Source organism: Amycolatopsis sp. 3B14 (assembly GCF_050958625.1).
GTDB classification, from domain to species: Bacteria; Actinomycetota; Actinomycetes; order Mycobacteriales; family Pseudonocardiaceae; genus Amycolatopsis_E; species Amycolatopsis_E thermoflava.
The window spans coordinates 1-56639 of sequence record NZ_JBHZEN010000060.1; the positions used below are offsets into that span (position 1 = coordinate 1).

Genomic DNA, 56639 nt, shown 5'->3' on the forward strand with positions numbered 1-56639 from the left:
GGAGAACCCCGCCGATCCGCTCGCGCCAGGCGGCCATCGCGGCGTCGTAGACCGACTCCAGTTCGGCGTCGGCGAGCGCGCGCTGCCAGAACGGCAGCACGACGCGGGCCTCCTGCCGGGTGACGTCCTCGACCGGCATGACCTCGTGGCAGAACACGCGCAGCGCGGCCAGCCCGGTCGCGTCGCCGAGCCGGTCCCGCACGCGGGCGTCGGTGTTGTCGACCACGCGGGTGAAGGCCGTGCGGATGACGGCGTTCTTGCCGGGGAAGTAGTGCTTGAGCGCGCCGTTGGCCATGCCCATCTCGTCGGCGATGGCCCGCATGGTGGCCGCGTCGATGCCCCGCTCGGCGATCACCCGCCACGCGGCGTTGGCGATCTCCGCGCGGCGCTGGGCGTGGTCGACCTGCTTCGGCATGCCTTCACGGTAACGGGCTCTTGCGTTCGCGGCGACGATGCCTCACCCTTTCGTCTACAAGTGGAGAAAAAAGGAGCCCGACGATGCCTCCGCACCCGCTCGACCCGTTGACGGCCGACGAGATCACCACCGCCCGCCGCGTCCTCGCCGACGCCGGCCTCTTCCCGGACAGCGCCCGGGTCGTCTACCTGGGCCTCGAAGAACCCGCCAAGGACACCGACCGGTCCGAGCGCGTGGCGCGGGTCCTCCTGCACGACGTCACCGGCGGCCAGGACGTGCTGGTGTCGCTCACCGCGGCGTCCGTCGTCGCGCGGCGCGCCCTCGACCCGGCCGTGGACGGGCAGCTGCCCGTGCTGGACGAGGAGTTCGCCCTGGTCGAGGAGGTGCTCGCCAAGGACGAGCGGTGGCTGGCGGCGCTGGCCGCCCGCGACCTGGACGTGGCGAAGGTGCGGGTCGCGCCGCTGTCGGCCGGGGTGTTCGACTACCCGGAGGAGACCGGGCGGCGCATCCTCCGCGGCCTGGCGTTCGTGCAGGAACACCCCGCGGACCACGCGTGGGCGCACCCGGTCGACGGGCTCGTCGGGTTCGTCGACGTCCTGGCCCGCGAGGTCACCCGGGTGATCGACCTCGGCCCGGTGCCGATCCCGGCCGAACCGGGCAACTTCGACGACCCCGCCGTCACCGGTCCACTTCGGACCTCCCAGAAGCCGCTGGAGATCACGCAACCGGACGGCCCCAGCTTCACCCTCGACGGGCACCTGCTGCGGTGGGAGAACTGGTCGCTGCGGATCGGCTTCGACGCCCGCGAAGGCCTTGTCCTGCACGAGATCTCGTTCCGCGACGGCGACCGGGACCGGCCGATCGTGCACCGGGCCTCGATTTCGGAGATGGTCGTGCCCTACGCCGACCCCTCCCCCGTCCGCTCGTGGCAGAACTACTTCGACACCGGCGAGTACCTCATCGGCCGCTACGCCAACGCGCTCGAACTCGGCTGCGACTGCCTCGGCGAGATCACCTACCTGGACGCGGTGATCGCCGACGAGTTCGGCCACCCCCGCGTGCTGCCCAACGCGATCTGCCTGCACGAGGAGGACTACGGGATCCTCTGGAAGCACACCGACCTGTGGGCGGGCTCGGCGGAGACCCGCCGCCAGCGCCGCATGGTGATCTCGTTCTTCACCACGATCGGCAACTACGACTACGGCTTCTACTGGTACCTCTACCTGGACGGCACGATCGAGTGCGAGGCCAAGGCCACCGGCGTCGTGTTCACCTCCGCCTACCCCGGCAAGGGCTACCCCTACGCCTCCGAACTCGCGCCCGGCCTCGGCGCCCCGTACCACCAGCACCTGTTCAGCGCGCGGCTGGACATGGCCGTGGACGGGCCGTCGAACCTGGTCGAAGAGGTCGACGTGGAGCGGGTGCCGATCGGGCCGGACAACCCGCGCGGCAACGCCTTCACACTCCGCAAGACGCCGCTGCGGAAGGAATCCGAAGCACAGCGGCTCGCCGACAACCGGCGCGGACGGGTCTGGCACATCACCAACCCGGATTCCCGCAACCGCCTCGGCGACCCCGTCGCCTACGCACTCGTCCCGGAAGGCAACCCCGAACTGCTCGCCGACGACGCGTCGTCCATCCATGCCCGCGCCACGTTCGCCACCAAGCACCTCTGGGTCACCCGCTACGACCCCGCGCAGCGCTACGCGGCAGGCGACTTCGTCAACCAGCACCCCGGTGGCGCCGGGCTGCCCGCCTACGTGGCCGGTGACCGCGACCTCGACGGGCAGGACCTCGTCGTGTGGCACACCTTCGGCCTCACGCACTTCCCCCGCCCGGAGGACTGGCCGATCATGCCGGTCGACTACACCGGCTTCAAGCTCAAACCGGTCGGGTTCTTCGACCGCAACCCCGCCCTCGACGTGCCGCGGGCCCGCGGATCACACTGCTGCGACTGAGTGGAGGAATTCCCGTGTCCGTCCAGATCCACCGCGACGCCCGCATCCGCACGCTCGACCCGGCGCGGCCGGAGGCCTCGGTCCTCGTCGTCACCGACGGGGTGATCACCGCCGTCGGCGGCGAGGAGCTGCTGTCGGCTCACGACGGCGGTGATCACTCCGTCGTCGACCACGGCGGCGCGTTCCTGATGCCCGCGCTCGCCGACGTCCACAACCACCACCTGACCGCGGGCCGCGCCGACCTGTTCGAGCTGCAGTTCGACGGCACCGAGGACCTGCCCGGCCTGCTGAGCGCCATCCGCGCGTGGTCGGCGGAGCTGCCGCCGGACGGGTGGGTGGTCGGCGGCGGGTGGGGCAGCACGCTCATCCCGCAACTGTCCACACCGGACGCTCTGGCGGCGCTCGACGAGGCCTGCGGCGGACGGCCGGTGCTGCTGCGTGACGACAGCTGCCACAACCGCTGGGTGTCCTCCGCCGCGCTGGCACGCGCGGGAATTTCGGCGGACAGCGGGCTGCTCATCGAGTCCGCCCTGATCCCGGTCGAGCGGGCGTACGCGGCGTCGGCGCCGTCCGATGTGGAGCAGGACGCCCGGGCTTCCCTGCGGGGCATCGAGATCCTGCACTCGTTCGGGATCACCGCCTTCCAGGACGCCGCCGCGTCGCTGCCGATGCTGCGGGCGCTCAAGCACCTCGACGACACCGGGCGGCTGGACGCGTGGGTGGTGACGTCGCTGCAGGTCAACGACCAGATCTTCGGCACGCACCCGCTCGGGCAGGACCTCATCGACCTGCGGGAGGACTACCGCAGCGGCCATCACCGGCCGGACTTCGTCAAGATCTTCCTCGACGGGGTTCCGACGTCGAAGACCGCCGCCTTCCTGCGCCCGTACCTGCCCGACGACGTGCACGGGCCGTCCTGGCGCGGCGAGACCACCATGACCGCCGACGAGCTGACCGGCTGGCTGCTGCGGGTGGCCGGGCAGGGCATGTCGGCGAAGATCCACTGCACCGGGGACGCGTCGGTGCGGATGACGCTGGACGCCGTGGCCGCGGTGCGCGCCGCCGGGCACGATGACGCGAAGTTCCACATCGCGCACGGGCAGTACGTCGCCGAGGAGGACGTGCCGCGCCTGGCCGAACTCGGGGTGACCGCCGACCTGTCGCCCGCGCTGTGGTTCCCGGGCGTCATCTTCGACGCGATCTGCGCGTGCGTGCCGCGGGAGCGGGCGGAGAAGCTGCACCCGAACCGGAACCTGGTCGACGCCGGGGTGCTGGTCGCCGGCGGCTCGGACTGGCCGGTGGTGCCCTCGCCGGACCCGTGGCCGGGCATCCAGGGACTGGTGACGCGGGCCGACCCGACGGGCACGCATCCCGGCGAGCTGTGGCCGGAGCAGGCGCTCACCCTCGACGAGGCCCTGCACGCGTACACGCTGGGCGCGGCGCGCGCGATGGGCGTCGACGACGTCACCGGTTCGCTGGTGCCGGGCAAGTCGGCCGATTTCGTGGTGCTCGACCGCGACCCGTTCGCCGTGCCCGCCGACCAGCTGGCCGGGACGCGGGCCGAGCAGACGTGGTTCGCGGGCCGGCAGGTGTACCGGCGCCGGTAGGGTGGCGTGATGGTGGCGGAGCTGATAGCCGAGCTGGCCGCGCTGGAGGACCCGAAGGCGCGGGCGGTCAACGAGAAGCACGGTGACGACCACGGGGTGAACCTGGGCAAGCTGCGCGCGATCGCCAAGCGGCTGAAGACGCAGCACGACCTGGCGCGCGAGCTGTGGGCGACGGGCGACACCGCCGCGCGGCTGCTGGCGCTGCTGATCTGCCGCCCGAAGGCGTTCGAGCGCGCCGAGCTGGACACGATGCTGCGCGAGGCGCGGGCGCCGAAGGTGCACGACTGGCTCGTGAACTACGTGGTGAAGAAGAGCCCGCACGCGGAGGACCTGCGGCTGGCCTGGCTTGCCGACGCGGACCCGGTCGTCGCGAGCGCCGGGTGGGCGCTGACGACCGACCGCGTCGCGAAGCGGCCCGAGGGGCTCGACCTGGGGAAGCTGCTGGAGGTCATCGAGGCGGAGCTGAAGGACGCCCCGGACCGCCTCCAGTGGGCGATGAACCACTGCCTGGCGCAGATCGGGATCTCCCACCCGGAGCACCGGGACCGGGCCATCGGCATCGGCGAGCGCCTCGAGGTGCTCAAGGACTACCCCACCCCACCGAACTGCACATCCCCCTACGCACCGGTGTGGATCACGGAGATGGTGCGACGACAGGCGACTGGGTGACCAGAACCCGATAGCACCAGCCGCCCCGGCTCGAGCGCGCTCGGCAAGTCACCCGGGAACCCCACCTTCACCCGGCGATCAGCGCCGGCACCAACCGCTCCAGCTCCGCCAGGGCCGCGGCCGCCCCGACTCGAGCGCGCTCGGCAAGTCACCCGGGAACCCCACCTTCACGCGGCGATCAGCGCCGGCACCAACCGCTCCAGCTCGGCTAGCGCGGCGGCCACCGCGGCGTCGCCGAGCGCGCTCGGCAAGTCACCCGGGAACCCCACCTTCACGCGGCGATCAGCGCCGGCACCAACCGCTCCAGCTCCGCCAGGGCTGCGGCCACCGCGGCGTCGCCGCGCGCGCCCGGCCGCGTCACCGTCAGGATCTTCCGCCGCGGCTCCTCCGCGCACGTCAGCCGGACCACCGGGGCGGTCTCCGGGACCCGGGCCAGCCTCGGCACCAGCGCCACCCCCAGCCCGTGCGCCACCAGGGCGATCGTCGCCTCCCAGTTGACCGCGTCGTGGGCGACCGGTGGGGTGAAACCGGCCGCGCCGCAGGCGGAGAGCACGTGGGTGCGGCACGTGCACGGCGCGCCGGGCACGATCCACGGCTCGTCCGCGGCCTCGGCGAGCTCCACCCGCTCCCGGGCCGCGAGCCGGTGGCCCGCCGGCACCAGCAGGTCGAACGGGTCGTCCAGCAGCGAGCGCTGGTCGAACCGGGCCCGGTCGCGTGGCGGCTCGTCCGGCTTGGCCTCCACCACCGCCAGGTCCACGTCGCCGTCGAACAGCAGGTCGAAGCAGTCCGCGGCCTCGGCCTCGCGGATCCGCGGGGTCAGCCGCGGGTGACGGGCGGCGAGCGCGGCAGCGGCCGGGGCGAGCAGCGCGCTCACCGCCCCCGGGAACCCGGCCAGCCGCAGCAGCCCGGCGGGCTGGTCGTCGTCGGCGCGCAGGTCCCGCTCCGCCACCTCCCAGCGCGCCTGGATCTCGTCCGCGTGCGCCAGTAGCCGTTGCGCCGCCGGCGTGAGCCGCACCCGGCGGCCGTGGGGTTCGAGCAGCGCCACCCCGAGCTCCCGCCCCAGCTGGCGGATCTGCTGCGACGCGGCCGACGGCGTGAAGTGCAGGGCCTCCGCCGCCGCCCGCACGGTGCCGTAGTGGTCCACCGCGCGGAGCACGTGGAGCCGCCGCAGGTCAATCATGTAGCTGATTCTTCACGGTCATGTCCGGAAACACAACCTGGACCTACCCGGTCCGGCGACGCACGCTGGAACCAGGAGGTGCCCGCATGATCACCGTGTGGCTGTCGTTGTTCGCCGAAACCGTGGTGGCGACCGGAATCGCCGCCGCGCTCGTCCGCTGGTCCGCCCGCCGGTGAGGGCGATCTGGCTGGTGGTCGGCCTGGTGCTGCTGGCCCTCAACCTGCGCGCGGCCATCACCGGCGTCCCGCCGGTGCTCGGTGAGCTGCGGGAGGAGTTCGGCCTCAGCGGCGTCGAGGTCAGCGTGCTCACCACCCTGCCGGAGCTGTGCGTGGGCCTCTTCTCCGCGCTCGCGCCCGCGCTGGCCCGCCGGATCGGCACCGAGGCGGCGATCACCGCGGCGCTCGTGGTGCTCACCGCCGGGCTCCTGCTGCGCGCGGTCCCCGGCCGGGCGGCGTTGTTCGCCGGAACCGTGCTGGCCGGAGCCGGGGTCGCCACCGGCAACGTGCTGGTGCCCGCGGTCGTCAAGCACGCCTTCCCCGGCCGCGCGGGCACATTCACCGGCCTGGCGATGATGCTGATGTCGGTCAGCGGCGCGGCCGCCGCGGGCCTGGCGGTGCCGCTGGAGCAGGCCGGCGGCTGGCGGCTCGCGCTCGTCGCGTGGGCGGTCCCGGCGCTCGTCGCGGCACTCGCGTGGGGCCCGCTCACCCGCCGGCGCGCGGCCGAACCCGTTCAGCAGGCCGCGGGCTCGCTGCTGCGCGAGCCGCTGGCCTGGTCGGTGATGGTCTTCATGGGCATGGCGTCGCTGATGTTCTACACGCTGACGTCGTGGCTGCCGCAGATCATGCGCGAGCACGGGTTCCCGGCCGCCACCGCGGGCACGATGAACTCGGTCATCATCGTCATCGGGATCCCGCTCGGGTTCGCCGTGCCGGTCGTCGCCGCGCGGATGCGGGACCAGCGCCCGCTCGTCCTCGCGGTCGCCGCGCTGATGGTCCTCGGCCTCGGCGGCCTGCTGGTGGCGCCCGGGGCGGGCTGGCTGTGGACCGCGGTGTTCGGCATCGCCACCGGCAGCGCGTTCCCGCTCGCCCTCACCCTCCTCAACCTGAGGTCCCCCACGGCCGCGATCACCGCGCGGCTGTCCGGCATGGCCCAGTCCGGCGGCTACCTCCTCGCCGCCACCGGCCCGCTGACCTTCGGCCTGCTGCACACCGCGACCGGTGGCTGGCACGCCTCGATCTGGCTGCTGCTCCTGCTGGTCGTGCCCGAGCTGGTGTGCGGGCTCGCCGCCGCACGGCCCGGCCTGCTCCGGCCGGCGGATCCGCTGGTCACCTCCGCCGCGCCGCTGTCCTGATCGCGGAGCCCGGAGCATGGGCTCGGACCCGCCGGGGTACTCACGCTGACGTGAGCACTGCCCGACGGAAGACCGACCGGCTCGCCTCGTACCGGGCCAAGCGGGACTTCTCGGTCACCGCTGAGCCTGCCGGGGCCGGGGCGGGCGGCGCTCCCGGCCGGCGGTTCGTCGTGCAGCGGCACCGCGCCCGGCGGCTCCACTACGACTTCCGCCTGGAGGTCGACGGCGTGCTCGCGAGCTGGGCGGTGCCGAAGGGGCCGACATTGGACCCCGGCGTGCGGCAGCTCGCCGTGCACGTCGAGGACCATCCGCTGGCGTACGCCGACTTCGAGGGCGTCATCCCGAAGGGCCAGTACGGCGGCGGCGACGTCATCGTCTGGGACCGGGGCACCTGGGAGCCCGCCGACGACGCCGACCCGGCCCGGGCGATCGACGACGGCGAGCTGCACTTCGACCTGCGCGGCGAGAAGCTCGCCGGCCGGTTCGCCCTCGTCCGCACGGAACGCCGGGGCAAGGAGCAGTGGCTGCTGATCCACAAGCACGACGACGACGCCCGGCCCGGCTGGGATCCCGAGGAGCTGCCGCGGTCGGTCAAGTCCGGCCGAACCAACGACGAGGTCGCCGCCGCGCCGGAGGCGATGTGGCGCAGCGGCGTGCCCGCCGCCGAGGCCGAGGTGCCGCTGGCTCCACAGTGGACTCCCCCGTCGGACGAGGAGCTCGCCGCGCTGGACGAGATGGGCAAGTCGGGCACCTGGACGATCGCGGGGCGCCGCCTCAAACTCACCAACCTGGACAAGGTGCTGTTCCCCGGCGCGGGCGGCGAACCTCCGGTGACCAAACGGGAACTCATCCGCTACAGCGCCCGGATCGCCCCGTTCATGCTGCCCTACCTCGCCGGCCGCCCGGTCAACGCGCACCGCTACCCCGACGGCGTGGACCGGCCCGGCTTCTGGCACAAGGAGGTGCCCGGCCACGCCCCGGAGTGGCTCAACCGCTGGCACAACACCGAAGCCGGCCCCGGCGAGACGCAGTGCTACGCGGTGCTGGACAGCGTGCCCGCCCTGGTGTGGATGGCCAACTTCGGCGGCGTCGAGCTGCACCCGTGGACCTCGCGGCTGCCCGACGTGCACCAGCCCACCTGGGCGCTGATCGACATCGATCCGGGCACCACCACCGGCTTCGACGACATCGTCGAACTCGCTCGCCTCTACCGCACCGCGCTGGACCACCTGGACCTGCGCGGCATGCCGAAGGTCACCGGGCAGCGCGGCATCCAGATCTGGGTGCCGGTCGCCCCCGGCTACACCTTCACCGACACCCGCAACTGGGTCGAGGCCCTGTCCCGGGTCGTCGGCCGCGTGCTGCCGGACCTGGTCAGCTGGCGGTGGCACAAGAACGAGCGCGGCGGTCTGGCCCGCCTCGACTACACCCAGAACGCGATCAACAAGACGCTGGTCGCCCCGTTCAGCCCGCGCCCGGTGCCCGGCGCGCCGGTGTCGGTCCCCATCACCTGGGACGAACTCGACGACCCGGCACTGCGCCCGGACCGCTGGACCGTCCGCACCGTCCTCGACCGCGTCGCCGAGGCGGGCGACCCGCTCGCGCCGCTCATCGGCCTGCCGCAGCAGCTGCCCCAACTCGAAAGCTGATCCTGCACCGGCCAGGCGCGGCCGGTGGAGGATGATCCGCGCATGAGTTCGCACGACAGCGGTGAACTGCCGGCGTGGCGGCGCGCCACCGCCGGGGCGCACCGGTGGCCTGCCGCGGTCACGATCGCCGCGGTGATCGGTGTCCAGGTGCTCCTCCCCGACCGCCTGGTGATCCAGCCGGGCTGGTTGCTGCCGGGGTTGTCGGCGCTGCTGTTGCTGACGCTGGTGGCGCTGGGCCCCGGCCGGGCGGCGGGCGACCACCGGCACGCGCGCAAGGTGGCGTTGTCCCTGCTGCTGGTGGTGAGCGCGGGCAACGCCGGCTCGGCGGTCCTCCTGGTCGGCCACATCCTCGACGGCTCGATCGGCGACCAGGCAGGCCCGCTGCTCGCCGCCGGGGCGGGTGTCTACCTCACCAACGTCGTGGTGTTTTCGCTGTGGTACTGGGAGTTCGACCGGGGTGGCCCGGCCGCGCGGGCGGCGGGCACCCAGGAGTACCCGGACCTGCTGTTCCCCCAGATGACCAGCCCCGGGCTCGCACCGCGCGACTGGGAACCGGCCTATGTGGACTACCTGTACCTGGCGTTCACCAACGCGACCGCGTTCAGCCCGACCGACGTGCTGCCGCTGAAGCCGTGGGCGAAGCTCACCATGCTGGCCCAGTCGGTGGTGTCCCTCGTGCTGGTGGTGCTGGTCGTCGCGCGGGCCGTGAACATCCTCCACTGATCCACGAAAGATCCGATGTATCCTGCGTCTACGTCGTGGACAAGGAGCGGGTATGCCGGAGATCGCGCTGCACACGGAGCTGAAGCCGGGCTCGGAGCTGGACTACGAGGCCGTGCACCGGTCCATCCCCTCCGATGTGGTGGCCGCACTCGTCGGCAGTGGCGTCCGGAACTGGCGCATCTGGCGCGACGGCACGCACCTGTTCCACCTCGTCGAGGTCGACGACTACCGGCGGATGCGGCACGCGCTGCGGGACCACCCGGCCAACGTCCGCTGGCAGGAGACGGTCGGGCCGCTGCACGCCACGCCGGACGACTACTCCGGCGCCGACGACGGGCTGCCGCTGCTGTGGAGCCTCACCGGGCAGCTGGCCGGGAAGGAACGCTGAGCGGCATGTCCGTCACCGACGACGCCATCGAGGCGATCAAGCAGATGATCGTGGACGGCGAGCTGCGCCCCGGCGACCGCCTGCCCAGGGAGGCCGACCTCGCCGACCGGCTCGGCCTGTCGCGCAACTCCCTGCGCGAGGCGGTGCGCGCGTTGTCGCTGATCCACGTGCTGGACGTGCGCCGCGGCGACGGGACGTACGTGACGAGCCTGGAGCCGTCGCTGCTGATGGACGCGATGGGTTTCGTGGTGGACTTCCACCGCGACGACACCGTGCTGCAGTTCCTGGAGGCCCGCCGCGTCATCGAACCCGCGGTGACCGAGATGGCGGCGCGGCACATGCCCGACTCCGACCTCGAGGACCTCGCGAAGCTGCTCGACTCGCTCGGCGACCGGCCCACGGTGGACCAGCTGGTGGAGAACGACCTGGAGTTCCACCGCCGCATCGCGGGTGGCTGCGGCAACTCCGTGCTGGCCTCGCTGCTGGAAAGCCTGTCCGGGCGCACGCAGCGGGCGCGGACGTGGCGGGGCATCACGCAGGAGGGCGTGGCGGAGCGGACGCTCGCCGAGCACCGCGCCATCCTGCACGCGCTGGCCGCCCGGCAACCCGACGTGGCCCGCGCCGCCGCGACGGTCCACATCGCCGGCGTGGAGCAGTGGCTGCGCCAGACCCTGGTGGAGTGAGGGCGGGCGGGGGCTGCGGACCGGCCCGCCCGAGTGCGGACCCCGACCTGCCGGACGCGGGCCGCCCAGCAGCGGCACGCATTCACCGCGGCCACCAGACACACGGCCAGACCGCCGCGTTCCTGCGAAACCAGCGAAATCCCACGGCGAGCACGCGCGGCGAAGGCGGCCCCGGACTCACCGCGGCCGCAGCCGCAGGTCCTGCATCCCGCCGTCCACGGCTACGCCCACTCCGGCAGTCGACGTCGCCAGCGGGCTCGCCAGGTACACCACCGCGTGCGCCACCTCCGCCGGGGACACGAGCCGCCCGTGGGGTTGCCGCGCCTGCAGCGCCGCGCGCTCCGCCGCGGGGTCGTCCGCCCGCTCGAGCAGCCGCCCGATCCACGGCGTGTCGGCCGTGCCCGGGTGCACGCAGTTGACCCGGATTCCCTCCCGCAGGTGGTCGGCGGCCATCGCCCGCGTCAACGCCGCCACCGCGCCCTTCGACGCGCTGTACAACGCGCGCTGCGGCAACCCGGCCGTCGCCGCGATCGAGCCGACGTTCACGATCGCCGCGGCGCGGGACCGGCGCAGGTGCGGCAGCGCCGCCCGGCTCACCCGCACCATCCCGAGCAGGTTCACGTCCAGCACCCGCAGCCACTCCGCGTCGTCGTTGTCGGCGACCGTGCCCTGCGCCCCGATGCCCGCGTTGTTCACCACGATGTCCAGCCCGCCGAAACGCTCCACCACCGCGGAGATGCCCTGCCGCACCGACTCGTCGTCGGTGACGTCGACCCGCACGCCGTCTTCGACCTCGGTCAGGTCCAGCGCCGCCACCCGCGCGCCACGCTCGCGCAGCGCCGCCACGATCGCCGCGCCGATCCCCGACGCCCCGCCGGTGACCGCGGCAACGAGCCCGTCGAACTCGCCCATCACGCCACCTCCGCCGCGACGAACTCCTGACGCTGCCTGCCCAGGCCGTCGATCTCCAGCTCCACCACGTCCCCCGGCCGCAGGTAGGGGTACTTCCCGGACAGCGCGACGCCCTGCGGCGTGCCCGTCATGATCACGTCGCCCGGTTCCAGCGCCAGGTACCGGCTCAGGTGCCACACCAGGTGCTCGACCCCGAAGATCATGTCCGCGGTCGTGGAGTCCTGGCGCGGCTCGCCGTTGACCCAGCTGCGCAACCGCAGCCCGGTGTGGTCCACCTCGTCCGGCGTCACCAGCCACGGCCCGAGCGGGTTGAACCCCGGCGCGCACTTGCCCTTGCTCCACTGCCCGCCGGAATCGACGAGCTGGTACTGCCGCTCCGAGACGTCGTTGCCGAGCACGAAACCGGCGACGTGCGCGAGACTCTGCGACGGCGAGTCGAGGTACAGCGCCCGCTTGCCGATCACCACGCCGAGCTCGACCTCCCAGTCGGTGCGCTCGCTGCCGGGCGGGATCGTCACCGGGTCGTGCGGACCGGCCAGCGTGTTCGGCGTCTTGAGGAACATGATCGGCACGTCCGGCGGAGCCGAGCCCGACTCGGTGGCGTGCTCGGCATAGTTCATCCCGATGCAGATGATCGCGCCGGGCCGCGCGATCGGCGCGCCCACCCGCAGCGTGTCGGCGTCCGGCAGTTCCGGCAGCTCGCCTGCCTCCAGAGCGGCCCGCACCGCCGCGATCCCGTCGCCGGCGAGGAACGCGCCGTCGACGTCGGCCGTCAGCCCGGTCAGGTCGTAGGTCGTGCCGCCGGCGACGACAGCGGGTCGTTCCTGGCCCACGGGACCGAGGCGGACGAGGTGCACGGTTCACTTCCTCACGGTATTGGTCGGGTCTCTTCATCGAGCTCGCCAAGATCCTAGGCCACCTTTCCGGCCACGCGCGAGCCTTGACGGCGGAGACATCGGATCTCTATCGTCGGCGTCGTCACCGAGGCGTACAAGGGAGTGGGTCCGTGGCACGCATCGTCGCCCTGCACACGCACGACGTCCGGTTCCCGACGTCGCAGACGCTCGACGGCTCCGACGCGATGAACCCGGACCCGGACTACTCGGCCGCCTACCTGCGGCTGGTCACCGACGCCGGCGACGGCCTGGAGGGCCACGGGTTCGTCTTCACCATCGGCCGCGGCAACGACGTCCAGGTCGCCGCGCTCCGCGCGCTGGAGGGCCACCTCCTCGGCCGCGACGTGGACGCCACGCTCGCCGACCTGGGCGGGCTGTGGCGCGAACTGGTCCACGATTCGCAGCTGCGCTGGCTCGGCCCCGAAAAGGGGATCATGCACATGGCCATCGGCGCGGCCGTCAACGCGCTGTGGGACCTGCGCGCCAAACGGGAGGGCAAACCGTTGTGGCAGCTGCTGTCCTCGCTCACCCCGGAGGAGATCGTCGACCTGCTCGACTTCCGGTACCTGACCGACGCGCTGACCCGCGACGAGGCGCTGGAGATCCTCCGCGCGGCCCAGCCCGGCCGCGCCGAACGCGAAGCGCGGCTGCTCAGCGAGGGCTACCCCGCCTACACCACCACGCCCGGGTGGCTGGGCTACGACGACGACAAGCTCGCGCGTCTGTGCCGGGAGGCGGTCGACGACGGCTTCCGCCAGATCAAGCTCAAGGTGGGCGCCGACCTCGACGAGGACCTGCGCCGCCTGCGGATCGCGCGCGAGGTGTGCGGCCCGGACGTGCGGATCGCGGTGGACGCCAACCAGCGCTGGGACGTCGGCGACGCGATCGCCTGGGTCGAGCGGCTGCGCCCGTTCGACCTCGCCTGGATCGAGGAGCCCACCAGCCCCGACGACATCCTCGGCCACGCAGCCATCGCCAAGGCGGTCGCGCCGATCCCGGTCGCCACCGGTGAGCACGGCGCCAACCGGGTGCTGTTCAAACAACTCCTGCAGGCCGGGGCGCTGTCGGTGCTGCAACTCGACGCCACCCGGGTGGCCGGGGTCAACGAGAACATCGCGATCCTGTTGCTGGCCGCCAAGTTCGGCGTCCGGGTCTGCCCGCACGCCGGCGGGATCGGCCTGTGCGAGGCGGTGCAGCACCTGGCGATGTTCGACTTCGTCGCGGTGTCCGGGACCACCGAGGACCGGATGATCGAGTTCGTCGACCACCTGCACGAGCACTTCGTCACCCCGGTCGACGTCCACAGTGGACGCTACTTCGCACCGAAGGCACCCGGCGCGGGCACCGAGATGCACGCGTCCTCGCTCGCGGAGTACGCCCATGGCTGAGGTGCCGGGCCCGTTCGCGCTCGGCGCCGCGAACCTGGGCAACCTGTACGCGCCGATGAGCGACGAGCAGGCGCACGCGGTGCTGGAAGCCGCGTGGGACAGCGGGATCCGCCACTTCGACACCGCCCCCCACTACGGCCTCGGCCTGTCCGAACGCCGGCTGGGCGCCTTCCTCGCCGGCAAGCCGCGCGCCGAGTTCGTGGTGTCCACCAAGGCCGGCCGGCTCCTGGTGCCGGATCCGGCCGGCGCGAACCGGCTCGACGAGGCGGACCACTTCGCCGTGCCGGCCGACCACCGCCGGGTGTGGGACTTCTCCCCCGACGGGGTGCGGCGCAGCCTCGGCGACTCGCTGACCCGGCTCGGACTGGACTCCGTCGACATCGTCTACCTGCACGACCCGGAGGAGCACGACCTCGAGCCGGCGCTGGCGTCCGGCCTGCCCGCGCTCGCCGCCCTGCGCGACGAGGGCGCCGTCCAGGCGATCGGCGTGGGGTCGAAATCGGTCGCCGCGCTCGCCGCGGCCGCCCGCACCGGCACCGTCGACCTGCTCATGGTCGCGGGCCGGTTCACGCTGCTCGACCAGTCCGCGCTGGACGACGTGCTGCCCGAGTGCCACGCCCGGTCGATCGGCGTGGCGGTCGCGAGCGTGTTCAACTCGGGCCTGCTCGCCACGCCCGAGCTCGCCGGCCGCTACGAGTACGCCACCGCTCCCCCGGACGTTCTCGACACCGCACGGGAAATCGCCGCGATCTGCGCCGAGTTCGGCGTCGACCTGCCCACCGCCGCGCTCCACTTCCCGCTGCGGGACCCGGCGGTGCGCGCGGTGGTCGCCGGCGCGGCCACCCCGGCGGAGGTGCGGCAGAACGCCCGGCGGCTCGCGGCCGCCGTGCCCGCCGACCTGTGGACCACCCTGCGGGACAAGGGGCTGATCCGGACATGACCGAGCGCGTCGTGGACACCCACCTGCACCTGTGGGACCTCACCGTCGGCGGCTACGCGTGGCTGCCGCCCGGCAGCCCGCTGCACCGGACCTTCACCGCCGCACAGGCGCGGCGGGAACTGGACGCCGCCGGGATCGCCACGGCCGTCCTGGTGCAGGCCGAGGACTCCGAGGCCGACACCGAGTTCATGCTCGCCCAGGCCGACGCCCACGACTGGGTCGCCGGCGTGGTCGGCTGGGTGCGCCTGGACGATCCGGACACCGCGCGGCGCCAGCTCGACCGGTGGCAGCGGCACCCGGCGTTCCGCGGCGTGCGGCACCTGGTGCACGACGACCCGCGCGCGGACTTCCTCGACCTGCCGGCGGTGCGCCGCTCGCTGGCCCTGCTCGCCGAACGCGGCCTGCCGTTCGACGTCCCCGACGCCTGGCCGCGGCACCTGCGCCAGGTCGCCGGCCTCGCGGCCGCCCTGCCGGAGCTGACGATCGTGGTCGACCACCTCGGCAAGCCGCCCGCGGACCCGGCCGAATTCCGCGACTGGCTGACCACACTGCGGGCCGTGGCCGCGCACCCGAACACGGTCGCGAAGCTCTCCGGGCTGCAGCGGCCCGGCGAGCCGCTGACCGTCGGGTCCGCGCGGCCCGCGGTCGAGGCGGCGGTCGAGCTGTTCGGGCCCGACCGGCTGATGTACGGCGGGGACTGGCCGATGACCGTCCCGCACGGCGGGTACGGCCGGGCCTGGGAGGTCCTGTCCGCGCTGATCGGCGAACTGCCCGCGCCGGACCGGGCGCGGGTGCTGTCGGGGACCGCGAGCGCGGTCTACGGGGCGCCGGAGCGGGTGCGATGAGCGAGGTCGCGACGATGACGGAACCGTTGCTGGAAGTCGAAGGCGTGGACAAGACCTTCCCCGGCGTCCGCGCGCTGCACGACATGCGGCTGGAGCTGCGCTCCGGCGAGGTGCTCGCGCTGGTCGGCGAGAACGGCGCGGGCAAGTCCACCCTGATGAAGCTGCTGTCCGGCATCCACACCGCCGACGCGGGCCGGTTCCGGCTGGGCGGCGAGCCCTACCAGCCCGCCGGGCCGCGGCACGCGCTGGAGCTGGGCATCAGCATCATCCACCAAGAGTTCAACCTGGTGCCGCACCTGACCGTCGCGCAGAACATCTTCATCGGCCGGGAACCGCGCCGCGGCCGGCTGCTGCTCGACGAGCGCAAGCTCAACGCCGACGCCGCCGGCCTGCTCGACCGGCTGCACCTGCGGCTGGACCCGCGGGCCGTGGTCGGCGAGCTGACCGTGGCCAACCAGCAGATGGTGGAGATCGCCAAGGCGCTGTCCTACGACCCGCGCGTGCTGATCATGGACGAGCCCACCGCCGCGCTCAACGACGCCGAGGTGGCGACGCTGCACGAGCTGATCCGCCGGTTCGTGCGGCCGGGCACCGGCGTCATCTACATCTCCCACCGCATGGAGGAGATCAAGCGCATCGCCGACCGGGTCACCGTGATCCGCGACGGCGAATACATCGACACGCTCGACATCGCCACCGCGGCCACGCCGGACATCATCGCGCTGATGGTGGGCCGGGCCATCGACACCGAAGCCCGCCCGGAGGGCGTGCGCGCGGACCGCGAAGTGGTGCTGCGCGTCGAGGGCCTGCGCACCCGGGACCTGCTCAAGGACGTGTCGTTCGACCTGCGGCAGGGCGAGATCCTCGGGTTCGCCGGGCTGATGGGCGCCGGCCGCACCGAGGTCGCGCGGGCGCTGGTCGGCGCGGACAAGGCCGAGGCGGGCACGGTCACCCTGCACGGCAAGCCGGTCCGCATCGGCAACCCGGCCGACGCCGCGAAGCTCGGCATCGGCTACCTGTCGGAGGACCGCAAGCGGTTCGGCCTCCTGCTCGACCAGGACGTCAAGGCCAACATCGCGTTGTCCGCGCTGCGGGAGCAGTTCACCAGGGCCGGGTTCGTGCGCGACGGCGCGCTGCGCGCGACCGCCGGCCGCTACATCGGCGCGCTGCGCATCAAGACCCCGTCGCTCGACCAGACCACGAAGAACCTCTCCGGCGGCAACCAGCAGAAGGTCGTCATCGCCAAGTGGCTGGCCAAGGACTGCGACGTGCTCATCTTCGACGAGCCGACACGCGGCATCGACGTCGGCGCGAAGGAGGAGATCTACCAGTTGCTGCGGGAACTCACGGGGCAGGGCAAGTCGATCATCATGATCTCCTCGGAGCTCCCGGAGATCCTGCGCATGTCCCACCGCGTCGTGGTGATGAGCGAAGGCCGCGTGACCCGCGTGCTCGACTCCGCCGAGGCGACCCAGGAGAACATCATGCACTACGCCACCCTGCGGCCGGACGAAAACCCGGCCGACGCCGCCGAGCTCGGTCTCGCCCCCGAAGAGAAGGCAGGTCGGTCATGACCACGGTGAAGGCTCCGGTGACGGAGCGGCAGCGGGCCGGCGGAGTGACCGGCGCGATCAGGAGCAGGCTGCAGCAGCTGCTGGCGTTCGCCAGCCTCATCGTGATCTACGCGTTCTTCTCGATCGTCAGCCCGTTCTTCTTCTCCTACGGCAACTTCATCGCGATCCTGTTCTCCACGGTGGTGATCGGGACGCTCGCGATCGGCACGACGTTCGTCATCATCACCGGCGGCATCGACCTGTCCATCGGCACCGGCATGGCGTTGTGCGCGGTGATGTCCGGCGTGTTCATCGTGAACTCGGGACTGCCGCTGGGCATCGGCGTGCCGCTGGCGATCCTGTTCGGCGGGCTGATGGGGCTGGTGAACGGGATCAACGTGGCGCTGCTGAAGATCCCGCCGTTCATCGCGACGCTGGCGATGATGCTGGTCGCCGAGGGGCTGGCGCTGGTGCTGTCGCACAGCACGCCGATCTACTTCAGCGACTCGCCCGGCTACATCGAGATCTCCGCGGGCAACCTGATCCCCAACGTGCCCAACGCGGTGCTGATCCTCGCCGCGATCGCGATCATCGCCGGGGTGCTGCTGACCAAGACCGTGCTCGGCCGCTACACCTACTCGATCGGCAGCAACGAGGAAGCGACCGCGCTGTCCGGCATCGACGTCCGCAAATGGAAGGTCGGGATCTACGCGTTCGCCGGGCTGTTCACCGGCCTGGCCGGCGTGATGATCTCCGCCCGGCTCGGTTCCGCGCAGCCGGCGACCGGCATGGGGTACGAGCTGCAGGCCATCGCCGCCGTGGTGATCGGCGGGACGTCGCTGTCCGGCGGCAAGGGGTCGATCATCGGCACCCTGATCGGCGCGCTGATCATCTCGGTGCTCAACAACGGGCTGCAGATCATGTCGATCCCGCAGGAGTGGCAGAACGTCATCCTCGGCTGCGTGATCCTGGTGGCCGTCTACACCGACCGGATCCGGAAACGGGAAGCCTGAGAGAACAAAGGAGTTCTTGATGAGGACGCAGAAGATCGTCGCGGCGGTCGCCGGCGCCGTGCTGGCGCTGACGATGACCGCGTGCGGCCAGGGCGGCGGCACCGCGGGCGGCGGGAACGGGCCGCTGATCGCCATCGTGTCGAAGGGCTTCCAGCACCAGTTCTGGCAGGCCGTGAAGAAGGGCGCGGAGGACGAGGCCGCCGCCAAGGGCGCGCGCACGACGTTCGTCGGCCCGGCCACCGAGAAGGACGTCGAGCAGCAGGTCAACATGCTCACCAACGAGCTGGCCAAGTCGCCGCAGGCGCTCGGGTTCGCGGCGCTGGACTCCCGCGCCGCCGCTCCCCTGCTCCAGCAGGCGAAGGCGCAGAACGTCCCGGTGGTGGCGTTCGACTCCGGTGTGGACAGTGACATCCCGGTCACCACGGTGGCGACGGACAACAAGGCCGCGGCGGCGGAGGCGGCCAAGCACCTGGCCGAACAGATCGGCGGGCAGGGCAAGGTCGCGCTCGTGGTGCACGACCAGACCAGCCTGTCCGGCAAGGACCGGCGGGACGGGTTCCTGGACTGGATGGCGAAGAACGCGCCCGGCATCACGGTGCTCGCGCCCCAGTACGGCGGCGGCGACCAGCTGGAGTCGGCCAACATCACGAAGTCGATCATCGCGGCCAACCCGGACCTGAAGGGGATCTACGCATCCAACGAGGGCTCGGCGATCGGCGTGATCAAGGGCGTGCAGGAGAGCGGGCGGCAGGGCCTGACGATCGTCGGGTTCGACTCCGGGAAGGCCCAGATCGACGCGATCAACAGCGGCCTGATGGCGGGCGCCGTGACGCAGGACCCGGTGGACATGGGCAGGCAGCTGGTGGACGCCTCGCTGAAGGCCATCAACGGCGAGCAGCTGCCGAAGCGGATCGACACGGCGTACTACTGGTACGACAAGAGCAACATCAACGACCCCAAGATCCAGGCGGCGCTGTACCAGTGACCGCGGGCGAGGGCCGTGGACGGTGACGACGGGGCCGTCCACGGCCCTCGCCGTGAGGGCTCCCCCAGGTTGCGCCCGCACCGCGTGGACAACAAACCCGCGAGTTCGGTGAGTCCGGTGTGGACAACGGTCACCGCCAAGTCTCCACACTTTCCCCACCTCGCCTCCATGCATCGCCCCGGCGGTCCGGTCACGCTGGCCGGACGAAACGGGCTACCACGGAGGAGGCGCGGGACGATGACGACGCAGGAGCGGACGCACGCGGTGGTGCTGGGCGCGGGGATGGGCGGGCTGCTCGCGGCTCGCGTGCTCGCCGGGTTCTACGACCGGGTGACGGTGATCGAGCGGGACCACCTCGACGAGACGGTGGCGCACCGGCGCGGCATCCCGCAGGGCCGGCACGTCCACGCGCTGCTGCCGCGCGGCGGGGAGATCGTGGAGGAGTTGTTCCCCGGGTTGCTCGGCGAGCTCGTCGCCGACGGCGGCACGGTGCTGACCGACTACTCGCGGTTGCACTTCTCCCCCGGCGGGCACCGGCTGTCGCCGGAGATGGATCTGCCGCCGATGCACCAGCCGAGCAGGCCGTTCCTCGAGACCCACGTGCGCAACCGGCTCCGGCGACTGTCCACTGTTGACCTTCGCGACGGCTGCGACGTGAGCGGCCTGACCACCACCGCGGCCGGGGACCGCGTCACCGGCGTGCGCCTCCAGCGGCGGGCGCCGGGCAGCCCCGCGGAGACCCTGAGCGCGGACCTGGTCGTCGACGCGCTCGGCCGCGGCGCGCGCACGCCCGCCTGGCTGGCCGAGCTCGGCTACCGGCGGCCGGCCGAGGTCGAAGTCCCGGTGCAGCTGCGGTACACCAGCCGCCTGGTGCGGCTGCGGCCCGGCGCGGTCCGGGAGACGCTGGTCGTCGTCGGCGCCACCCCGGAGCGGCCCAACGGCATGGCGCTGTTCGCCTACGAGGACGACACCTGGTTGTTCACCGTCGCCGGTTATGCCGGTGACCACCCGTCACCCCAGTACGACGCCATGGTCGACTTCGCCGCCCAGTGCGCGCCCCCGCACCTGATCGAGGCACTGCGGACGGCCGAGCCGCTGTCCGACGTGGCCACCTTCGCCTTCCCCGCGAGCCGCTGGCGCCGCTACGACAAGCTCCGCCGCTTCCCGGACGGCCTGCTCGTGTTCGGCGACGCGATCTGCAGCTTCAACCCGATCTACGGGCAGGGCATGTCCGTCGCCGCGCTGGAGGCGCTGGCGCTGCGGGACTGCCTGCGCCAGGGCGATCGGCACCTGGCCCGGCGGTTCTTCCGCGCCGCGGCGAAACCGATCGGCGTGGCGTGGAAGCTGTCGGTGGGCAGCGACCTGACGCTGCCGCAGGTCGAGGCACCGCGACCGCTGCCCGTGCGGCTGGTCAACCGGTACGTGGCGAAGGTGCTCACCGCCGCCGAGGAGGATCCGGTGGTGGCGGCGCAGTTCATGCGGGTGAGCGCGTTCCTGGACCCGCCGTCCGCCCTGATGCGGCCGTCGATCCTGGCACGCGTCACCGGGACGGGACGGTCGCTCCCGCGGCCGGCCGCAGCGCCCGGCCCCGCCCTCGCGCGGACAGGATCGTTTCAGCCTCGCTGACCACGTCACGGACGACCTGTGCCGCGGGACGGACATCCCCGATCAGGCCGACCGCGAACGGCAGGTACTCGTGGCCCCGCCCGGTCAGGACGCGGCCAGCGCGGCCGGTTGCCCCTGCCGCCCCACCGCTCGAGCCCGTGCCGCAGGGCGGTGAGCACCCCGGCGCCGAGCCCCAGCCGGCCGGCCGGCAACTCGGCGGCCTCGCAGCGGGCCGCCATCACCACGGCCTTGGAGGCGTGCCCGCCCGGCAGCGCGACGGCGGCGGCCTCCTCGGCCGGCTCCCCCATCACGGCCCGGTCCGGCGAACCTCGGCACAACGGGACGAGCCCGGCCGATCCGAGGCGGATCAGCCGGGCTCGCCCTTGCGGAGACTGGATCAGGCCAGGTCGAACCGGTCCAGTTCCATGACCTTCGTCCAGGCCGCGACGAAGTCGTTGACGAACTTCTCGCGCGCGTCGTCGCTGGCGTAGACCTCCGAGAGGGCCCGCAGCTGCGAGTTGGAGCCGAAGATCAGGTCGACCGGGGTGGCCGTCCACTTCAGCTCGTCGGTCGCCACGTCGCGGATCTCGTAGACGTTCTCCTCCGACTCCGACGCCTTCCACCGGGTGCCCGGGGCGAGCAGGTTGGTGAAGAAGTCGTTGCTGAGTACGCCCGGACGGCCGGTGAGCACACCGTGCTTGGCGCCGCCGTAGTTGGCGCCCAGCGCACGCAGGCCGCCGACCAGGACGGTCATCTCCGGCGCGGTCAGGTCCAGCATGTAGGCGCGGTCGACCAGCAGCACCTCCGGCTGGAGCTTCTCCCCGGCCCGCAGGTAGTTGCGGAACCCGTCGGCACGCGGCTCCAGCACCTTGAACGACTCGACGTCGGTCTGCTCCTGGCTGGCGTCCGTGCGGCCCGGGTGGAACGGCACGGTCACCTCGACGCCCGCGTCCCGCGCGGCCTTCTCGACGGCGGCCGAGCCGGCCAGCACGATCAGGTCGGCCAGCGAGATCTTCGCGCCGCCCGCCTCGTTGAACTCGCGCTGGATGGCCTCGAGCTTCTCCAGCACCGGCGCGAGCTGCTCGGGCTGGTTGACCTCCCAGTTGCGCTGCGGCTCGAGCCGGATGCGGGCGCCGTTCGCGCCACCGCGCTTGTCAGTGGAGCGGAAGCTCGCCGCCGACGCCCACGCGGTGGTGACCAGCTGCTGGGTGGTCAGGCCGGACTCCAGGACCTTCGCCTTCAGCGCGGCGATGTCCGACTCGCCCACGAGCTCGTGGTCGACGGCAGGCACCGGGTCCTGCCACAGCTGCGGCTCCGGAACCCACGGGCCGAGGTAGCGGGTGACCGGGCCCATGTCGCGGTGCAGCAGCTTGTACCAGGCCTTGGCGAACGCCAGCGCGAACTCGTCCGGGTTCTCCAGGAACCGGCGCGAGATCTTGCCGTAGACCGGGTCGAACCGCAGCGCCAGGTCCGTGGTCAGCATGGTCGGCTTGTGCTTCTTGTTCGGGTCGTAGGGGTCCGGGATGATCTCCGGAGCGTCCTTCGCCACGTACTGCTTGGCGCCGCCGGGGCTCGTGGTGAGCTCCCACTCGTAGCCGAACAGGATCTCGAAGAAGCGGTTGCTCCACTGGGTCGGCTTGTCGGTCCACGTCACCTCGAGGCCACTGGTGATCGTGTCCGGGCCCTTGCCGCTGCCGTGGGTGCTCAGCCAGCCGAGGCCCTGCGCCTCCAGCGGGGCGGCCTCCGGCTCGGGGCCGACGTGGTCGTCGGCGACACCCGCGCCGTGGGTCTTGCCGAAGGTGTGACCACCGGCGATGAGGGCGACGGTCTCCTCGTCGTTCATCGCCATACGGCCGAAGGTCTCGCGGATGAAGTGCGCCGCCGCCATGTAGTCGGCGCTGCCGCGCGGGCCCTCCGGGTTGACGTAGATGAGGCCCATCTCGGTGGCGCCGAGCTCGGGCACCATCTCCGAGTCGGTCACGTAACGCTCGTCGCCCAGCCAGTCGTCCTCGGGGCCCCAGTAGACCTCTTCGGTCTCCCAGACGTCCTCGCGGCCGAAGCCGAAGCCGAAGGTCTTGAAGCCCATCGACTCCAGTGCCACGTTGCCCGCCAGCACGAGCAGGTCGGCCCAGGAGATCTTCTGGCCGTACTTCTGCTTGACCGGCCACAGCAGGCGGCGCGCCTTGTCCAGGTTGGCGTTGTCCGGCCAGCTGTTCAGCGGGGCGAAGCGCTGCGCGCCGTCACCGGCGCCGCCGCGGCCGTCGTGGATGCGGTAGGTGCCCGCGGAGTGCCAGCTCATGCGGATCATCAGGCCGCCGTAGTGGCCGAAGTCGGCGGGCCACCAGTCCTGCGAGGTGGTGAGCACCTCCTCGATGTCGCGCTTGAGGGCGTCGACGTCGAGCTTGGCGAACTCCTTGGCGTAGTTGAAGTCCTTGCCCAGCGGGTTGCTCTTGGAGTCGTGGGCGTGCAGCACCGACAGGTCGAGCTGGTTGGGCCACCAGTCGCGGTTGGTCCGCGGACGCCCGCTCGACTTCGGGGTCGGCGAGTCGATGGCCGGGTTCTCGCTCTCGCTGCCGTGCGAGGTCACCGAGTCGTGCGCGACCGGGCACCCGGCCGCCGCCTTCTTGTCCACCCCCTGCGCGCTCGACGGGGTGTTGTCCTGGGTGTCGCTCATCTACTTGCCTTCCGAGCTGGCGGTTTCGTTGGGAACTGCGGCGGCCGAGCAGTCGGGGCACACGCCCCAAAAGACGACCTCCGCCTGGTCGATCACGAAGCCGTGGTCGTCCGAGGCGGTGAGACAGGGGGCGTGGCCGACGGTGCAGTCGACATCGGCGATCGCACCGCAGGAGCGGCAGACGACGTGGTGGTGGTTGTCGCCCACCCGGGACTCGTAGCGGGCGTTCGCGCCGGCCGGCTGGATGCGCCGGATCAGCCCGGCGTCGGTGAGTGCCCGCAGGACGTCGTAGACGGCCTGGTGCGAGACGGTCGGGAGGTCGGCACGCACCAGCTCGATCACCTTCTCGGTGTCGACGTGCGGGTTGTCGCGCAGCGCGGACAGCACCGCCAGGCGGGGCCGGGTCACGCGCAACGAGACGGCCCGCAGCTGCGCCTCGAAGTCCTCCGACGTCACGCGGCAGACCCTAGAGCACTTGTCTGGAACAAATCAAGTTAGGGTCCACGTTAGTGTCGTGGCGAGCACGGACGGTGTCCGGTTCGCAGCCGATCGGGCCGTGGTTCGGTGCATCATGGCGCAGGGCGGTCACGTCCGGGGAGTCGATGTCGAACCGCACCACTCGGTTGCTCGCGCAGGAAGTCGCGCAGCAAGTCGAACATCTTCGCCCTGGACGGTTCCCTTCACGAAACTGCGGGCAGCCTACCCAGCACCGCCCGGGTGTACAGCAGCTCGAACCCCTGCCGCTGCGCGTTGTGCTGCGATCGGGACGCCGGCTGGGTGGTCACGACGGCGAGGTCACAGCCCGCCCCGGCCGCGTCGGCGATCCGGGCGGACAGCAGGGCGGTCTGGACGCCCCGCCGCCGGTGGCCGGGCAGGGTCGCGGCCCCGGTGAACTGGGCCAGGCCGTCCACCACGCACATGCTGGCCACACCGGCGACGACCCCGTCGCACACCGCCGTGTACCGCCGCACGCCGTCGCCAGCGAGGTCGCGCACCGCCCGCGCGAGGACCTCGCGCGGGAACTGCTGGTCGGACGGCGGATCCTGGTCGTCCGGGTGGCCGAAGCCGTCCGCCGCGACGTCGAGCCAGGCCGCGAACTCGTCGTCGCCGCTCGGCCGGATCTCCACGCCCGGCGGCGCGACGCGGTCCGGTCCACCCCGTAGGTCCCGGCCCAGCACGTTCTCGAAGGACTCCAGCCGGTACCCGCGGGCGGTGAGCGCGGCCCCGATCGCGGGATCGACGAGGTGCGCGAGCTCGACCTGCACCGGGCAGCCCACCGCGGCGAAGGCCTTTTCGACGCCCGCCAGGGACTCCGCGTCCGGCACGCCGCCGAACCCGAGACCGGCGACCTTGTTCAACGGCGACCCGGCCTCGGCGAACGTCGCCACTCCCCCGGCGACGGGCAGCACGAACGCGGCCGAGCCGGGCCGTTTCCGCGCCTTCTCGGTCGCTTCGGCCATCCGCCGCGCTTCGGCGCGTTCGATGCGCTCGGCCAGCGGGAGATCACAGAAGAGTGCGCTCACGGGCCGGAGCGTAGCGGCGGACCCGCCGGAGGTCCTCCCATTTGCGGCGCACTCAGGCCGCCGCGGGCGCGGGCAGGGTCGCCGACACCCGCGCGACGAACTCCGCGTTCGATCGGGTCGCGCGGAGCTGCTCCAGGAACTGCCCGGTGGCGCGCCGGGGGTCCTGGCCCGCCAGCGCGCGCCGGACCTCCGTCATCACCGTCAGCTCCGCGGGCGACAGCAGGAGCTCGTCGCGGCGGGTGCCGGACGCGAACAGGTCGATCGCCGGGTACACGCGGTGGCCGGCGAGGGCGCGGTCGAGCCGGAGCTCGGCGTTGCCGGTGCTCCGCGGCTACCTCGCCGACGGCCTCGAAGGCCGCAAATCCGTCCTGGTCGTCAAGACCAACGAGGACTCAGCGGAGCTTTCTGCTCGCGTTCGTCCAGAACTGATCGAGCTGGGGCGGGTCGGTTCCGAAGACGTCGCACAGCACACCTCAGGTCCGGGCCGCTTCGAGTTCGGGTTCCGGTTCGAGGTGGGGCAGGGTGCGGTCCAGCCAGCCGGGCAGCCACCAGCTGTACTTGCCGAGCAGGAACATCGCCGCCGGGACGATGACCAGGCGGATGAGCGTGGCGTCGATCAGCACGCTCACGCCGAGGCCCAGCGCGAGGATCTTGATGACCACGTTCGGTGAGGTCAGGAACGCGAAGAAGACGCAGATCATGATCAGCGCGGCCGAGGTGATCACACGTGCGGTGACCGCGAGCCCGTCGGCGACGCTCCGGTGGGTGTCCCGCGTGCGCAGCCACGCCTCGTGGACGCGCGAGAGCAGGAACACCTCGTAGTCCATGGACAGCCCGAACACGATCGCGAACATGATCATCGGCACGTAGGACTCGATCGGCACCGGCTCGGGCACCCCGAACACGGACCCGAGCCAGTCCCACTGGAACACCGCGACGATGACGCCGTAGGAGGCGGCGATCGACAGCAGGTTCAGCACCGCGGCCTTGAGGGCGAGCACCGGGCTGCGGAAGGACAGCAGCAGCAACACGAACGCCGCTGCCACCACGACGCCGATGATGAGCGGCAGCTTGGCGGCCACCACGTCGCGGAAGTCGAGCTGCCCCGCGGTCATGCCGGTGACGTAGGAGGTCGATCCCGCCAGCACCGGCGGCAGGGTCTGCGTCCGGAGCCTGGTCAGCAGCTCATCGGTCGCGGCGTCCTGCGGCCCGGTCGTCGGCGTGACCGTCGACAACAGGACGGCACCGTCCGGGCTCGCCGTGAGCGGAGTGGCCGAGGCGACGCCGGGGGTCGTCGCGAGCGCCTGCTGCACCGATGCCGCCAGCGTGTCACGGGAGACGGTTCCACCGGGCATGACGACCACGGTGAACTGCCCGTTCACACCGGGACCGAACCCGGCGCCGAGCGCGTCGTAAGCCAGCCGTGTCGTGCTCTCCCCGGGGTCGGCGCCCTGGTCGATGTGCCCGAGTTGCATGGAGAACGCCGGGATCGCCAGCACACCCGCGACCAGGACGCCGCCGCACAGGTACCACCACGGGTGCCGGTCGATCCGGACCGCGTACCGGTGCCAGGCGCTTTCGGATCCGTCGGCGGACTGCTCGGCCACCGGACGCCGCACGTGCCAGCGGTCGATGCGGCGTCCGGCCAGGCCCAGCAGCCCGGGGACGAGGGTGGTGGCGGCGATGGCGGCCACGACGACGGTGATGGCGGCAGCGAGCCCGAGTTTGCCGATGAAGGCGACACCGACGGCGAACAGGCCCATCAAGGCGATCACCACGGTGGTCGCGGCGATGAGGATGGACCGCCCGCTGGTGGCGACCGTGCGGCCGGCCGCCGTCACCGGGTCCTCGCCGTCGAGGAGGCGCTGGCGGAACCGGGTCGTGAGGAACAGCGCGTAGTCGATGCCGACGCCGAGGCCGATCATGATCGCCAGCGTGGGTGACGCCGTCGCGAACGTGACCCAGCCGGCGAGCAGCCCGAGCAGGCCGAGACCCGTGATGACACCGATGATCGAGGTGAGAACCGGCAGCCCGGCGGCCAGCACGCTGCCGAACGCGACCAGCAACACCAGCAGCGCGACGACGATGCCGATCAGTTCCGAGCGCAGGTCACCGGCGTGCGATTCGGCCGCCTCGCCGAGGGTGCCGGCATAGTCGACGCCGACCCCCGCCGCGCGGGCCGGGTTCGTCGCGTTGTCGATGTTGTCGACCAGGTCCTCGCCCAGATTCGCCGGCTTGTCGTCGAACTGCACGGTGGCGAACGCGGTACGCCCGTCGGGCGAGGTGGTCGCGGGGGAGAGCGGATCCGACACCGAAACCACGTGCGGCACGGCACGCACCGCAGCGGCGGACTGCTCGATGGCGGCTTCGCTGGTGCCCACGGAGCCGGTGTCCACGGTGAAGACCACCCGCGCGGTCGTCGACCCGCCGACGACGCCGTTTTCGGTGAGGACGGTGCTCCCACGGCCGGACTCGGACCCGGGGAGCGTGAAGTCGTCGCTGTAGATGCCGCCCGCCAGCGCGTTCGCCACCGTCGCGCCGGCCAGGACGAGCAGCCACACCGCCACCACGCGCCAGGGGTGCGCCGCACAGCGCCGTCCGGTGCGTTCCAGCGCTCCGGCGCCGCGATTGGTGGTGGTGCCGGCTCGTTCCGCCATGCCGCGACCTCGGGTCGGGGAGTCCTGCCGCAGTTCAGCGTCACCCGGGCCGGTGAGGCGTCATAGGGCCGAAGGTCCCCCGCTCTGCCCGGCGGACAGGGCCGGCCCGGGATCGCGGCGGCGATCAGGTACTCGATGAACCCGCTGGCGTCGTAGAGCCGGTTGGCCGCCGTCCGATCCCGCTCACCGCCAGGCTCGTCATCGTCGACGAACAAGATCACTTCGGAAGCGCCGAGCTCGGTAGCGGGCACCTCATGGACCGCCACAGATCGGTGCCGACGAACCCGGCCTCGACCAGCGCCGCGCGGTCACCGGCCGGTGCCCACGGGCAGCGCCTCCAGACCGAGCCCGAGGGCGGTGGCAAAGCTGAACGCCTCCACCACCCGGTGCTCACGCAGCTCATCCAGGACGTGCCTCAGTAGAACGTCGACCGCGGTGCGGTCTTCCCGCGCGTGCAGCCACAGCAACACCCCCGCGTCATCCCGGGAGCGCGCGGAGAACGACACCACCTCACCATCGCTGGTCGCGGCCACGGCCGTGCGCGGCGCGGCCAGCTCCTCCCACGCACGTCCGGGTGGTTGGTGGCGACGCCGTGCGCGATCGCTTGCAGGACAGAGGTTTTCCCGGTGCGCGGCGGCGCGACGACGAGCGCGCGCTGCCCCTTGCCGATCGGCGCGGCGAGGTCGAGCACGCGGGTGGTGAGCTGGTGGCGGCCGGTCTCCAGCACGAGCCGCTCGTCCGGGTGAACCGGGGTGAGCCGGTCGAACTCGGGACGGCGGCCGCCGGGATCGGCGCCGTTGACGGAAATCAGTTCCTGCCCCTCCAGCAGGATCTCGTCGCCGCGCCGGAGGCCGTGCGCCCGGACGAATCCGAAGGGGACAGTGGTGCCGCCGAGGGTGGCGGTCTTGCCGTGGATGTCGAGAATGCCGTGACAGGGCATGGTGGTGCTCCAAAGGGAAGACGGCGCGGACCGCGCCGGAACGGGACGACCCGGACTCAGGGTTCGCAGAGAGGAAGGACGATCCCGCGGGCGGCTCGGCCGGCATCCGGGAGATCAAGGCGCACTGTAACCCAGCCCGTGCCCGCTCCACAAGAGCCAGATCCGTCGCACCAATTTTGACGGAGAGATTGTGAACAATTTCGTCGACCGTTAGTGTGCTGGGCAGAGAACGACGACGTGCGAGGAACGACCTTGATCATCGACTGCCACGGCCACTACACGACCGCCCCGCCCGCCCTCGCGGCGTGGCGCGACCAGCAGATCGCCGCGCTGGACGGCTCCGGCCCCGCGCCGGCCCGCGCCGGCCTGCGGATCAGCGACGACGAGCTGCGGGAGACGATCGAGCCCAACCAGCTGCGGCTGATGGACGAGCGCGGCATCGACCTCACGATCTTCTCCCCGCGTGCGTCGTTCATGGCCCACCACATCGGCGGGTTCGAGACCTCCGCCGAGTGGGCCGCGATCTGCAACGAGCTGTGCTACCGCGTCAGCACGCTGTACCCGGAGCGGTTCGTCCCGGCCGCGATGCTCCCCCAGTCCCCCGGCGTCGACCCGGCGACCTGCATCCCGGAGCTCACCCGCTGCGTCGAGGAGTACGGCGCCGTCGCGCTGAACCTCAACCCGGACCCGAGCGGCGGCCACTGGACGGCCCCGCCGCTGACCGACCGCTCGTGGTACCCGGTCTACGAGAAAATGGTCGAATACGACATCCCGGCCATGGTGCACGTGAGCACGAGCGTGAACCCCGCCTTCCACACCACCGGCGCGCACTACCTCAACGCCGACACCACCGCGTTCATGCAGCTCGTGCAGGGCGACCTGTTCCGCGACTTCCCGCAGCTGCGGCTGGTGATCCCGCACGGCGGCGGCGCGGTGCCCTACCACTGGGGCCGGTTCCGCGGCCTGGCGATGGCGCTGGGCAAGCCGGAACTGGAGGAGCACGTGCTGAACAACGTCTTCTTCGACACCTGCGTCTACCACCAGCCCGGGTCGGACCTGCTCTTCGAGGTCGTCCCGGCCCGCAACATCCTGTTCGCCTCGGAGATGATCGGCGCGGTGCGCAGCGTCGACCCGCGCACCGGCCACCACTTCGACGACACCCGGCGCTACGCCGAAGCGGCGAAGCTGTCCGAAGAGGACTGGGCCGCGATCAGGGAGCACAACGCCCGCCGGGTCTACCCCCGGCTGGACGCGCTGCTGAAAGGCCAGGGCCGGTGACCGCGCCGAAGACCCCGGGCTGGCTCGACTGGCACGCCGACCCGTCCACCCCGCGCTTCCGGCTGCCGCCGGGCACCGTGGACGCGCACTGCCACGTGTTCGGCCCGCAGGCGGAGTTCCCGTTCGCGCCGGAGCGCAAGTACACGCCCTGCGACGCGAGCAAGGAGCAGCTCTTCGCGCTGCGCGACCACCTGGGCGTCAGCCGCAACGTCATCGTGCAGGCCACCTGCCACGGCGCCGACAACTCCGCGATGGTCGACGCCATCCGGGCCTCCGGCGGGCGGGCCCGCGGGGTCGCGACCGTCCGCCCCGAGGTGAGTGACGCCGAGCTGCGCGAGCTGGACGCGGCGGGCGTGCGCGGTGTGCGGTTCAACTTCGTGCGACGGCTCGTCGACGCCGCCCCGCACGAGGCGCTGAGCACGATCGCCAGGAAGATCGCGCCGCTCGGCTGGCACGTGGTGCTCTATTTCGAGGCCGCCGACCTGCCCGAGCTGGCGGACTTCTTCGGGTCGCTGCCCGCGCCGCTCGTAGTCGACCACATGGGACGGCCGGACGTGCGAAAACCCGTGGACGGCCCGGAGTTCGGCCGGTTCCTGCGGTTCGTCGAGCGCAACGACGTGTGGGTGAAGGTGAGCTGTCCGGAGCGCCTGAGCGTGTCCGGTCCCCCGGCGCTGCACGGCGAACGCCACGCCTACACCGACGTGGTGCCCTTCGCCCGCCGCGTCGTGACCGAGTTCGAGGACCGCGTGCTGTGGGGCACGGACTGGCCGCACCCCAACCTCATCGACCACATGCCCGACGACGGTCTGCTCGTCGACCACGTCCCGCGGATCGCCGAAACCGCCGCGCTGCAGCGGAAACTGCTCGTCGACAACCCGATGCGCCTCTATTGGCCCGGCGAAACCGCCTGAGCCTCCCCCTTCCCCGGAAAGGCATGCAATGCAGCACGCCAACGCGCTGAACCGGTTGAACCGCCTGCCGATCGGCCGGTTCCACAAGATGACCCTGTTCGCGGTCGCGTTCGCCTACTTCTTCGAGTTCGCCGACATCAACAGCTTCGCGACCACCGCGCCCAAGCTGATCAAGCTGTGGGGCGTGACCGTCGACCAGGTCGCGTACGTGACCTCGCTGTCGTTCGTGGGCATGTTCTTCGGGTCGATCGTGGCGAGCACGATCGCCGACCGCTGGGGCCGCAGGAACGCGCTGCTGCTGACCACCGTGTGGTTCGGCGTGTTCTCGTTCGCGGCCGTGTTCTCCTGGGACATCGTGTCGCTGGGCGTGTTCCGCGTCCTGACCTCGGCGGGGCTGTCGGCGATGACGGTCGTCGCGGTCATCTACGTCAACGAGCTCTACCCGGCGGCGAACCGCGGCAAGTACCAGGCCTACGCGATCGTGATCGGCATCTGCGGCACGCCGGTGACCAACCTGATCGCGAGCGCCGTGGTGCCGATCAACGACTGGTCCTGGCGGCTGGTGTACCTGTGGGGCGCGCTCGGCGTGCTGCTGGTGCTGTTCACGCGGCACCTCAAGGAATCGCCGCGCTGGTACGAAAGCCGCGGCGACCACGCGAAGGCCGACGCGGTGCTGCGGGAGATCGAGGCGCAGGTCGCCGCGGAGAAGGGCCCGCTGCCGGAGCCGGCGCCGCCGGTCGAGGAGGCCCCGGTGGCCAAGGCGCCGTTGCGGTTGCTGCTGCGCAAGAAGTACCTGCTGCCGACGCTGCTGCTGACCGTCCTGTGGGTGACGCAGACCATCGGGTTCTTCGGGTATTCGAGCTGGGCGCCGACGCTGCTGGCCAAGGAGGGTTTCAGCGTCGAGAAGTCGGTGTTCTACGTGGCGCTCACGACGGTCGGCGCGCCGCTCGGGTCGTACCTGGCCGCACTGGTCACCGACCGGTTCGAGCGCAAGTGGTGCCTGGTGGTGTTCGGCACGGTCATCGCGCTGTGCGGGTTGTGCTACGGGCTGACGTTCAACCCCCTGCTGATCGTCGTGTTCGGGTTCCTGGTGAACCTGTTCGAGCGCGGCTACACCGCACTCGGGTATGCGTACTCGCCGGAGCTGTTCGACACCCGCGGCCGCTCCCTGGGCACCGGCGTGTCGTACGGACTCGGACGGCTGTCCAACGCGGCGGGGCCGCTGATCGTGTCGTCGCTGTACAACGGCAGCGGGTACCAGGCGGTGTTCCTGTTCATCGCGGGCACCTGGATGGTGGGCGCGGTCGTGCTGGCGATCTTCGGGCCGCGCACCCGGCCCGCGAAGGCCAGGGCGCGGAACGTCGAGTCGGCCGAGGTCTGATCCGCGGAAAATGATCACTCGTCTCCGCGCGCGGCCGGTTAGGCTGCGCGCGAAGACGAGTGGAGGAGACGGTGGAGGAACGCGGGTGGCGTCCGCGGTGGTGGCTGTTCGCGGTCTTCGCCGTGGTCGCCGCGGTGCACCTGGCCGGCGGCGGGTGGGATTCGACCGCCGCGGTGGGGCTTCCGGTGGGTTTCGCTGCGACGCTGGTGCTGGTGTTCGTCCGGCGGCTGCCGAACTGGGTCACCGGTGAGTGGGACTCGCGGCCGTGGTCGCGCTCGTGGGTGCGGGCGAGCCGCAACCGGACGATGGTCGCGCTTCCGTTCGCGCTGCTCGGGGTCGTGGCCGTCCTCATCGGACTGATCGATCACCCGCCGCACGGGACGGACGTGCTGTACGCCGCGTTCGTGGCCGCTCTCGCGGTGGGCCTGGTGGTGGTCCTCGTGGTGCGCTGGGGACGGGCCGTGCGCACGCTCCGGCTGCTCGCCGGTCCGCGAACCGCGCTTCCCGCCCGGTTCGACGCCGGCTCCGGCGAGACGGGAACCGTGACCTTTCCGGACGGCACGCGGGCGTATTTCACGCTGCACGATCCCCCTCGCGAGGTCGTCAGGGAGTTCGAGCGCGCCGGCACGCTCCACGTCACCGCGGCCGCTCCCGGGAAGGTCCTGGCCGGACTGCCCGGGGGTGACGAGTTCGCCCGCGCCACCCTCAGGGTCGCCCGCGCGACCCGCACCCCGTCCCGGTCCTCGCTGAAACGGAGGCTGCGTCTGCGCACGGTCGCGTTCGCGGCCGTCGTCGCCGCGGGGGTCGCGCTCGAAGGTGCCGCCGTCGTCCTGGTCGGCGGGGCTCTGCCGTGGGTGCTGGCGGCGCCGATCCTGCTCGCCGTCGGGGCCACGGCGCTGTGGCGGACTCGCGTCGCGCGCGTGGTGCGGCTGCTCGCGGCCGGGCCGTGGACCTCGATCACCGCCGCGACGATGGCCACCGAGGCCGACGGCTGCCCGGTGTCCGGGTGGGCGGTGTTCCCGGGCGGGCTCCGCGCCCGGTTCCACATCGAGCACTGCCCACCGGACGTCGGGGCCGAACTGCTGCGCCGGCGGCGGTTGTGGGTCGCGGGCGAGCCCCGCCCGGGGCACGTGGCCGTGGGCCTCCCGGAGGGCGACACCTTCGCCGTCGCCTGGGTCGCGGTGAAGGACCGCCATGCCAGGCAGCACGAGCACCCGCGCTCCTGACCCACCTGCCCGGCTCGCGACGCGGATCACCCGCGCTTCTGATCTCCGAACGGCTCGTCCCGCTCCCGCACCGCCGCGCGGAAACCCTCACTCCGCGCCCGCTCCTGGAAGGCGTAGCCCTCGCGGGTGTGCCGGGAGATGCCGTCGAACACGGTGCTGATCATCGCCGAGTTGTGGATGCCTTGCGTGGTCAGCGCGCTGTTCAGCGCGAGCTTCACCATCATCAGCTGGTTCACCGGCAGCAGCGCGATCCTGGCGACCAGCTCCTCGGTCACGTCGTCCAGCCGGTCCGTCGGCGCGGACTCCACCGCCAGCCCCCACTCGGCGGCCTGCCGCCCGGTGATGAGGTCGCCGGTGAAGAGCAGCCGCTTCGCGCGCTGGTCGCCGAGCCGGTGGGCCCACAGCCCGGTCGCGGGCACGCCCCACACCCGCGTGGGCGGGTAGCCGATCCGGGTGTCGTCGGCGGTCACGATCAGGTCGCAGTGCAGCGCGATGTCCGTGCCGCCCGCCACGCAGAACCCGTGCAGCTTCGCCACCGTCGGCTTGTTCGCGTGCAGCAGGCTGGCGTAGCCGCGGTTGAACCGGCTCATCAGCGCGTAGTCGGCCATCGGGTCCCACTGCCGGGACGGGTCGTGGTTGCGTGCCTGCGCGGCCGCGTCCAGCACGGTGCCGGCGCGGTCCTGGCCTTCCGGCGCCGCACCCTGCTCGGCGAAGATCGACAGGTCGTAGCCGCCGCAGAAACCCTTGCCCCGCCCGGAAACGAGGATCACGTGCACGCCCGGGTCGAGGTCGGCGCGTTCCACCGCGTCGGCCAGTTCGAACGGGGTGTCGGCGGTGATCGCGTTCCCCCGCTCCGGCCGGTCGAACGTGATCCGGGCGATCCGCCCGGTCACCTCGTAGGTCAGGGTCCGGTAGTCCCCGGTCCGCTGCCCGGGCTCGCCGAACAGCGGGTCCGGCCCCTCGGTCCACCCGTCCCGCCACGCCGCGGGACGCGAGCCTGCGTCATCGGTCATCACCCGACCGTAGCGTCAGCCGCGCACCGGCAGCAGCCGCACGACCTGCAGCGCCGTCGCCAGTTCGGCGACCGCCTTCGGATCGCCCAGCCCGCGCCCGGTGAGCTCCTCGACCCGCCGCAACCGGTAGCGCACCGTGTTGGCGTGGCAGTAGAGCCGCTTGCCCGCCTCGGCGGCGGACCCGCCGCAGGCGAACCACGCGTCGAGGGTGTCGACCAGCACCTTCCGGTCGGCGAGCGGCAGGTCCAGCAGCGGGCCGAACACCGTGCTCGCGACCCGCTCGGCCTCCCCGGGCGCGGCGGCGATCAGCACGGCCACCGGCGCGTCGTCCCAGGGCGCGACGTCGGCCTGCCCGGGCGGCAGGGTGCCCAGCGCCAGTCGCGCGAGCCGCAACGCCCGCGGAGTTTCCCGCAGGTGCGGGTACGCGGGGCTGAGGCCGATCCGCGCGGTGGCCCGGCCGCGCAGCAGGTCCGGCAGCCGCTCCCCCAGCGACGGGTACGGCAGCGCCAGCACACCGATGTGCTCCTCGGGCGAGAGCCGCCACGCCGAACGGATCCCGCCCGCCCGCAGCCGCGGCTCGATGCCCACCAGAGAGCGTTTCCCCAGCTCCGGGTTCTCGGCGGCCACGACCACGAAGCAGCCCTCCACCGGCAGTCCCAGCGTCTGCGCGGCCTCCCACAGCGTGTCCTGGCTGCCGAGCACACCGGTGAACAGCGCCTCGACCAGCATCGACCGCTCGTGCTCGCGTTCCAGCATGATCTGCGACGCGGTGTCCCGGTAGGCATCGGCCATCGCGTCGGTGTAGGTCCCGACCAGCCGCCACACCGTCGCCGCGAAGTCGACCAGAACCCGGTCGTCCACCTCGGACGCCCGCGCCTTGGCCACCAGCGCGTCCCACAGGTGCGCGAACCCGACGCGGTAGGCCCGCACCACCTCCGGCAACGGCGCACCCTGCTGGGCTCGCTCGCGTCCGGTGGCCCACGGCGCGGACAGGTCGGGCGCGTGCTCGCTGACGAACTGCCGCAGGATCAGCTCGGCGTTGTCCCGCACCGACTGCCGCAGCGACCCGACAGGCACCGGATCACCGGCCTGGTAGAGCACGACCTCGCGGCGGATGCGTTCGGAAACCGCGTCGGCGAGGTCGTCGAGCTCGCCGAGCAGCGCGGTGACCAGGGCGTCGATGCCCGAGTTGTCCGTTGGCACCCCGGCAGCTTAGATGCGCCCGCTTTGTTCCCCGGCACAAAACCCCGCGGTGACGAGTTGTCGCCGGGGACATGGGCTGCGGTGAACGGTTCACCGAGGATTGCGCCATCCGGCGCAATCCCGGCACCGCCGCCGGGCACGCGCCGCCCACCACAGGAGAACATCGATGCCACACGCTGACAACGACGTCGGCCGCCGGGCCTTCCTGGCCAGGATCGGGGTGCTGGGCGCCGCGGTCGCCGCGGGGAGCCTGCTCCCCGGGACCGCCACGGCCGCACCGCGACCGGTCCGCGCCGCGGGCCTGACCGACGTGGTCGCCGCCCTCCGCCCGGTGCTCGCCGAACTCGCGCGCGACACCCTCAACGGGCTGGTCGTGATGACCTGCCCGGGCCCGGACGCCTACTCCCGCGCCCAGGGCACGCCACGCACCGAACCGGGCGCGCTGGAGGCCAGGGCCACCGACTTCCTGATCAAGGCACTCGACGAGTACGTCCCGTTCCCGGACCAGCTCGCCACGCCGCTCACCCAGAGCCTGGCCACCGGGCTGTCCGGCGCGCCAATGCCGTCCGCGCTGCTGGACCTGCCGCTCAGCGGCGTGCGGACACTGGACACGGCCCTGCGCACGCTGCTGGAGAACGACGACACGCTGCCGCTGTCCTCGCTGATCGCGATGCTGCTGAACCTGGTCGCCACCGAGGTGAACCCGCTCGCGCTCGGCGGCGCGTTCCTCTCCCCGTTCGCGCGGCTGTCCTACGCCGACAAGTGCCGCGTCTTCGAACAACTCGAAGGCCCGCACGCCGGGCTCGTCGCGCTGCTGGACGCGAACCTGCCCGAGCCGCTCCGCGCCTCGGTGTCCGGGGTCCTGCAGTTCGTGGCCGGCGCGGTGCTGGAGTTCGCCGCGTACGGCAGCAGCTGCGAGTGGGCGGTGTTCGACCCGGCCACGAAGACGATCAGCGCCCGCCCGGTCGGCTGGCAGCTGTCCGGCTACCAGCCGCACGGCGTGGTGCACGGCTGGGACGACTTCCTCGGGTACTACCAGGGCCGCACGAAGGTGGAGAACGTCTGATGCGTGACGTCATCGTCATCGGCGCCGGGGCGGGCGGCTCCGTGGTCGCCAAGGAACTGGCCGGCCGCGGCCTGGACGTGCTCGTCCTCGAAGCGGGCGGGTACGCCGACCCGGAGACCGACTGGACCCACTACGAGAACGACGCGAACAACCCGCTCACCGGGTTCATGCGGTTCGGACCGGCGGACCGCTCCCGGCCGGCGTGGTTCCGCGAGACCCCGCAGAACTCGCTGTTGTGGCAGCTGGCCGGGGTCGGCGGCACCACGCAGCACTACTTCGGCAACTCGCCGCGCGCCTACCCGGGGGTGTTCGCCGGGTACGACGGGAGCGACGCGGCCGCCTACGACACCGCGCACCTCTTCCCGTTCACCTACGCCGACCTGGTGCCCTACTACGAATGGGTCGAGGCCACCCTGCCGGTGCACACCGCGGCGATGGGCACCAAGGAGTCGGTGTTCTTCCGCGGCTGCGAGAAGCTCGGCATGGCGCTGCAGACCACGAAGACCACGACCGGCGACTCCTACCGGCCGCAGGAGAACGCGATCCTGCCGCCGGGCGGCACCGCGGGCCGGTTCAGCGGGCACGACGACCCGCGCGTGCAGTGGCCGCTGGCCACCGGCTGCACCTTCTGCGGGTACTGCTTCCAGGGCTGCAAGCACCCGGCGGGCGCACCGCGCACGATGGCGGCGAAGCGGTCCGCGGACAACTCGTACATGCCGATGGCGCTGACCGCCGACGCGTGGTCGCCGCACGGCAAGCCGGTCTCGCTGGTCACCGACGCCTTCGTCACCCGCATCCGGTCCGAGCAGCGCGGCGGCGAGACGGTGGCGACCGGGGTGTCGTGGCGCTCGGTCACCACGGGCGAGGAGCACACCGAGGACGCCCGGGTCGTGGTGCTGTCCGCGGGCTGCACCGAGAACCCGCGGCTGTGGTTCAACAGCGGGCTGCCCAACCCCAACGACTGGGTCGGCCGCGGCTACACCGACCACTACTTCGACTGGGTGATCGGCCTGTTCGACGACTACACCGGGTCGACCAAGGGCGCGGCGTCGGCGGCGCGGGCGGACTTCCCCGGCCGCGGCGGCATCATGAACGTCGGGCTGCCGCCGGCGATCCAGCAGTTCGCGCTCACCTTCTCCGACAGCGGGATCCGCGGGCAGTACGGCAACGGACGCGGTTTCACCGGCCCGTGGGACGGCCCCACCGGGCGGCTGATGGGCGAGGAGCTCAAGGAGGTGCTGACCCACGGCGCGGACCGGTTGTTCAACATCCTGATCATGACCGACGACGACGTCGAGCCGCACAACCGGGCGACGCTGTCGGCGCTGCCCGCGGACGAGCACGGGCCGGTGGCGAAGGTCGAGATGCGGCAGCGGGCGCGCTCGGCGCGCACCGTGGCGAACCGGGAGTTCCTGGCCCGCAAGGCGGTCGAGGTGGTCCGCGCGGCCGGGGCGCGGAAGGTGTTCCGGATCGACTGGCCGCCGCTGATCCTGCACGTCCACTCGTCGATGCGGATGGGACTGTCCGAACGCGACTCGGTGCTGGACGACGCGGCCGAGGCCCGCTGGGTGCGGCGCCTGTTCGTCGCCGACAACTCGGCGCTGGCCAACGCGCTCGGCGGCCCCAACCCGACGCTGACCAGCCAGGCCGTGGCGACCCGCACGGCGGAGCAGATCGTGCGGCGCTACTTCGGCGGCGAGGGCTGGGTGGGCACGGAGTCGCCCGTGGTGTCCACGGACGCCCGCGTCACCCGGCGGTTCGCGCAGGTGGCGGCGAACTGAGCGCGGCGGCCGCCGGGGAGCAGGGGCCCCGGCGGCCGCCCACACCCGGCAGTCGCCAGCTGCGCGGGACCCGGACGACCCGGCAGCAGGCCGGGCGCCGCGACCCCGCAGCCGCGCCGGACACACCACCTGCGACACCGCACCACCGACGGCCACCCGCCGGGCGGCACGACACCGGATCCAGCCAGCCCGAAGCCGCGGCCGCCGGGCGTCGAGAACTCAGCGGTTCGCGCAAGTGGCCGCGAACTGAGCGCGGCGGCCGCCGGGGAGCAGGAGCCCCGGCGGCCGCCCACACCCGACAGTCGCCACCTGCGCGGGACCCGGACAACCCGGCAGCAGGCCGGGCGCCGCGACCCCGCAGCCCCGCCGGACACACCACCTGCGACACCGCACCACCGACGGCCACCCGCCGCGCGACACGACACCGGATCCAGCCAGCCCGAAGCCGCGGCCGCCGGGTGTCGAGAACCGGGCGGTTCGCGCAGTTAGCCGCTTACTGAGCGCGGCGGCCGCCGGGGACCAAGGGCCCGGCGGCCGCCCACACCCGGCAGTCGCCACCTGCGCGGGACCCGGACGACCCGGCAGCAGGCCGGTCGCCGCGACCCCGCAGCCGCGCCGGACACACCACCGAGGGCCACCCACCGGGCGGCAACACACGGGATCCCCAACCCGCCACCCCGCCGGATGTCGAGACCCCGCGGCTCCCGCGCACCCGGCAGTGACCACCGACCATCCGCGGGATCCGGACGAGCCGGCAGCGGGGCGCCCCGACCCCGGCAGCCGGGCCGCCCCGCCGGACACACCACCCGCACCACCCCACTGCCACCCACCGGGTGGCACGCCACCGGACCCAGCCAACCCCACCCGCCACGCGCCGGATGTCGAGAACCGGGCGGCCGCTCCGACCTGTCCGTGGAAACCACCGCGGACCGGAAGGACCTGGAATGAACCACGCGATCCCGGCGAAGGCCGGACGGCGGGAGTGGCTCGCGCTCGCCGTGCTCGCCCTGCCCACCCTGCTCGTCTCCATCGATGTCTACGTCCTGCTGCTCGCCCTGCCGCACCTGACCGCCGACCTGGGCGCGAGCAGCGTCGAGCAGCTCTGGATCACCGACGTCTACGGCTTCCTCATGGCCGGGTTCCTCATCACGATGGGCACGCTCGGCGACCGCATCGGCCGCCGGAAGCTGCTGCTCATCGGCGCGGCCGCGTTCGGGGCCGCCTCGATCGCCGCCGCCTTCGCATCCACCCCCGCGATGCTGATCGCGGCCCGCGCGGTCCTCGGGGTCGCCGGCGCCGTCCTCGCGCCGTCCACGATGTCGCTGATCCGCACCCTCTTCCGCGACCCGCGGCAGATGGGGCTGGCGATCGGGCTGTGGGGCATGTGCTTCTCGGCCGGGGCGGTGATCGGCCCGGTGGCCGGCGGCGCCCTGCTCGCGCACTTCTGGTGGGGCTCGGTGTTCCTGCTCGGCGTGCCCGCGATGGCGGTGCTGCTCGTCGCGGGCCCGGTCCTGCTGCCCGAGTACCGCGACCCGGACGCCGGGAAGCCGGACCTGGTCAGCGTCGCGTTGTCGCTGGCCGCGGTGATCCCGGCGATCCACGGGCTCAAGGAACTGGCCCAGGACGGCTGGCGGCCGCTGCCGCTGGCGAGCCTGGCCGCCGGGATCGGGTTCGCCGTCCTGTTCGCCCGCAGGCAACGCCGCCTGGAGCACCCGCTGCTGGACCTGCGGCTGTTCGCGAACCGGTCGTTCAGCACGGCGCTGGGCGCGATGATGTCCGGCACGCTGCTGATGGGCGCGCTGATGCTGTTCATCACCCAGGACCTGCAACTGGTCGAAGGCCTCTCCCCGCTCGGCGCGGCGCTGTGGATGATGCCCGCGATCGCCGCGAACACCGTGTCGTTCGTCGTGTCGCCGGTGCTCGCGCGCCGGTTCCGGCCCGCGTACCTGATCGGCGCCGGGCTGGTGGTCTCGGTGTGCGGGCTGATCGTGCTCACCCGGACCGGCGCCGCGTCGGGGCCGGGCACCGTGGCGACCGGGTTCGCGCTGATCTTCCTCGGCTCCGGCCCGCTGGTCACCCTGAGCACCGGCCTGATCATGGGCTCCGCGCCGGCCGAGAAGGCGGGCTCCGCCGCCGCCCTCAACGAGACCAGCGGCCAGTTCGGGTTCGCGTTCGGGCTCGCCGCGCTCGGCAGCATCGGCGCCGCGGTCTACACCAGCCGCTTCACCCCGCCGGCGACCGTTCCGGCCGGGGCCGCCGGCGCCGCGCGGGAAAGCCTCGCCGACGCGGTCACCGCCGCCCGCGACCTGCCCCCGGACCTGGCCGCGGCGCTGCTCGCCCCGGCGCGCGAGGCGTTCACCGGCGGGCTGCACCTGGTCGCCGCGATCAGCGCCGCCGCGCTCGCCGTCGTGGCCGTGCTGATCGTCCGCCTGCTGCGCCACGTTCCGCCGACCGGCGCAGCGGAGTCCGTTGTGGACACCCGGGTGGACCTTGACGCTCCGCGCGGGTGAGCACTACCGTTTCCGCACCCGTGAACTGAACACCGAGGTGAGCCCGTGGACTCCGACAGCACCCGGCTGCACCAGCTCGGCTACGCCCAGGAACTCAGGCGGACGATGTCGGCGTTCTCCAACTTCGCCGTCTCCTTCACCATCATCTCGATCCTGTCCGGCTGCCTCACGCTCTACGGGTTCGGCCTGGACACCGGCGGTCCCGCCGCGATGGTCTGGGGCTGGCCGCTGGTCGGGGTGTTCGTGGTGCTCGTCGGCCTCGGCATGGCGGAGGTGTGCTCCAGCTACCCCACCGCGGGCGGGCTCTACTACTGGGCGGCGAAGCTCGCGCCGCGGCGCTCGGCCGCGGCCTGGTCGTGGTTCACCGGGTGGTTCAACCTCATCGGCCAGGTCGCGGTCACCGCCGGCATCGACTTCGGCGCCGCGTTGTTCCTCAACGCGTTCCTGGACCTGCAGTTCGGGTTCGCCGCGACGCCGGGGCACACGATCCTGCTGCTGGCGATCATCCTGGCGGTGCACGGGCTGCTGAACACCTTCGGCGTGCGGCTGGTGGCCGTGCTGAACAACGTCAGCGTGTGGTGGCACCTGGCCGGCGTCCTGGTGATCGTCGGGGTGCTGGTGTTCGTGCCCGAGAAGCACCAGTCCGCGTCGTTCGTGTTCGGCCACTTCGTGAACAACACCGGCTGGGGTTTCGCGCCGTACGTGTTCGCGCTCGGGCTGCTGGTCGCGCAGTACACGCTCACCGGCTACGACGCCTCGGCGCACATGACGGAGGAGACGAAGAACGCGGCGACGGCGGGCCCGCGCGGGATCGTCAACTCGATCCTGGTGTCGCTCGTCGCGGGCTGGATCCTGTTGCTGGGCCTCACCTTCGCGATCCAGGACTACGACGGCGCGGTCAACTCGCCGACCGGGGTGCCGCCCGCGCAGATCTTCCTCGACGCCGCGGGCGCGACCACCGGGAAGTTCCTGCTGCTGATCGCGATCGGCGCGCAACTGTTCTGCGGGATGGCGTCGGTGACGGCGAACTCGCGGATGATCTACGCGTTCGCCCGGGACGGCGCGATCCCGGGTTCCCGCGTGTGGCACCGCATCAACAAGCGCACCCGCACGCCGACGAACTCGGTGTGGCTGGCCGCGGCCGGCGCGCTGGTCCTCGCGCTGCCCTACCTCTGGAGCGCCACCGCGTACGCCGCGGTCACCTCGATCGCGACCGTCGGGCTGTACGTCGCCTACGTCATCCCGGTGTTCCTGCGGGTGCGCAAGGGCACGGAGTTCGAGCGCGGACCGTGGCACCTGGGTCGGTGGGGCCGTCCGGTCGGCGTCGTCGCGACCGCTTGGGTCGCGGTCATCTTCGTGTTGTTCATGCTGCCGCAGGCCTACCCGGTCACGGTCGGCACGTTCAACTACACGCCGATCGCGTTCCTCGTCGTGCTCGGTGGCGCGGCGGTGTGGTGGTTCGCCTCGGCGCGCACGTGGTTCACCGGGCCCAAGGTGCAGGGCACCCCCGCCGAACTGGCAGCGGTCGAAGAGGATCTCCGGGCGGTCTGACAATGGGATACGGGTTCGTGGGCGCGGGCGAGATCACCGCCGCGATCGTGGAGGGCCTGAGCACGGGCGAGGATCCGCCGGAGGTGTTCCTGTCGCCGCGCGGGCGCGCCGTGTCGGCCGCGCTCGCCGAGCGGTTCCCGAACGTGCGGGTGTGCGCGAGCAACCAGGAGGTGCTGGACCACGCGCCGGTGGTCGTGGTCGGGGTGCCCGCGCCGGTCGCGCGGGAAGTGCTGGCGGAACTGGCGTTCCGGCCGGAGCACGTGCTGGTCAGCGCGACGTCCGGGGTGCCGGTGGAGCGGCTGCGGGCGTGGTCCGCGCCGGCAGGCGAGGTGGTCCGGTCCATCCCGCTCCCCCAGGCCACGCGGCGCCGCAGCCTGACCGTGGTGTACCCGGAGAACGCGGCGGCGCGCGAGTTGTTCACGCGCGTGGGCAGTGTGCTGGTGCCCGGCGACGAGGCGGCGCTGGAGACGTTCCTCGGCGCGACCGCGACGTTCGCCGCGCACCTGGACTACCTGGCGACCGTCGTGGACTGGATGGCCGGGCAGGGCGTCGACCACGACGCGGCGAACGCCTTCGTGACGCACGTCTTCGGCGAGCTGGGCCGGTCGCTGCTGGAACGGCCGGACTCGCTGACCGTGATGGCCGCCCGGCACACCACGCCGGGCGGCCTGAACGAGCAGTTCCGCGACGACCTGCGCGGCGACGGCATGCCGGACGCGGTGCGGCGCGCGCTCGACCGGATCCTCGCCCGCGTGCGGAAGTGACCGCCGGTTTTGACCGGCGCCCGCGGCACGGGCAAGATCGTCCCCAGACCCGGCTGGTGACGAGGGGGAAGTGTGTCCGGCATCCACGACATCGAGGTGGTCGTCTTCGACGTGCTCGGCACGCTCGTCGACGAGCCGTCCGGGCTGCGGGCGGCGATCCGCGAGGCGGCTCCGGCCGCCGGGGACGAACTCGTCACCGCGTGGCAGGAGCACATTGAGGCCGAGCAGGCGCGCATCGGGCGGGGCGAACGCGCCTACGCCGGCTCCGAGGTCCTCGACGCCGAAGCCGCCCGGCTGGTGGCCGGCCGCGCGGGGATCACCGATCCGGCGGTGATCGCCCGGCTGGCCGGCGCGGGACGACGGCTCCCCGCGTGGCCCGACTCCGCCGCCGGTCTCGAACAGCTGTCCGGCCGGTTCCCCGTGCTCGCCCTGTCCAACGCGAGCCACGCCGCCCTGCTGCGGCTCAACGCGCACGCCGGGTTGCGCTGGCACCAGGCCCTGTCCAGCGCCGACGTGCGGGCGTACAAGCCGGCGCCGGAGATCTACCGGCATGCCGTCGACGTCGCCGGCTGCGCCCCGGACCGGGTGCTGATGGTCGCCGCCCACGCCTGGGACCTGCGCGGCGCCCAGGCGGTGGGCATGCGGACCGCTTACGTGCACCGCCCGGTCGGGGACCCGCCCGCGGAGTCCGACTCGTTCGACCTGAGGGTGGACGGGCTGGCCGGACTGGTCACCGCGCTGACCGCGGGCTGAGGGGCCTCGTCTCCGGCCGCCGCCGGCCGCAGGTGCGCCGGTGGCTCGTGCAGGCACATCAGGACAGCGCCGCGGACGTGGTGGCCTCCCAGGCGAACCCGTCCGGGTCGGTGAACGAGCCGCCGTCACCGCCGATCGCGATGCGGTGCGCGCCGCTGCCCTCCGGGGGCACCCCGGCGTCCTTGGCCAGCGCGCGGCGGCGGTACAGGCCCAGCTTGATCGGGCCTTCCCCGGCGGCGAACTCGACGTACATGCGGGCGAAGCTCTTCGCGACGGAGAAGCCGTGGTCGGTGTAGAACTTGCGGCTCGCGGCCACGTCGGACGCGCCCAGCAGCAGCACGATGTTCTGCACCTCGCGGGAGGCGGGGCGGGTGTCCTTCTTCGCCGGGGTGGCGATCTTCCAGATCGTGCCGTCCGGGGCCTGGACGACGCCGCCGCAGCCCCACATGTTCTTGGCGACCGGCTTGAGGACGGTGGCGCCGGCGTCCACCGCGGACTGGAACAGCAGCTCCACGTCGGCGGGCTGGGACACGATGAGGGAGAGGGTGAAGCCGCGGAAGCCGGTGGTCTGCTCCTGGGCGGCCCGCAGGCGGAGCCGGGAGCCGAGTCCGAAGGCGGCGGTGTAGAAGCGCTCGGCGGCCGCGGTGTCGGCCACTTCCAGGGTGATGGTGTTGATCGAGGTCATGACAGGAACGGTATTCGCCGCCCGCTGACCTGCGCTTCTCGATTCCTGACCGGTTCACGGCGGGTCGCCGACGACCTCCCGCAGCTGTGCCGCCCCCTCACGCCGGGCTTCGGGTAGGCGTTGTGCCTTCGCCGACGGCTCCAGCTTCGCCCCGGTCGTGCCCGAGCTGCTCGCCGCCGGCCTCGACGTGCGCGTCCGGGCCGTGCCGAACCGCAGCCTGTCCGGCGACGCCGCCTACCTCGCCTCGGTGGTCCGGGCCGTCGACGGGCCGGTCGTGCTCGTCGGCCACTCCTACGGCGGCGCGGTGATCGCCGTGGCCGGGGTCGAGGAGAACGTCCCGGCGCTCTGGGGCGCGGTGTCCACTTCGGACAGGACGGTCAACCCGGACGTGGAGCGGTTCGGCTACCAGTGGGCCGGCACGACGACCGTGGAGATCGACTCCTCGCACCTGGTGATGCTGTCGCACCCGGTCGAGGTCGCCGGCGCCATCCGCGAGGCGGCCGCCGCCCGGTGGCGACCGCCGCGGTGGTGATGCGAGGAAATCGGCCGGAGCGTGCTTGACCGGGCCCGGTGTGGGTACCCACTTCCGTCAACCCGGAAGGAGGACCCGATGTCGACGAGCGAGACCGGGCACGTCACGGGCACGCAGGACAAGGATTACAACATCATCTGGTTCGTCGAGGCCTGCCTCAGCAACGCGCTGCGGCTGGAGCAGTACATCGCCGACGCCGAGCGGGACGGCGACACCGAACTGGCCGAGTTCTTCCGCCGCGCGCAGGGCGAGAGCCGCAAGGGGGCCGAGCAGGGGAAGGCCCTGCTGCGGCAGCGCCTCGCCGACGGGGGCACGTCGTCGGTCGACGAGACCGGCCTCGGGCCCACCGACGAGGCGGTCGGCTGACCGGCAGGCGCGCCCGGGTCCAGGACGTGCACGACCTGGCCATGGCGATGCCGCACGTCCAGCGCGTCGAAGGCACCCGGGGCAGGCCCGTCTACCAGGTCGGCGGCCGGTCGTTCGTGTTCTTCCGCAACCCGCGGCCGGACGCCGCCGACCCGGTGACCGGTGAGCGCTACCCGGACGTGATCGTGTTCTGGGTCGGCTCCGAGGCCGACAAGGAGGCCCTCGTCGCCGACGAGCGCTCACCGTTCTTCACCACGCCCCACTTCCGCGGGCACCCGTCGGTGCTGCTGCGGGAGGCCGACGTCGGCCGGCTCGGCTACGACGAGCTGGCCGAGGTCGTCCAGGACGCGTGGCTGGCGCGCGCGTCGCCGCGCCGGGCCAGCGCCTGGCTCGCGGCGCACGGGCTGCCCACTCCGGACTAGGTCCGGTCCGGAGCACGTCGGCCACCTGCCCGGGCCCCTCCGTGCGGCCGGCCGGCACCGCGCGGCCGAGCAGCCGGGCCGGAACCACCCCGGACACTGACCGTCCACAGCGGAACGGCCGCGTGCTGCCACGATTTCGTGGCGGCACGCGGCCGTTTCCGGACGGGACGAGTCGTCAGCGCTTGAGGAACTTCAGGCTGTTGGACAGCGAGTCCGACCACGGCGAGGCCAGGTCCAGCCTGCGCAGCTCGTCGGCGTGCTGGACCGCGGCCAGCTCCGCCATCAGCCGGGCGCGCATCCGGTCGTCGTGCGCGGCGTTGGCCGCCCGCAGGGCCCGGTCCAGCCGGGTCTTGCGGAACGGCGTGAACCAGGACGCGCGGGCCAGGTGCGCGGCACGGCGGGCCGCGCGGTCCCGGGTCCGGGCCAGGGCGTCGCGCTCGTCGTCGCCGAGGCCGAGGCGGGAGAGGAAGCGCTCCTTGAGCTCACGGCTGACCCGCGACCAGGTGGTGACGCGGGCGCGGGTGTGCCGCAGCTCGATGCCCAGGGCCAGGTGCAGCATGACCACACCGAGGACCGGGCCGAGCGTGACCCGCGCCAGGCCGGACACCGGGCCGGCCAGGTCGAAGGCCATGTAGCCGGATGCCGCGCACAGCGCCCACAGGATCAGCCGGGCCGGGCCCGGCTTGCCCTTGGGGCTGCGGATCTCGGCGCGCATCGCGAACCCGCACGCGATCAGCGCGACCTCGACCACGGCGAACATCGCGGCCCGCTCGTAGACGTTGGTGATCCCGAGCTTCTCCCCGAAGAAGCGCCACGAGGTGTCCACCGAGACCAGCAGCGACATGAACGCCACCAGGTAGAAGCCGCGCGACCCCTCCGGCGACTTGCGCTTCGCCGGCTTGGCCGCCTCGGCGGTCTCCGTGATCTCCCCGGTGGGCGTGTCGGTCTCGTCGCCCTGCGGCTCCGCCTCGGCAGCCGCGTCGGCTTCCTTGCGGCCGTCCAGCTCGGCCAGCATCTTCACCGACAGCCGCGGCAGGTCCCCGGTGTCGCCGAGCCCGCGCTCCTCCCGCCACTTGCCGACCTTCTCCGCGACCGCGGCACGCTCGCGCTTGGGGTTGGTGACCACGCCGTAGGTCACCAGGAAGGCCAGCACGTCGGAGGTCGACGGCTCACCCAGTGTCTCGCACGCGTACCGGATCTTCTCGTCCATGGTGTCCAACATGACCAGGCGGGCGGCGTGCGCCGCGCTGCTTATCACGTCGGTTGAAGCAGCGTGCTGGTCGCTCTCGGTTTCCATGTCGTTGTCCTTGTGGAGTTCTCGACGGTGGGGAGCGCGAACATAGCAGGTGGGTAGATCAACCGGGTGATCGGCCTTGATCTGTTACCTGCCGTTTCCCCGGCGGACCACGCGCGGCGGGTCCGCCGGGGAAGCGCTTTCGCCGTTCTCAGCTCCCGGCGCGGGCCCCGGCCCCGGCCGCGCTCGGGGCGGGCAGTGCCCGCAGCAGGTCCTCGACCCGTTCCTTCGCGTCGCCGAACAGCATGGCGGAGTTGTCGCGGAAGAAGAGCGGGTTCTGCACGCCGGCGTAGCCCGAGGACATCGACCGCTTGAACACCACGACGTTGCGGGCCTCCCACACCCGCAGCACCGGCATGCCGGCGATCGGCGAGCCGGGGTCCTCGGCCGCGGCCGGGTTGACCGTGTCGTTGGCGCCGATGACGAGGACGACGTCGGTGTCGGCGAAGTCGTCGTTGATCTCGTCCATCTCCAGCACGATGTCGTAGGGCACCTTGGCCTCGGCGAGCAGCACGTTCATGTGCCCGGGCAGGCGGCCGGCGACCGGGTGGATGCCGAACCGGACCTCGACGCCGCGTTCTCGCAGCCGCCGGGTCAGCTCGGCGACGCCGTGCTGGGCCTGCGCGACCGCCATGCCGTAGCCGGGGGTGATGATCACGCTGCTCGCGTCGGCGAGCAGTTCGGCCGCGCCGTCGGCGGTGATCTCCTTGTGCTCGCCGTAGTCGGTGTCGTCCGCCGGACCGGCTTCGATTCCGAACCCGCCCGCGATCACCGAGATGAACGAGCGGTTCATCGCCTTGCACATGATGTAGGACAGGTAGGCACCGGAGGAGCCGACCAGCGCGCCGGTGACGATGAGCAGGTTGTTCTCCAGCAGGAACCCGCTCGCGGCGGCCGCCCAGCCGGAGTAGCTGTTCAGCATGGACACCACCACCGGCATGTCGCCGCCGCCGATCGAGGCCACCAGGTGCCAGCCCAGTGCGAGCGCCACCGCGGTGACCACGACGAGCAGCCACAGCTGCGGATCGATGACGAACCACACCGTCAGCCCGACGAACACCGCCAGCGCGCCGAGGTTGAGGAAGTTCTTGCCGGGCAGCATCAACGGCTTGGAGTTGATCCGCGCCGACAGCTTCAGGAACGCGACGATCGACCCGGTGAACGTCACCGCGCCGATGAACACGCCGATGAACACCTCGGCCGAGTGGATCCCGCCCAGCCCGAGCGCCGCCAGCGTCCGCGCCTCGGCCCCGTCGGGGTGCGCTTCGACCTCCAGGTAGCCGTTCCAGCCGACCAGCACCGCGGCCAGACCGACGAAGGAGTGCAGCAGCGCGATGAGCTCGGGCATGCCGGTCATCTGCACCACGCGGGCACGCTGCAGGCCCACGGCGGCGCCGAGCACCACCGCCACCACCAGCAGCACCACGCCGAGGGTGGAGATGTCGCGGTGCACGGCCAGCGCGATCGTCGCCGCCAGCGCGACGACCATGCCGGCGATGCCGAACCCGTTGCCGGTCTTGGCGGTCTCGTGCTTGGACAGCCCCGCCAGCGCCAGGATGAACAACAACGCGGCGACCAGGTAGGCCGCCTGCGCGATCGTGTCGAGAGTCATGAGTTCAGGTCTCCTGATCGGGCTCAGCTGCGGGAGAACATCGAGAGCATGCGCCGGGTGACGGCGAACCCGCCGAAGATGTTGATCGAGGCGAGCAGGATCGCCGCGAACGCCAGCCAGGTCACCGCCCCGCCGCCGTGCCCGACCTGCAACAGCGCGCCGACCACGATGATCCCGGAGATCGCGTTGGTCACCGACATCAGCGGCGTGTGCAGCGCGTGGTGCACGTGCCCGATCACGTAGAACCCGATCACCACAGCCATCGCGAACACCGTCAGGTGCCCCTGCAACGCCGGCGGCGACGCCGCGACCAGCAGGAACAGCAACGCGCCCGCCACCGCGACCAGCCCGATCCGGGCCGCCGGGGACAGCTTCTTCTTTTCCGGCTCCGGCTCCTTGGCGGCCGCCTTCGGCGCCGCCTGCGCCGGGGCGGCCGACACCGGCGCCGGGGGCGGCGGCCACAGCAGCTCGCCCTCGCGGACCACGGTCATCGACCGGATGACGATGTCCTCCAGGTCGAACACCGGCGTGCCGTCCTTGCCCGGCGTCACCAGCTTCATCAGGTTGACCAGGTTCGTGCCGTACAGCTGCGACGACTGCGCAGGCAACCGGCCGGGCAGGTCGGTGTAGCCCAGGATCGTCACCCCGTTGTCCGTGGTGACGGCCTTGCCGGCGACCGTGCCCTCGACGTTGCCGCCGTTGGCGGCGGCCATGTCCACGATCACGCTGCCCGGCCGCATCGAGGCGACCATGTCGGCGGTGATGATCCGCGGCGCCGGCTTCCCGGGGATGAGCGCGGTGGTGATGATGATGTCCACGTCCCGGCACTGCTTCTCGTAGAGCTGCCGCTCACGGGCCTTGTAGTCGTCGCTCATCTCCTTGGCGTAGCCGGTCGCCGACACCTCGACGTCGGGCGCCTCGATGGACAGGTACTCCCCGCCCAGCGACTTGACCTGATCGGCCACCTCCGGCCGCGGGTCGGTCGCGCGCACCACCGCGCCCAGGCTGCCCGCCGCGCCGATCGCGGCCAGACCAGCCACGCCCGCGCCGACGACGAGGACCTTCGCCGGGGGCACCTTGCCCGCGGCGGTGACTTGCCCGGTGAAGAACCGGCCGAACGTGTGCGCCGCCTCGACCACCGCGCGGTACCCGGCGATGTTGGCCATCGACGACAGCACGTCCAGCGACTGGGCCCGCGAGATCCGCGGCACCGCGTCCATCGCCATCGCGGTGATGGGCCGCTTCGCCAGGTCGTCGACCAGCTCCTTGTTCAGGGCCGGGGCCAGCAGGCTGATCAGCGTCGCGCCCGGCTTCATCGCGTCCAGCTGCTCCTTGGCCGGCGCGTTCACCCCCAGGACGATCTCCGCCTGCACGGCGTTCCCGATGGAGGCGCCGGCTTCGGCGTACGCCTCGTCGGAGAAGCTCGCCAGCTCCCCGGCGCCCGGCTCCACCACGACCTCGTACCCCAGCTTGAGCAGCTGAGCCACCGTCGCGGGCGTCGCGGCCACCCTGGTTTCGCCGGGGGTGGCCTCCTTCAGCACTCCGACCAGCATCGAATCACCTCGTCCACGGTTGGACGACGAACGCCGGGTGTCGTACGTCGACGTACTCCTGGTCGCGCTCCCCCGTGGCCGACCCCGGTCGGGGAGCGCGCGATCATATTCGCAGCCTTTTTAACACGATGGCCCGATTCTGCCGGTGACTGCGGCCACATGGGGATGATGGGGTGGTGCGCGGGCGGCTGTTGATCGGCGCCGCGGTGGTCGTCATCATCGTGGCGGTGGTGTTCGGCAGCGCCTTCGCCTTCCAGCGCAGGCTCATCTACCTGCCCTCGGGTGGCCCGGTCCCGTCCGCGGCGGAGGTCCTCCCGGGCGGCCGGGACGTCGCGCTGCGCACCGCGGACGGGCTGACTCTCACCTCCTGGTACTTCCCGGTCGCCGCGCCGCGCGCGGCGGTGCTGGTGGCCCCGGGCAACGCCGGCAACCGGTCGCTGCGCGCGCCGCTCGCCCGGGCCCTGCACGCGGCGGGTGTGGCGACCCTGCTGCTGGACTACCGCGGGTACGGCGGCAACCCGGGCTCGCCGACCGAGGCGGGGCTCGCGCTGGACGTGCGCGCGGCCCGCGAGTTCCTGGCCGCGCAGGCGCGGGTGCCGCTGGTCTACTTCGGCGAGAGCCTGGGCGCGGCGGTGGTGGCCGGGCTCGCCGTGGACTTCCCGCCTGCCGCGCTGGTGCTGCGCTCGCCGTTCACCGACCTCGCCGCGGTCGCCCGGCGGCACTACCCGTTCCTGCCGGTGCGGCTGTTGCTGCTGGACACCTTCCCGGTCGCCGACCAGGTGGCGCGGGTGCCCGCGCCGGTCACCGTGGTCTACGGCGGCGCCGACTCGATCGTGCCGCCGGAGCAGAGCCGGGCCGTCGCGGCGGCCGCAGGCGGGCGGGCGGTCGAGGTGCCCGGCGCGGACCACAACGACCCGGTGCTGCTGGACGGCCCCGCCGTGATCGCCGCGATCACCGCGGCGGCCGGCTGATCAGCGGAACGCGGCCTGCCCGGTCATCGCCTGGCCGACGACCAGCGTGTGCATCTCGACCGTGCCCTCGGACCAGCCCGCGACGTGCGGTTCGATGCGCTCGGCGCACAGCTGCCGCACGGCGGCGCGGACGGCCTTCTCCTCGGGGTGAGCACCTCGTCGATGCCGGCCGGGTCGAGCGGGGCGAACGGCGACGGTGGGGAGTTCCATCGCCGCGTCCTCACACGCCGGGCCGGTCCCCGACGCGGACGTCGTGCCCGAAGAGCCAGCTCAGCGCGTCCAGGCTCATGATCGCGCCACCGGCCAGCGCCTCGTCGCGGCGGGCCTGCTCCGGGCCGTCGGGCAGGTGGTAGCTGACGTTGTTGCCCCAGGACTGGCGCTGGATGCGGGCGGTCCGGTCGAGCCGCCGCGCCTCGTACCGCTGGAGGGCCTCCGCGGGCCCGGCCGTGGCGAGGGATGCGGCGAGCACCGCCGCGTCCTCGATGGCCTGGGCGGCGCCCTGGGCCAGGAACGGCAGCATCGGGTGGCACGCGTCGCCGACGAGCGTGGTCGTCGGCGTGGACCAGCGGGGCAGCGGTTCGCGGTCGTGCAGGCCCCAGCGGTAGACCGGTTCGGTGACGCGGTCGAGGATCTTGCGCACCTCGGGCGACCAGCCGTCGAAGTGCTCGCGCAGGCGTGTCACGTCGCCCGGTGCGGTCCACGATTCGTCCGGCCAGTCGTCGGCGGGCGCGACGCAGACGACGTTGAGCAGGCGGGCGCCGCGGCCGACCGGGTACGCCACGAGGTGCCGCCCCGGGCCGAGCCAGATCCGCACGACCGGCTCAGTGTCGTTGGGCAGCAGGGCCCGGTAGGCGCACATGCCGGAGAACCGCGGCGCGGTTTCCGGCAGGGTGCTGGTGCGGACGGCGGAGTGGATGCCGTCGGCGCCGACCACCACGTCCGCGGTTTCGGTGGCGCCGTCGGCGAAGCGCACCGTCCGGCCGTCCTCGACGGCCGCCACCTGACGGCCGAAGGACACCGTGCCCGCGGGGATCGCCGCGGCGAGCGCAGTGATGAGGTCCGGGCGGTAGAGCGTGTAGTAGGGCGCGCCGAACCGGGCGCGCACCTGCCCGGCGAGCGGCCACTCGGTGAGGACGGAATCGTCCGCCCAGCGCAGGAAGCGGGTGGCCACCGGTTCGACGGCCGTGTCCCGCAACGCTTCCCCGAGGCCGAGGCTGTCCAGCACCCTGGTGGCGTTCGGTCCCAACTGGACACCCGCGCCGATCTCCCCGAACCCGGCGGCCCGCTCGACGACCCGCACGTCCAGCCCGGCCCGCACGAGCGCGAGCGCGGTGGTCAGCCCGCCGATGCCACCCCCGACGACGATGATGCGCACGCCCATCTCCCCCTTCGATGCGGCGATCTGCCCAACCTAGCGGCGCGCGCCGGGGAAGTGCAGCGCCATTCGGCCGTAAGGGCTGTCAGAGAGCCGTCGCCAGCGTGTCGAGCGCGGCCAAGCGGTCGTCTCCCACCGGGATCAGCACCACCGAGTCCGCGCCGAGGCCGGCGATCCGCCGCCGCACGGCGTCCGCGGGACCGGCCAGCGTCAGCGCGTCCACCCACTCCCCCGGCAACGCCGCCGCGAACGAGTCGCCGTCCTGGTGCCGCGCACGCAGCGCACGCAGCTCGGCGGCGAACGGCAGCGAGTCCACGTGCGCGGACAGCTCGGGATCCCCGATGGCGGCGAGCAGCGGCCGCACCCGGGCGCGGGCCGCCTCGGCGTCCGGGTCCACCACCGCGTGCCCGAACACGACCACCCGCGCCTGCGGCGGCAGGATCCGCCGGGCCGCGGCGATGTACTCGGCCGGCGCCGGTTCGGCCAGGATCACGCCGTCCAGCTCGGCCCCGGCCACGGCGAGCGACTTCGGGCCGCGCACCCCGGCGAGCACCGGCGGGACGGTCTCCGGAGCGGTCTCCAGCCCGGCGCCGTCGAGCCGCACGTACCGGCCCTCGGCCCGGACCCGCTCCCCGCGCAGCAACCCCGTCAGCGCCCGCGCGTACTCGGCGAACAACGTCAGCGGGCTCGTCGGCCACGCCCCCACCTGGCGCATCCACCCCGGCACCCCGTGCCCGATGCCGGCGACGAGCCGGCCGGGGTGCAGCCGCGCCAGCGTCGCCAGTTCCATCGCGGTGAAGGCGACGTTGCGCGCCCCGGCGGGCAGGATGCCGATCCCCACGCGGATCCGGGACGTCACCGCCAGCACCGTCGCCGCCTGCGCGATCCCGCCGTGGAAGCCCAGGTCCTCCACGATCCACACCTCGCCGAAGCCGAGTTCCTCGGCCCGCCGGGCGAACGGCACGATCTCCGCCGCCGCGAGATCCCGCGGCAGCATCACCCCGGCCGTCATCCGAGCACGAACGGGAGTCGCGCGGCCAGCGGCCCCAGCGCCGCCCGCTCGGCCTCGGTGGGAGCCCGCCGCCCGGTGCCGACCAGGAGCGCGTCCGTGTCGGAGAACGATTCGGGGAACGGCGCCCCCGCGATCTTCTCCAGCATTTCGCGCGACGCGGCGAGGCCCTCCGCGGGCGGCCCGGCCACGGACGGCAGGTGCGCCACCAGGTCGAGGTGGTGCAGCGTCCACTCCATGACGTAGGTGGACAGGTAGGCGGCCACGGTGAGGACCTGGTCGCGCGTCCGCACCCGCGCCGACGGGTCGGCCAACTCCGCGGCGCGCCCGGCCGCGGAGCCGACGTCGTCGAGGTGGAACTTCAGCAGCCACGGCTCCCCGTAGGCCGCGGCCAGCCGGACGGTCAGCGCGTCGAGCGGGTCCTCACCGGTCGGCGGTTCGTCGCTGACCTCCCAGTAGGTCAGCTCGTCCCGGGTCGGCTCCTCGTCCGCCGGGGTGACGAGCGTGATGAGCACGTCCTGCGCGTCGATGACCAGGTGGCACACCAGGTCCCGCACCAGCCAGCCGGCGCAGCCGGACGGACGGGCGAGGTCGTCGTCGGCGAGTCCGGCGACCGCGGTCCGCAGCGCCGCCCACGAGCGTGAGAAGAGATCCACGCTTCGCAAGCTAACAGCGCCCGCCCGCCCGGGCGACCGGTTTCAGGCACGGGCGCGGGCGCGGGCGAGCCCGAGCCCGCCCAGCGCGGCGGCGACCAGCCCGATGGCCAGAGCCGCGAACCCGCCGACGATGCCGTACCCGGTGCCCGGGCCGCCCTCGGCCATCGCCACCACGATCCCGCCGGCCGCCATGCCGGCCACGCCGGTGGCCAGTGCCGCGGTGGCGCCCCGCCGCCGGTGCCGTGCCACCGCGAGCGCTCCGGCGACCACCCCGGCCAGCGCCACCAGCGCGGCGACTGCTCCGACGAGCCGTCCGGTGGTGAGCGTTCCGGCGTCGACGGACTGGGCGAGCGTGTACTGGACGAACATGGCGAACTCCTTCTGCCGCAACGGTTTTTCCGACACCGTGATCCTGCGCCGGATCACGCCGCCGGTCGTCCGGCAGGCGCAGGCAATCCGCGCTGCCGCCGGCGCCGCAGGAACAGCGGAAGTACTGCGCCCGCGGTAGTGGCGGGATGCTGCGCGCGCAGGACTCGCCCGCGCGACGATCCGGCTAGGGTTTCGGGCATGAGCCGCGCCGGGAACTGGATGATGCGCGCCGGGGGCGGGACGATCCGTGCCGGGGATTGGGCGATCGGCGCCGGGATGGCGGCGATCCTCCTGGTGACCGCGCTGTCGGCGCCCGCCCCGGCTCTCGCCCCGCTGGGCTACGCGCTGCTGGCCGCCGGTGGTCTGGCACTGGCCGCGCACCGCCGGGCGCCGGTGGCCGTGCTCGCGGCGGCCGGGCTGAGCGCGCTGGGCGCCCAGGCGATCGGGGTCGACGTGCCGGCGCTGGCCTACCTGTTCGCGGTGTTCGCCGCCGTCCGCGCCGGGCGGCGGCTCGTCGCGGTGGCCGCCACCGTGGTCATGCTGGCCGCGCTGCCGTTCGTGCTGCTGATCTCGCACGAGGAGACCGTCGGCGCGGCGTTCGCCCACTCCCGGGACGTGCTCCAGCTGGCGTGGCTGGTCGCCGCGGGTGCGGCGGGCGAGGCGGTGCGGCAGGCCGAGCGCCGGGCGGACGAGGCCGAGCGCACCAGGGAGGAGACCGCGCGGCGCCGCGCCGACGAGGAGCGCCTGCACATCGCGCGCGAGCTGCACGATTCGCTCACCCACCAGATCTCCGTCATCAAGGTGCAGGCCGAGGTCGCCGTGCACCTCGCCCGCAAGCGCGGCGAAGAGGTGCCCGAGTCGCTGCTGGCGATCCGCGACGCCGGCCGGGAGGCGGCCCGCGAGCTGCGGGCGACCCTGGAGGCGCTGCGCGACGACGACACCAGCCCGCCGCGCGGGCTGGACGACGTCCCGGAACTGGTGCGGCGCGCGCGGTCCACCGGCCTGGAGACGACGCTGACGATCGACGGCGAACGCGACGAAATCCCCGCCGCCGTGCAGCGCACCGCCTACCGGATCGTCCAGGAATCGCTGACCAACGTGGCCCGGCACGCCCGCGCCGCCGGCGCGTCGGTCCACATCGGATACCGGCCCGGCGCGGTCGAGATCCGCGTGGACGACGACGGAACGGCCACAGTGGACGCCCCGCCGTCGCCCGGGGTCGGGCTGCTCGGAATGCGGGAGCGGGTCACCGCGCTCGGCGGCCGCCTCGTCGCCGCGCCCCGGGACGACGGCGGGTTCCGCGTCCACGCCGAACTGCCCGTGGAGCGGGTGCCGTGATCCGCGTTCTGCTGGTGGACGACCAGCCGCTCATCCGCAGCGGGTTCCGCGCGCTGCTGGACAACGAGGACGACATCGAGGTGGTGGCCGAGGCCGCCGACGGCGCGGCCGGGGTCGCGCTCGCCCGCGAGCACGTGCCGGACATCGCGCTCGTCGACGTCCAGATGCCGGTCGTGGACGGCATCGAAGCCACCCGCCGGATCGCCGCGGACCCGGCGCTGGCGGCGGTGCACGTGGTCATCCTGACCAACTACGGCCTGGACGAGTACGTGTTCGACGCGCTGCGCGCCGGTGCCGCCGGGTTCCTGGTCAAGGACATCCAGCCGGAGGACTTCCTGCACGCCGTGCGGGTCGCCGCCCGCGGCGACGCCCTGCTGGCCCCGTCGATCACCCGCAAGCTGATCGACCGGTACGTCAGCCGCCCGCTGCACCCCGGCCCCGGCCTCGGCGAGCTGACCAACCGCGA

General features: G+C 72.7%; 53 protein-coding genes (1 of these 53 running past the window's edge). 32 read left to right on the top strand and 21 right to left on the bottom strand.

From position 1 onward, the window contains the following. On the bottom strand, positions 1-415 hold a 415-nt coding region (locus ACCP09_RS30415; RefSeq protein ID WP_433752087.1), incomplete at its 3' end, for a TetR/AcrR family transcriptional regulator. Between the two features lie 20 nt (positions 416-435). Here ACCP09_RS30415 and ACCP09_RS30420 point away from each other — a divergent pair. From ACCP09_RS30420 to ACCP09_RS30430, 3 genes are read left to right on the top strand one after another with little or no spacing between them, the layout of a single operon-like run. Further along, on the top strand, positions 436-2373 hold the full coding sequence (locus ACCP09_RS30420; protein WP_433752089.1) for a primary-amine oxidase: 1938 nt from the start codon (positions 436-438) through the stop codon (positions 2371-2373). A 14-nt stretch (positions 2374-2387) separates the two neighbouring features. Then, positions 2388-3980: an amidohydrolase gene (locus ACCP09_RS30425; protein WP_433752091.1), complete on the top strand. Its 1593-nt coding sequence runs from the start codon at positions 2388-2390 to the stop codon at positions 3978-3980. 9 nt (positions 3981-3989) lie between these two features. Next, entirely contained in the window at positions 3990-4649 is a 660-nt protein-coding gene (locus ACCP09_RS30430; protein ID WP_433752093.1) for a DNA alkylation repair protein, read from the top strand. A 271-nt stretch (positions 4650-4920) separates the two neighbouring features. Here ACCP09_RS30430 and ACCP09_RS30435 read toward each other — a convergent pair whose 3' ends face one another. After that, positions 4921-5829: a LysR family transcriptional regulator gene (locus ACCP09_RS30435; protein ID WP_433752095.1), complete on the bottom strand. Its 909-nt coding sequence runs from the start codon at positions 5827-5829 to the stop codon at positions 4921-4923. A 172-nt stretch (positions 5830-6001) separates the two neighbouring features. On the opposite strand from ACCP09_RS30435, the gene ACCP09_RS30440 reads away from it, so the two are divergent. From ACCP09_RS30440 to ACCP09_RS30460, 5 genes are read left to right on the top strand one after another with little or no spacing between them, the layout of a single operon-like run. Further along, positions 6002-7180, top strand: coding sequence for a CynX/NimT family MFS transporter (locus tag ACCP09_RS30440; RefSeq protein WP_433752097.1), 1179 nt, complete (start codon positions 6002-6004; stop codon positions 7178-7180). Between the two features lie 50 nt (positions 7181-7230). Beyond that, positions 7231-8829: a DNA polymerase ligase N-terminal domain-containing protein gene (locus ACCP09_RS30445; RefSeq protein WP_433752099.1), complete on the top strand. Its 1599-nt coding sequence runs from the start codon at positions 7231-7233 to the stop codon at positions 8827-8829. A gap of 42 nt (positions 8830-8871) precedes the next feature. Next, positions 8872-9552, top strand: coding sequence for a DUF1345 domain-containing protein (locus ACCP09_RS30450; protein WP_027929922.1), 681 nt, complete (start codon positions 8872-8874; stop codon positions 9550-9552). Between the two features lie 52 nt (positions 9553-9604). Continuing rightward, positions 9605-9940, top strand: a complete 336-nt coding sequence (locus ACCP09_RS30455; RefSeq protein WP_433752101.1) for an L-rhamnose mutarotase — start codon at positions 9605-9607, stop codon at positions 9938-9940. 5 nt (positions 9941-9945) lie between these two features. Then, a complete protein-coding gene (locus ACCP09_RS30460) occupies positions 9946-10623 on the top strand; it encodes a FadR/GntR family transcriptional regulator (RefSeq protein ID WP_020419175.1) in 678 nt (225 codons plus the stop codon). Positions 10624-10800: 177 nt separating this feature from the next. On the opposite strand, the gene ACCP09_RS30465 is transcribed toward ACCP09_RS30460, so the two are convergent. Beyond that, on the bottom strand, positions 10801-11535 hold the full coding sequence (locus ACCP09_RS30465; RefSeq protein WP_123686914.1) for an SDR family NAD(P)-dependent oxidoreductase: 735 nt from the start codon (positions 11533-11535) through the stop codon (positions 10801-10803). Then, entirely contained in the window at positions 11535-12392 is an 858-nt protein-coding gene (locus ACCP09_RS30470) for a fumarylacetoacetate hydrolase family protein (RefSeq protein WP_433752104.1), read from the bottom strand. The genes ACCP09_RS30465 and ACCP09_RS30470 overlap by 1 nt, the downstream gene beginning before the upstream one ends. A 149-nt stretch (positions 12393-12541) precedes the next feature. Here ACCP09_RS30470 and ACCP09_RS30475 point away from each other — a divergent pair, with 149 nt between their 5' ends. From ACCP09_RS30475 to ACCP09_RS30505, 7 genes are all read left to right on the top strand, one after another. After that, positions 12542-13819, top strand: coding sequence for an L-fuconate dehydratase (locus ACCP09_RS30475; RefSeq protein ID WP_433752106.1), 1278 nt, complete (start codon positions 12542-12544; stop codon positions 13817-13819). Then, entirely contained in the window at positions 13812-14759 is a 948-nt protein-coding gene (locus ACCP09_RS30480; RefSeq protein WP_433752108.1) for an aldo/keto reductase, read from the top strand. The genes ACCP09_RS30475 and ACCP09_RS30480 overlap by 8 nt, the downstream gene beginning before the upstream one ends. After that, positions 14756-15604 carry an amidohydrolase family protein gene (locus ACCP09_RS30485; protein ID WP_433752110.1) on the top strand — a complete coding sequence of 283 codons (849 nt, stop codon included), beginning with the start codon at positions 14756-14758 and terminating at the stop codon, positions 15602-15604. Before ACCP09_RS30480 ends, ACCP09_RS30485 begins: the two co-directional genes overlap by 4 nt. Further along, positions 15601-17178 carry a sugar ABC transporter ATP-binding protein gene (locus ACCP09_RS30490; protein WP_433752112.1) on the top strand — a complete coding sequence of 526 codons (1578 nt, stop codon included), beginning with the start codon at positions 15601-15603 and terminating at the stop codon, positions 17176-17178. The genes ACCP09_RS30485 and ACCP09_RS30490 overlap by 4 nt, the downstream gene beginning before the upstream one ends. Continuing rightward, a complete protein-coding gene (locus ACCP09_RS30495; RefSeq protein WP_017982524.1) occupies positions 17175-18170 on the top strand; it encodes an ABC transporter permease in 996 nt (331 codons plus the stop codon). Before ACCP09_RS30490 ends, ACCP09_RS30495 begins: the two co-directional genes overlap by 4 nt. Positions 18171-18189: 19 nt before the next feature. Beyond that, a complete protein-coding gene (locus tag ACCP09_RS30500) occupies positions 18190-19155 on the top strand; it encodes an ABC transporter substrate-binding protein (protein ID WP_020419163.1) in 966 nt (321 codons plus the stop codon). Positions 19156-19392: 237 nt separating this feature from the next. Continuing rightward, on the top strand, positions 19393-20781 hold the full coding sequence (locus tag ACCP09_RS30505; protein ID WP_378361416.1) for an FAD-dependent oxidoreductase: 1389 nt from the start codon (positions 19393-19395) through the stop codon (positions 20779-20781). A gap of 376 nt (positions 20782-21157) precedes the next feature. On the opposite strand, the gene katG is transcribed toward ACCP09_RS30505, so the two are convergent. The 6 genes from katG to ACCP09_RS30535 all read right to left on the bottom strand — a co-directional run bounded on the left by katG (position 21158) and on the right by ACCP09_RS30535 (position 28554). After that, a complete protein-coding gene (gene katG, locus ACCP09_RS30510) occupies positions 21158-23434 on the bottom strand; it encodes a catalase/peroxidase HPI (RefSeq protein WP_433752115.1) in 2277 nt (758 codons plus the stop codon). Continuing rightward, a complete protein-coding gene (locus ACCP09_RS30515; protein WP_017982527.1) occupies positions 23435-23890 on the bottom strand; it encodes a Fur family transcriptional regulator in 456 nt (151 codons plus the stop codon). Between the two features lie 224 nt (positions 23891-24114). After that, complete coding sequence (locus ACCP09_RS30520) at positions 24115-24957, bottom strand: N-acetyltransferase family protein (protein ID WP_433752118.1); 843 nt, start codon at positions 24955-24957, stop codon at positions 24115-24117. A gap of 52 nt (positions 24958-25009) precedes the next feature. Then, positions 25010-25231: a hypothetical protein gene (locus ACCP09_RS30525; protein ID WP_433752120.1), complete on the bottom strand. Its 222-nt coding sequence runs from the start codon at positions 25229-25231 to the stop codon at positions 25010-25012. Positions 25232-25430: 199 nt separating this feature from the next. Then, the gene (locus tag ACCP09_RS30530; protein WP_433752122.1) at positions 25431-27614 is read right to left on the bottom strand and encodes an MMPL family transporter; all 2184 of its coding nucleotides are present in this window, start codon (positions 27612-27614) and stop codon (positions 25431-25433) included. A gap of 415 nt (positions 27615-28029) precedes the next feature. Beyond that, positions 28030-28554: a hypothetical protein gene (locus ACCP09_RS30535; protein ID WP_433752124.1), complete on the bottom strand. Its 525-nt coding sequence runs from the start codon at positions 28552-28554 to the stop codon at positions 28030-28032. 237 nt (positions 28555-28791) lie between these two features. Between ACCP09_RS30535 and ACCP09_RS30540 the strand changes: the two genes are divergently transcribed. The 4 genes from ACCP09_RS30540 to ACCP09_RS30555 all read left to right on the top strand — a co-directional run bounded on the left by ACCP09_RS30540 (position 28792) and on the right by ACCP09_RS30555 (position 33350). After that, entirely contained in the window at positions 28792-29832 is a 1041-nt protein-coding gene (locus tag ACCP09_RS30540) for an amidohydrolase family protein (RefSeq protein ID WP_431902741.1), read from the top strand. Beyond that, positions 29829-30743, top strand: coding sequence for an amidohydrolase family protein (locus ACCP09_RS30545; protein ID WP_433752126.1), 915 nt, complete (start codon positions 29829-29831; stop codon positions 30741-30743). The genes ACCP09_RS30540 and ACCP09_RS30545 overlap by 4 nt, the downstream gene beginning before the upstream one ends. 28 nt (positions 30744-30771) lie before the next feature. After that, positions 30772-32124: an MFS transporter gene (locus tag ACCP09_RS30550; RefSeq protein ID WP_027929939.1), complete on the top strand. Its 1353-nt coding sequence runs from the start codon at positions 30772-30774 to the stop codon at positions 32122-32124. A 71-nt stretch (positions 32125-32195) separates the two neighbouring features. After that, a complete protein-coding gene (locus ACCP09_RS30555; protein WP_433752129.1) occupies positions 32196-33350 on the top strand; it encodes a hypothetical protein in 1155 nt (384 codons plus the stop codon). 26 nt (positions 33351-33376) lie between these two features. On the opposite strand, the gene ACCP09_RS30560 is transcribed toward ACCP09_RS30555, so the two are convergent. Both ACCP09_RS30560 and ACCP09_RS30565 read right to left on the bottom strand, forming a co-directional pair. Beyond that, on the bottom strand, positions 33377-34363 hold the full coding sequence (locus ACCP09_RS30560; RefSeq protein WP_433752130.1) for a crotonase/enoyl-CoA hydratase family protein: 987 nt from the start codon (positions 34361-34363) through the stop codon (positions 33377-33379). Between the two features lie 15 nt (positions 34364-34378). Then, the gene (locus ACCP09_RS30565) at positions 34379-35566 is read right to left on the bottom strand and encodes a PucR family transcriptional regulator (RefSeq protein ID WP_433752132.1); all 1188 of its coding nucleotides are present in this window, start codon (positions 35564-35566) and stop codon (positions 34379-34381) included. A gap of 166 nt (positions 35567-35732) precedes the next feature. Between ACCP09_RS30565 and ACCP09_RS30570 the strand changes: the two genes are divergently transcribed. From ACCP09_RS30570 to ACCP09_RS30595, 6 genes are all read left to right on the top strand, one after another. Further along, entirely contained in the window at positions 35733-36632 is a 900-nt protein-coding gene (locus ACCP09_RS30570) for a hypothetical protein (protein WP_433752134.1), read from the top strand. Next, positions 36632-38413 carry a GMC family oxidoreductase N-terminal domain-containing protein gene (locus ACCP09_RS30575; protein ID WP_433752136.1) on the top strand — a complete coding sequence of 594 codons (1782 nt, stop codon included), beginning with the start codon at positions 36632-36634 and terminating at the stop codon, positions 38411-38413. Before ACCP09_RS30570 ends, ACCP09_RS30575 begins: the two co-directional genes overlap by 1 nt. Before the next feature lie 944 nt (positions 38414-39357). Next, positions 39358-40923: an MFS transporter gene (locus ACCP09_RS30580; protein WP_433752138.1), complete on the top strand. Its 1566-nt coding sequence runs from the start codon at positions 39358-39360 to the stop codon at positions 40921-40923. 45 nt (positions 40924-40968) lie between these two features. Further along, positions 40969-42474, top strand: a complete 1506-nt coding sequence (locus tag ACCP09_RS30585; protein ID WP_027929946.1) for an amino acid permease — start codon at positions 40969-40971, stop codon at positions 42472-42474. A 2-nt stretch (positions 42475-42476) separates the two neighbouring features. Then, positions 42477-43238 (top strand): NAD(P)-binding domain-containing protein, encoded by a 762-nt coding sequence (locus ACCP09_RS30590; RefSeq protein WP_433752140.1) that lies wholly within the window; start codon positions 42477-42479, stop codon positions 43236-43238. A 72-nt stretch (positions 43239-43310) separates the two neighbouring features. Next, on the top strand, positions 43311-43991 hold the full coding sequence (locus tag ACCP09_RS30595; protein WP_433752142.1) for a haloacid dehalogenase type II: 681 nt from the start codon (positions 43311-43313) through the stop codon (positions 43989-43991). A 58-nt stretch (positions 43992-44049) separates the two neighbouring features. Here the strand turns inward: ACCP09_RS30595 and ACCP09_RS30600 are convergent, their stop codons facing one another. Further along, positions 44050-44676 (bottom strand): glyoxalase, encoded by a 627-nt coding sequence (locus ACCP09_RS30600; RefSeq protein WP_027929949.1) that lies wholly within the window; start codon positions 44674-44676, stop codon positions 44050-44052. A 157-nt stretch (positions 44677-44833) separates the two neighbouring features. Between ACCP09_RS30600 and ACCP09_RS30605 the strand changes: the two genes are divergently transcribed. The 3 genes from ACCP09_RS30605 to ACCP09_RS30615 all read left to right on the top strand — a co-directional run bounded on the left by ACCP09_RS30605 (position 44834) and on the right by ACCP09_RS30615 (position 45996). Beyond that, positions 44834-45208 (top strand): hypothetical protein, encoded by a 375-nt coding sequence (locus ACCP09_RS30605; protein WP_433752144.1) that lies wholly within the window; start codon positions 44834-44836, stop codon positions 45206-45208. Between the two features lie 78 nt (positions 45209-45286). Then, positions 45287-45574, top strand: a complete 288-nt coding sequence (locus tag ACCP09_RS30610) for a hypothetical protein (protein ID WP_123686937.1) — start codon at positions 45287-45289, stop codon at positions 45572-45574. A gap of 26 nt (positions 45575-45600) precedes the next feature. Continuing rightward, on the top strand, positions 45601-45996 hold the full coding sequence (locus tag ACCP09_RS30615) for an MmcQ/YjbR family DNA-binding protein (RefSeq protein WP_433752146.1): 396 nt from the start codon (positions 45601-45603) through the stop codon (positions 45994-45996). A 175-nt stretch (positions 45997-46171) separates the two neighbouring features. Here the strand turns inward: ACCP09_RS30615 and ACCP09_RS30620 are convergent, their stop codons facing one another. The 3 genes from ACCP09_RS30620 to ACCP09_RS30630 all read right to left on the bottom strand — a co-directional run bounded on the left by ACCP09_RS30620 (position 46172) and on the right by ACCP09_RS30630 (position 50455). Beyond that, positions 46172-47293, bottom strand: coding sequence for a hypothetical protein (locus tag ACCP09_RS30620; protein WP_017982607.1), 1122 nt, complete (start codon positions 47291-47293; stop codon positions 46172-46174). Between the two features lie 148 nt (positions 47294-47441). Further along, positions 47442-48902: a Re/Si-specific NAD(P)(+) transhydrogenase subunit beta gene (pntB, locus tag ACCP09_RS30625; RefSeq protein ID WP_433752148.1), complete on the bottom strand. Its 1461-nt coding sequence runs from the start codon at positions 48900-48902 to the stop codon at positions 47442-47444. A 23-nt stretch (positions 48903-48925) separates the two neighbouring features. Then, positions 48926-50455: a Re/Si-specific NAD(P)(+) transhydrogenase subunit alpha gene (locus ACCP09_RS30630; RefSeq protein ID WP_433752149.1), complete on the bottom strand. Its 1530-nt coding sequence runs from the start codon at positions 50453-50455 to the stop codon at positions 48926-48928. Positions 50456-50631: 176 nt separating this feature from the next. On the opposite strand from ACCP09_RS30630, the gene ACCP09_RS30635 reads away from it, so the two are divergent. Continuing rightward, positions 50632-51426 carry an alpha/beta hydrolase gene (locus ACCP09_RS30635; RefSeq protein WP_037323513.1) on the top strand — a complete coding sequence of 265 codons (795 nt, stop codon included), beginning with the start codon at positions 50632-50634 and terminating at the stop codon, positions 51424-51426. On the opposite strand, the gene ACCP09_RS30640 is transcribed toward ACCP09_RS30635, so the two are convergent. The 5 genes from ACCP09_RS30640 to ACCP09_RS30660 form a co-directional block, all read right to left on the bottom strand. Then, a complete protein-coding gene (locus ACCP09_RS30640) occupies positions 51427-51636 on the bottom strand; it encodes a hypothetical protein (protein ID WP_433752152.1) in 210 nt (69 codons plus the stop codon). 10 nt (positions 51637-51646) lie between these two features. Beyond that, complete coding sequence (locus ACCP09_RS30645; protein ID WP_433752154.1) at positions 51647-52807, bottom strand: FAD-dependent monooxygenase; 1161 nt, start codon at positions 52805-52807, stop codon at positions 51647-51649. 79 nt (positions 52808-52886) lie between these two features. Further along, positions 52887-53813, bottom strand: coding sequence for an LLM class flavin-dependent oxidoreductase (locus ACCP09_RS30650; RefSeq protein ID WP_433752155.1), 927 nt, complete (start codon positions 53811-53813; stop codon positions 52887-52889). Then, positions 53810-54466, bottom strand: coding sequence for a maleylpyruvate isomerase N-terminal domain-containing protein (locus tag ACCP09_RS30655; RefSeq protein ID WP_378337059.1), 657 nt, complete (start codon positions 54464-54466; stop codon positions 53810-53812). Before ACCP09_RS30655 ends, ACCP09_RS30650 begins: the two co-directional genes overlap by 4 nt. A gap of 42 nt (positions 54467-54508) precedes the next feature. Next, positions 54509-54835 (bottom strand): DUF6223 family protein, encoded by a 327-nt coding sequence (locus ACCP09_RS30660; protein ID WP_378337061.1) that lies wholly within the window; start codon positions 54833-54835, stop codon positions 54509-54511. On the opposite strand from ACCP09_RS30660, the gene ACCP09_RS30665 reads away from it, so the two are divergent. The 3 genes in view from ACCP09_RS30665 to ACCP09_RS30675 are tightly spaced (at most 59 nt apart) and all read left to right on the top strand, a layout consistent with a single transcriptional unit that may run on beyond the window. Next, entirely contained in the window at positions 54834-54974 is a 141-nt protein-coding gene (locus ACCP09_RS30665; RefSeq protein WP_157360561.1) for a hypothetical protein, read from the top strand. The two genes, ACCP09_RS30660 and ACCP09_RS30665, sit on opposite strands and share 2 nt — an antisense overlap. A 59-nt stretch (positions 54975-55033) precedes the next feature. Then, positions 55034-56173 carry a sensor histidine kinase gene (locus tag ACCP09_RS30670; protein WP_378337062.1) on the top strand — a complete coding sequence of 380 codons (1140 nt, stop codon included), beginning with the start codon at positions 55034-55036 and terminating at the stop codon, positions 56171-56173. Continuing rightward, positions 56170-56639: the 5' portion of a response regulator gene (locus ACCP09_RS30675; RefSeq protein ID WP_400991332.1), read on the top strand. Its footprint extends 223 nt past the window's final position; only the first 470 of its 693 coding nucleotides appear in the window; its start codon is at positions 56170-56172; the stop codon falls past the right edge of the window. The genes ACCP09_RS30670 and ACCP09_RS30675 overlap by 4 nt, the downstream gene beginning before the upstream one ends.

What these genes read in the sequence shown, in the direction of transcription:
- ACCP09_RS30560 (WP_433752130.1), bottom strand. Translation starts at nt 34,363, where the DNA reads ATGACCGATGACGCAGGCTCGCGTCCCGCGGCGTGGCGGGACGGGTGG.
- ACCP09_RS30550 (WP_027929939.1), top strand. Translation starts at nt 30,772, where the DNA reads ATGCAGCACGCCAACGCGCTGAACCGGTTGAACCGCCTGCCGATCGGC.
- ACCP09_RS30490 (WP_433752112.1), top strand. Translation starts at nt 15,601, where the DNA reads ATGAGCGAGGTCGCGACGATGACGGAACCGTTGCTGGAAGTCGAAGGC.
- ACCP09_RS30505 (WP_378361416.1), top strand. Translation starts at nt 19,393, where the DNA reads ATGACGACGCAGGAGCGGACGCACGCGGTGGTGCTGGGCGCGGGGATG.
- ACCP09_RS30495 (WP_017982524.1), top strand. Translation starts at nt 17,175, where the DNA reads ATGACCACGGTGAAGGCTCCGGTGACGGAGCGGCAGCGGGCCGGCGGA.
- ACCP09_RS30460 (WP_020419175.1), top strand. Translation starts at nt 9,946, where the DNA reads ATGTCCGTCACCGACGACGCCATCGAGGCGATCAAGCAGATGATCGTG.
- ACCP09_RS30660 (WP_378337061.1), bottom strand. Translation starts at nt 54,835, where the DNA reads ATGTTCGTCCAGTACACGCTCGCCCAGTCCGTCGACGCCGGAACGCTC.
- pntB (WP_433752148.1), bottom strand. Translation starts at nt 48,902, where the DNA reads ATGACTCTCGACACGATCGCGCAGGCGGCCTACCTGGTCGCCGCGTTG.
- ACCP09_RS30580 (WP_433752138.1), top strand. Translation starts at nt 39,358, where the DNA reads ATGAACCACGCGATCCCGGCGAAGGCCGGACGGCGGGAGTGGCTCGCG.
- ACCP09_RS30590 (WP_433752140.1), top strand. Translation starts at nt 42,477, where the DNA reads ATGGGATACGGGTTCGTGGGCGCGGGCGAGATCACCGCCGCGATCGTG.
- ACCP09_RS30575 (WP_433752136.1), top strand. Translation starts at nt 36,632, where the DNA reads ATGCGTGACGTCATCGTCATCGGCGCCGGGGCGGGCGGCTCCGTGGTC.
- ACCP09_RS30485 (WP_433752110.1), top strand. Translation starts at nt 14,756, where the DNA reads ATGACCGAGCGCGTCGTGGACACCCACCTGCACCTGTGGGACCTCACC.
- ACCP09_RS30645 (WP_433752154.1), bottom strand. Translation starts at nt 52,807, where the DNA reads ATGGGCGTGCGCATCATCGTCGTCGGGGGTGGCATCGGCGGGCTGACC.
- ACCP09_RS30665 (WP_157360561.1), top strand. Translation starts at nt 54,834, where the DNA reads ATGGCGAACTCCTTCTGCCGCAACGGTTTTTCCGACACCGTGATCCTG.
- ACCP09_RS30650 (WP_433752155.1), bottom strand. Translation starts at nt 53,813, where the DNA reads ATGACGGCCGGGGTGATGCTGCCGCGGGATCTCGCGGCGGCGGAGATC.
- ACCP09_RS30610 (WP_123686937.1), top strand. Translation starts at nt 45,287, where the DNA reads ATGTCGACGAGCGAGACCGGGCACGTCACGGGCACGCAGGACAAGGAT.
- ACCP09_RS30620 (WP_017982607.1), bottom strand. Translation starts at nt 47,293, where the DNA reads ATGGAAACCGAGAGCGACCAGCACGCTGCTTCAACCGACGTGATAAGC.
- ACCP09_RS30670 (WP_378337062.1), top strand. Translation starts at nt 55,034, where the DNA reads ATGAGCCGCGCCGGGAACTGGATGATGCGCGCCGGGGGCGGGACGATC.
- ACCP09_RS30640 (WP_433752152.1), bottom strand. Translation starts at nt 51,636, where the DNA reads ATGGAACTCCCCACCGTCGCCGTTCGCCCCGCTCGACCCGGCCGGCAT.
- ACCP09_RS30455 (WP_433752101.1), top strand. Translation starts at nt 9,605, where the DNA reads ATGCCGGAGATCGCGCTGCACACGGAGCTGAAGCCGGGCTCGGAGCTG.
- ACCP09_RS30570 (WP_433752134.1), top strand. Translation starts at nt 35,733, where the DNA reads ATGCCACACGCTGACAACGACGTCGGCCGCCGGGCCTTCCTGGCCAGG.
- ACCP09_RS30450 (WP_027929922.1), top strand. Translation starts at nt 8,872, where the DNA reads ATGAGTTCGCACGACAGCGGTGAACTGCCGGCGTGGCGGCGCGCCACC.
- ACCP09_RS30630 (WP_433752149.1), bottom strand. Translation starts at nt 50,455, where the DNA reads ATGCTGGTCGGAGTGCTGAAGGAGGCCACCCCCGGCGAAACCAGGGTG.
- ACCP09_RS30430 (WP_433752093.1), top strand. Translation starts at nt 3,990, where the DNA reads ATGGTGGCGGAGCTGATAGCCGAGCTGGCCGCGCTGGAGGACCCGAAG.
- ACCP09_RS30465 (WP_123686914.1), bottom strand. Translation starts at nt 11,535, where the DNA reads ATGGGCGAGTTCGACGGGCTCGTTGCCGCGGTCACCGGCGGGGCGTCG.
- ACCP09_RS30500 (WP_020419163.1), top strand. Translation starts at nt 18,190, where the DNA reads ATGAGGACGCAGAAGATCGTCGCGGCGGTCGCCGGCGCCGTGCTGGCG.
- ACCP09_RS30435 (WP_433752095.1), bottom strand. Translation starts at nt 5,829, where the DNA reads ATGATTGACCTGCGGCGGCTCCACGTGCTCCGCGCGGTGGACCACTAC.
- katG (WP_433752115.1), bottom strand. Translation starts at nt 23,434, where the DNA reads ATGAGCGACACCCAGGACAACACCCCGTCGAGCGCGCAGGGGGTGGAC.
- ACCP09_RS30535 (WP_433752124.1), bottom strand. Translation starts at nt 28,554, where the DNA reads ATGCCCTGTCACGGCATTCTCGACATCCACGGCAAGACCGCCACCCTC.
- ACCP09_RS30480 (WP_433752108.1), top strand. Translation starts at nt 13,812, where the DNA reads ATGGCTGAGGTGCCGGGCCCGTTCGCGCTCGGCGCCGCGAACCTGGGC.
- ACCP09_RS30600 (WP_027929949.1), bottom strand. Translation starts at nt 44,676, where the DNA reads ATGACCTCGATCAACACCATCACCCTGGAAGTGGCCGACACCGCGGCC.
- ACCP09_RS30530 (WP_433752122.1), bottom strand. Translation starts at nt 27,614, where the DNA reads ATGGCGGAACGAGCCGGCACCACCACCAATCGCGGCGCCGGAGCGCTG.